General features: G+C 62.6%; 50 protein-coding genes, 1 tRNA gene and 1 pseudogene (1 of these 52 running past the window's edge). 14 read left to right on the plus strand and 38 right to left on the minus strand.

The genetic code is table 11. The features are described from left to right. The 14 genes from ACH79_RS36160 to ACH79_RS36225 form a co-directional block, all read right to left on the minus strand. A protein-coding gene (locus ACH79_RS36160; protein ID WP_161855193.1) for an ABC transporter ATP-binding protein crosses the window boundary here: on the minus strand, positions 1–178 show its beginning. 809 nt of this gene lie to the left of the window's left edge; only the first 178 of its 987 coding nucleotides appear in the window; it begins with the start codon at positions 176–178; its stop codon lies off the left edge, out of view. Then, entirely contained in the window at positions 175–1,164 is a 990-nt protein-coding gene (locus ACH79_RS36165) for an ABC transporter ATP-binding protein (RefSeq protein ID WP_161855194.1), read from the minus strand. The genes ACH79_RS36160 and ACH79_RS36165 overlap by 4 nt, the downstream gene beginning before the upstream one ends. A 41-nt stretch (positions 1,165–1,205) precedes the next feature. Beyond that, positions 1,206–2,129, minus strand: a complete 924-nt coding sequence (locus ACH79_RS36170) for an ABC transporter permease (protein ID WP_161855195.1) — start codon at positions 2,127–2,129, stop codon at positions 1,206–1,208. Further along, positions 2,126–3,067, minus strand: a complete 942-nt coding sequence (locus tag ACH79_RS36175) for an ABC transporter permease (protein WP_161855196.1) — start codon at positions 3,065–3,067, stop codon at positions 2,126–2,128. Before ACH79_RS36175 ends, ACH79_RS36170 begins: the two co-directional genes overlap by 4 nt. A gap of 17 nt (positions 3,068–3,084) precedes the next feature. Further along, positions 3,085–4,689 (minus strand): ABC transporter substrate-binding protein, encoded by a 1,605-nt coding sequence (locus ACH79_RS36180; protein WP_161855197.1) that lies wholly within the window; start codon positions 4,687–4,689, stop codon positions 3,085–3,087. Between the two features lie 235 nt (positions 4,690–4,924). Beyond that, complete coding sequence (locus ACH79_RS36185; protein WP_161855198.1) at positions 4,925–6,094, minus strand: amidohydrolase/deacetylase family metallohydrolase; 1,170 nt, start codon at positions 6,092–6,094, stop codon at positions 4,925–4,927. An 81-nt stretch (positions 6,095–6,175) separates the two neighbouring features. Continuing rightward, positions 6,176–7,549: an amidohydrolase family protein gene (locus ACH79_RS36190; protein WP_161855199.1), complete on the minus strand. Its 1,374-nt coding sequence runs from the start codon at positions 7,547–7,549 to the stop codon at positions 6,176–6,178. Further along, the gene (locus ACH79_RS36195; protein WP_161855200.1) at positions 7,546–9,129 is read right to left on the minus strand and encodes an ABC transporter substrate-binding protein; all 1,584 of its coding nucleotides are present in this window, start codon (positions 9,127–9,129) and stop codon (positions 7,546–7,548) included. Before ACH79_RS36195 ends, ACH79_RS36190 begins: the two co-directional genes overlap by 4 nt. A 32-nt stretch (positions 9,130–9,161) precedes the next feature. Then, on the minus strand, positions 9,162–10,046 hold the full coding sequence (locus tag ACH79_RS36200) for a polysaccharide deacetylase (RefSeq protein ID WP_161855201.1): 885 nt from the start codon (positions 10,044–10,046) through the stop codon (positions 9,162–9,164). After that, positions 10,033–10,845 carry an ABC transporter substrate-binding protein gene (locus ACH79_RS36205; protein WP_161855202.1) on the minus strand — a complete coding sequence of 271 codons (813 nt, stop codon included), beginning with the start codon at positions 10,843–10,845 and terminating at the stop codon, positions 10,033–10,035. The genes ACH79_RS36200 and ACH79_RS36205 overlap by 14 nt, the downstream gene beginning before the upstream one ends. Before the next feature lie 16 nt (positions 10,846–10,861). Continuing rightward, on the minus strand, positions 10,862–11,626 hold the full coding sequence (locus tag ACH79_RS36210) for an amino acid ABC transporter ATP-binding protein (RefSeq protein WP_161855203.1): 765 nt from the start codon (positions 11,624–11,626) through the stop codon (positions 10,862–10,864). Continuing rightward, a complete protein-coding gene (locus tag ACH79_RS36215; RefSeq protein ID WP_161855204.1) occupies positions 11,623–12,480 on the minus strand; it encodes an amino acid ABC transporter permease in 858 nt (285 codons plus the stop codon). The genes ACH79_RS36210 and ACH79_RS36215 overlap by 4 nt, the downstream gene beginning before the upstream one ends. After that, complete coding sequence (locus tag ACH79_RS36220; protein WP_161855205.1) at positions 12,477–13,301, minus strand: ABC transporter substrate-binding protein; 825 nt, start codon at positions 13,299–13,301, stop codon at positions 12,477–12,479. The genes ACH79_RS36215 and ACH79_RS36220 overlap by 4 nt, the downstream gene beginning before the upstream one ends. A 1-nt stretch (position 13,302) precedes the next feature. Beyond that, positions 13,303–14,265 carry an N-carbamoyl-D-amino-acid hydrolase gene (locus tag ACH79_RS36225; protein ID WP_246738764.1) on the minus strand — a complete coding sequence of 321 codons (963 nt, stop codon included), beginning with the start codon at positions 14,263–14,265 and terminating at the stop codon, positions 13,303–13,305. 185 nt (positions 14,266–14,450) lie between these two features. Here ACH79_RS36225 and ACH79_RS36230 point away from each other — a divergent pair, with 185 nt between their 5' ends. Beyond that, positions 14,451–15,356, plus strand: coding sequence for a LysR family transcriptional regulator (locus ACH79_RS36230; RefSeq protein ID WP_161855207.1), 906 nt, complete (start codon positions 14,451–14,453; stop codon positions 15,354–15,356). 205 nt (positions 15,357–15,561) lie between these two features. Here ACH79_RS36230 and ACH79_RS36240 read toward each other — a convergent pair. The 7 genes and pseudogenes from ACH79_RS36240 to ACH79_RS36270 all read right to left on the minus strand — a co-directional run. Beyond that, positions 15,562–15,756, minus strand: a pseudogene (locus ACH79_RS36240) (alpha/beta fold hydrolase); the annotation flags it as partial. 258 nt (positions 15,757–16,014) lie between these two features. After that, complete coding sequence (locus ACH79_RS36245; RefSeq protein WP_308200422.1) at positions 16,015–16,344, minus strand: hypothetical protein; 330 nt, start codon at positions 16,342–16,344, stop codon at positions 16,015–16,017. A 565-nt stretch (positions 16,345–16,909) separates the two neighbouring features. Continuing rightward, positions 16,910–18,277, minus strand: coding sequence for an HlyD family type I secretion periplasmic adaptor subunit (locus ACH79_RS36250; protein ID WP_161855208.1), 1,368 nt, complete (start codon positions 18,275–18,277; stop codon positions 16,910–16,912). Then, positions 18,274–20,118: a type I secretion system permease/ATPase gene (locus ACH79_RS36255; protein WP_246738267.1), complete on the minus strand. Its 1,845-nt coding sequence runs from the start codon at positions 20,116–20,118 to the stop codon at positions 18,274–18,276. Before ACH79_RS36255 ends, ACH79_RS36250 begins: the two co-directional genes overlap by 4 nt. Positions 20,119–20,129: 11 nt before the next feature. After that, positions 20,130–22,904 (minus strand): hypothetical protein, encoded by a 2,775-nt coding sequence (locus tag ACH79_RS36260; protein WP_161855209.1) that lies wholly within the window; start codon positions 22,902–22,904, stop codon positions 20,130–20,132. Positions 22,905–22,959: 55 nt separating this feature from the next. Beyond that, positions 22,960–23,439, minus strand: a complete 480-nt coding sequence (locus tag ACH79_RS36265) for a hypothetical protein (protein WP_161855210.1) — start codon at positions 23,437–23,439, stop codon at positions 22,960–22,962. 117 nt (positions 23,440–23,556) lie between these two features. Beyond that, entirely contained in the window at positions 23,557–24,174 is a 618-nt protein-coding gene (locus ACH79_RS36270) for a sigma-70 family RNA polymerase sigma factor (RefSeq protein WP_246738765.1), read from the minus strand. A gap of 1,096 nt (positions 24,175–25,270) precedes the next feature. Between ACH79_RS36270 and ACH79_RS43370 the strand changes: the two genes are divergently transcribed. From ACH79_RS43370 to ACH79_RS36280, 3 genes are all read left to right on the plus strand, one after another. Then, entirely contained in the window at positions 25,271–25,471 is a 201-nt protein-coding gene (locus ACH79_RS43370; protein ID WP_202639106.1) for a hypothetical protein, read from the plus strand. Between the two features lie 266 nt (positions 25,472–25,737). After that, a complete protein-coding gene (locus ACH79_RS36275) occupies positions 25,738–26,988 on the plus strand; it encodes an HlyD family efflux transporter periplasmic adaptor subunit (protein ID WP_161855211.1) in 1,251 nt (416 codons plus the stop codon). Between the two features lie 4 nt (positions 26,989–26,992). Next, the gene (locus ACH79_RS36280) at positions 26,993–29,506 is read left to right on the plus strand and encodes a peptidase domain-containing ABC transporter (RefSeq protein WP_161855212.1); all 2,514 of its coding nucleotides are present in this window, start codon (positions 26,993–26,995) and stop codon (positions 29,504–29,506) included. A gap of 694 nt (positions 29,507–30,200) precedes the next feature. Here the strand turns inward: ACH79_RS36280 and ACH79_RS36285 are convergent. Both ACH79_RS36285 and ACH79_RS36290 read right to left on the minus strand, forming a co-directional pair. Then, positions 30,201–30,285: transfer RNA gene (locus tag ACH79_RS36285), tRNA-Leu, on the minus strand. 106 nt (positions 30,286–30,391) lie between these two features. Further along, positions 30,392–30,634 (minus strand): FliM/FliN family flagellar motor switch protein, encoded by a 243-nt coding sequence (locus ACH79_RS36290; protein WP_057835618.1) that lies wholly within the window; start codon positions 30,632–30,634, stop codon positions 30,392–30,394. A gap of 64 nt (positions 30,635–30,698) precedes the next feature. Between ACH79_RS36290 and lipB the strand changes: the two genes are divergently transcribed. Together lipB and ACH79_RS36300 are read left to right on the plus strand one after the other, a co-directional pair. Continuing rightward, positions 30,699–31,427: a lipoyl(octanoyl) transferase LipB gene (gene lipB / locus ACH79_RS36295; protein WP_161855213.1), complete on the plus strand. Its 729-nt coding sequence runs from the start codon at positions 30,699–30,701 to the stop codon at positions 31,425–31,427. A 240-nt stretch (positions 31,428–31,667) separates the two neighbouring features. Beyond that, on the plus strand, positions 31,668–32,381 hold the full coding sequence (locus ACH79_RS36300) for a DNA helicase (protein ID WP_161855214.1): 714 nt from the start codon (positions 31,668–31,670) through the stop codon (positions 32,379–32,381). A gap of 90 nt (positions 32,382–32,471) precedes the next feature. Here ACH79_RS36300 and ACH79_RS36305 read toward each other — a convergent pair whose 3' ends face one another. Then, positions 32,472–32,900, minus strand: coding sequence for a 4-oxalocrotonate tautomerase family protein (locus ACH79_RS36305; RefSeq protein ID WP_161855215.1), 429 nt, complete (start codon positions 32,898–32,900; stop codon positions 32,472–32,474). A gap of 117 nt (positions 32,901–33,017) precedes the next feature. On the opposite strand from ACH79_RS36305, the gene ACH79_RS36310 reads away from it, so the two are divergent. Continuing rightward, positions 33,018–33,872, plus strand: a complete 855-nt coding sequence (locus tag ACH79_RS36310; RefSeq protein WP_161855216.1) for a LysR family transcriptional regulator — start codon at positions 33,018–33,020, stop codon at positions 33,870–33,872. Between the two features lie 82 nt (positions 33,873–33,954). Then, entirely contained in the window at positions 33,955–35,478 is a 1,524-nt protein-coding gene (locus ACH79_RS36315; RefSeq protein ID WP_161855217.1) for a PAS domain-containing sensor histidine kinase, read from the plus strand. A gap of 454 nt (positions 35,479–35,932) precedes the next feature. Here ACH79_RS36315 and ACH79_RS36320 read toward each other — a convergent pair whose 3' ends face one another. Genes ACH79_RS36320 through ACH79_RS36330 form a run of 3 tightly spaced genes read right to left on the minus strand, consistent with a single transcriptional unit; the run spans position 35,933 to position 38,616 of the window. Next, a complete protein-coding gene (locus ACH79_RS36320; RefSeq protein WP_161855218.1) occupies positions 35,933–37,369 on the minus strand; it encodes a TIGR01777 family oxidoreductase in 1,437 nt (478 codons plus the stop codon). After that, complete coding sequence (locus ACH79_RS36325; protein ID WP_161855219.1) at positions 37,366–38,031, minus strand: DUF4166 domain-containing protein; 666 nt, start codon at positions 38,029–38,031, stop codon at positions 37,366–37,368. Before ACH79_RS36325 ends, ACH79_RS36320 begins: the two co-directional genes overlap by 4 nt. A gap of 27 nt (positions 38,032–38,058) precedes the next feature. Continuing rightward, entirely contained in the window at positions 38,059–38,616 is a 558-nt protein-coding gene (locus ACH79_RS36330) for a GbsR/MarR family transcriptional regulator (RefSeq protein ID WP_161855220.1), read from the minus strand. Positions 38,617–38,857: 241 nt separating this feature from the next. On the opposite strand from ACH79_RS36330, the gene ACH79_RS36335 reads away from it, so the two are divergent. Both ACH79_RS36335 and ACH79_RS36340 read left to right on the plus strand, forming a co-directional pair. Continuing rightward, positions 38,858–40,807, plus strand: a complete 1,950-nt coding sequence (locus tag ACH79_RS36335; protein ID WP_161855221.1) for a diguanylate cyclase — start codon at positions 38,858–38,860, stop codon at positions 40,805–40,807. A 267-nt stretch (positions 40,808–41,074) separates the two neighbouring features. Then, a complete protein-coding gene (locus ACH79_RS36340) occupies positions 41,075–42,550 on the plus strand; it encodes an SGNH family hydrolase (protein WP_161855222.1) in 1,476 nt (491 codons plus the stop codon). 7 nt (positions 42,551–42,557) lie between these two features. Here the strand turns inward: ACH79_RS36340 and ACH79_RS36345 are convergent, their stop codons facing one another. From ACH79_RS36345 to ACH79_RS36360, 4 genes are all read right to left on the minus strand, one after another. Then, positions 42,558–42,857, minus strand: coding sequence for an acylphosphatase (locus ACH79_RS36345; protein ID WP_161855223.1), 300 nt, complete (start codon positions 42,855–42,857; stop codon positions 42,558–42,560). Continuing rightward, the gene (locus ACH79_RS36350) at positions 42,854–43,735 is read right to left on the minus strand and encodes an oxaloacetate decarboxylase (protein WP_161855224.1); all 882 of its coding nucleotides are present in this window, start codon (positions 43,733–43,735) and stop codon (positions 42,854–42,856) included. The genes ACH79_RS36345 and ACH79_RS36350 overlap by 4 nt, the downstream gene beginning before the upstream one ends. Before the next feature lie 124 nt (positions 43,736–43,859). Continuing rightward, on the minus strand, positions 43,860–45,875 hold the full coding sequence (locus ACH79_RS36355) for an acetyl/propionyl/methylcrotonyl-CoA carboxylase subunit alpha (RefSeq protein ID WP_161855225.1): 2,016 nt from the start codon (positions 45,873–45,875) through the stop codon (positions 43,860–43,862). Positions 45,876–46,013: 138 nt separating this feature from the next. Beyond that, positions 46,014–46,223 carry a hypothetical protein gene (locus ACH79_RS36360; RefSeq protein ID WP_057861131.1) on the minus strand — a complete coding sequence of 70 codons (210 nt, stop codon included), beginning with the start codon at positions 46,221–46,223 and terminating at the stop codon, positions 46,014–46,016. Between the two features lie 108 nt (positions 46,224–46,331). Here ACH79_RS36360 and ACH79_RS36365 point away from each other — a divergent pair, with 108 nt between their 5' ends. The 3 genes from ACH79_RS36365 (at position 46,332) to ACH79_RS36375 (ending at position 49,864) form a co-directional block, all read left to right on the plus strand. After that, positions 46,332–46,508 (plus strand): RNA polymerase sigma factor region1.1 domain-containing protein, encoded by a 177-nt coding sequence (locus tag ACH79_RS36365; RefSeq protein WP_161855226.1) that lies wholly within the window; start codon positions 46,332–46,334, stop codon positions 46,506–46,508. 78 nt (positions 46,509–46,586) lie between these two features. Then, positions 46,587–47,348, plus strand: coding sequence for a thermonuclease family protein (locus ACH79_RS36370; RefSeq protein ID WP_161856746.1), 762 nt, complete (start codon positions 46,587–46,589; stop codon positions 47,346–47,348). 56 nt (positions 47,349–47,404) lie between these two features. Beyond that, on the plus strand, positions 47,405–49,864 hold the full coding sequence (locus ACH79_RS36375) for a PAS domain-containing sensor histidine kinase (RefSeq protein WP_246738268.1): 2,460 nt from the start codon (positions 47,405–47,407) through the stop codon (positions 49,862–49,864). Here the strand turns inward: ACH79_RS36375 and ACH79_RS36380 are convergent. The 5 genes from ACH79_RS36380 to ACH79_RS36395 form a co-directional block, all read right to left on the minus strand. Next, the gene (locus tag ACH79_RS36380; RefSeq protein ID WP_246738269.1) at positions 49,795–51,909 is read right to left on the minus strand and encodes a bifunctional diguanylate cyclase/phosphodiesterase; all 2,115 of its coding nucleotides are present in this window, start codon (positions 51,907–51,909) and stop codon (positions 49,795–49,797) included. The two genes, ACH79_RS36375 and ACH79_RS36380, sit on opposite strands and share 70 nt — an antisense overlap. Positions 51,910–52,041: 132 nt before the next feature. After that, complete coding sequence (locus ACH79_RS44450) at positions 52,042–52,602, minus strand: hypothetical protein (protein WP_246738270.1); 561 nt, start codon at positions 52,600–52,602, stop codon at positions 52,042–52,044. A 92-nt stretch (positions 52,603–52,694) separates the two neighbouring features. Then, a complete protein-coding gene (locus ACH79_RS36385; protein WP_161855228.1) occupies positions 52,695–53,222 on the minus strand; it encodes a hypothetical protein in 528 nt (175 codons plus the stop codon). A 341-nt stretch (positions 53,223–53,563) separates the two neighbouring features. Continuing rightward, positions 53,564–54,055, minus strand: coding sequence for a ferritin-like domain-containing protein (locus ACH79_RS36390; RefSeq protein ID WP_161855229.1), 492 nt, complete (start codon positions 54,053–54,055; stop codon positions 53,564–53,566). Between the two features lie 74 nt (positions 54,056–54,129). Beyond that, complete coding sequence (locus tag ACH79_RS36395; RefSeq protein ID WP_161855230.1) at positions 54,130–54,582, minus strand: PPC domain-containing DNA-binding protein; 453 nt, start codon at positions 54,580–54,582, stop codon at positions 54,130–54,132. Positions 54,583–54,976: 394 nt separating this feature from the next. On the opposite strand from ACH79_RS36395, the gene ACH79_RS36400 reads away from it, so the two are divergent. Continuing rightward, complete coding sequence (locus tag ACH79_RS36400; RefSeq protein WP_161855231.1) at positions 54,977–55,327, plus strand: hypothetical protein; 351 nt, start codon at positions 54,977–54,979, stop codon at positions 55,325–55,327. A gap of 87 nt (positions 55,328–55,414) precedes the next feature. Here the strand turns inward: ACH79_RS36400 and ACH79_RS43375 are convergent, their stop codons facing one another. Continuing rightward, positions 55,415–55,678 carry a hypothetical protein gene (locus ACH79_RS43375; protein WP_202639377.1) on the minus strand — a complete coding sequence of 88 codons (264 nt, stop codon included), beginning with the start codon at positions 55,676–55,678 and terminating at the stop codon, positions 55,415–55,417. Between the two features lie 170 nt (positions 55,679–55,848). Further along, positions 55,849–56,991, minus strand: a complete 1,143-nt coding sequence (locus ACH79_RS36405) for an OpgC domain-containing protein (RefSeq protein WP_161855232.1) — start codon at positions 56,989–56,991, stop codon at positions 55,849–55,851. Positions 56,992–57,015: the final 24 nt, after the last annotated feature.

A 57,015-nucleotide genomic window follows, 5' to 3' on the forward strand; every position in this document is an offset into this window, starting at 1 on the left:
GGCCAACCGTCGACTTGCCGCAGCCGGACTCGCCGACAAGGGCCAGCGTCTCGCCACGCTCGACCTCAAAGGACACGCCGTCCACGGCATAGACCCAGTTGGACTTGCGGCTGAACAAGCCGCCGCGGACCGGAAAATGCTTCTTTAGATCGTTGACCTGGAGCAGCGGGACGCTCATGCCGCGACCGCCTCCTTGCGCGCGTAGTGGCAGGCGGCGATGTGGCGAGGTCCCTTCTCTTCGAGACCGGGGGCAACCTGCCGGCAGAGATCAGTCGCCAGCGCACAGCGCCCGGCAAAGACACAGCCCTCGATCCGTCCCTTGAGGCTGGGCACCTGGCCGGGAATCTCGGCGAGCCGCCGCGCTGCGCCTGATAGCGAGGAGCCAAGCTTCGGCACCGCGCCGAGCAGGCCCTGCGTATAGGGATGACGAGGCGAGCGGAACAAATCGGCCACCGGGGCTTCTTCAACCTTGCGGCCGGCATACATGACCATGACGCGCTCGGCGATTTCAGCAACCACGCCGAGATCATGGGTGATCAGAACGATCGCCGCGCCGACGCGGCGCTTGAGATCCAGCATCAATTGCAGGATCTGCGCCTGGATCGTGACATCAAGCGCCGTGGTCGGCTCGTCGGCGATCAGGAGTTTTGGATTGCAGGCGAGCGCCATGGCGATCATCACGCGCTGGCGCATGCCGCCGGAAAGCTGATGCGGATACTCGCGCACGCGCCGTGCAGGCTCCGGGATGCCGACCAATGTCAGCATTTCGATCGCGCGCGCCTCGGCAGCCTGCTTGTCGAGCCCCTGATGCATCCGCAGCGTCTCGCCGATCTGACGGCCGACGGTCAGCACCGGATTGAGGCTCGTCATTGGCTCCTGGAAGATCATCGATATCTCGTTGCCGCGGATCGCGCGCATCTCTCGTTCCGAGAGCTGCAGCAGATCCTTGCCCTGGAACCGGATAGAACCCGCGATCTTGCCTGGGGGCTCCGCGATGAGCCGCATCAGCGACATCGAGGTGACCGACTTGCCGCAGCCGGATTCGCCGACAATGGCAAGCGTCTCGCCTTCATTGACATGAAAGGAGACGCCGTCGACCGCCCGATTGATACCCTCGGGCGTTCGAAAATGGGTCTGCAGATTCTGGACTTCGAGCAACGCCATCAGATCAGAACCTCATCGGAAAAGCCGGAGCGGATCATGCGCTAGAGGCTCTTGGCCATTCGCGGATCGAGCGCATCACGCAGGCCGTCACCGAGCAGATTGACGGCAAGCACGGTGACGGACAGAAACGCGGCGGGAAAGAATACGATGTAGGGCTTGACCTGCCACAGCGCCCTGCCTTCGGCCATGATGTTGCCCCAGGATGGAATGGTGGGTGGCGTGCCGGCGCCGATGAAAGAGAGGATCGACTCCACGATCATGGCGCTGGCGCAGATATAGGTTGCCTGGACCAGCATCGGCGCCAGCGTGTTGGGCAGGATGTGGCGCAGGATGATCATCGGCGTTCTCGTGCCGGAGGCTGTGGCGGCGTCCACGTAGGGCTGTTCACGTAGCGACAGCACGACACTGCGCACCAGCCGCGAGACGCGCGGGACTTCGGCAATCGTGATGGCCAGGATGACGTTGCCGACGCTCGCGCGCGTCAGCGCCATCAGTGCGACAGCAAGCAGGATCGGCGGGATCGACATCAGCCCGTCCATGAACCGCATCAGGATGCTGTCCGCCCAACGCACGAAACCCGAGACCAGGCCGATGGCGAGACCAGCGAGCGAAGACAGCACGGCCACCGACAAGCCCACGGTGAGCGAGACCCGTGCCCCGTAGAGCACGCGTGAATAGATGTCGCGGCCCAGCAAATCGGTGCCGAACCAATAATCCGCGGAAGGCAAGCGTGTACGTTTGGCGGGCGCGAGCGCGGTGGGATCGACGGTCCCGAGCCAGGGCGCAAAGATCCCGATCAGCACTAGGCAGAGCAGCAAGGCGCCGCCGATCGCAACCGTCGGATGACTACGCAGGAAGCCGAACACACCGCGCCGGATTGCCACCGGCACCAGCAGATCCGGCAGTTGCGGCGCAATGACGAGGCCGGGCGGAAACGGGGCCGTACTTGTGGTGGAGATGCTCAATAGCGGATCCTCGGATCGACCAGGGTGTAGGTGACGTCGACCATCAGGTTGACGAGCACATAGAGGAAGCTGAACAGCAGCACGATGCCCTGGATGACCGGGTAATCGCGGCGCAGGATCGCGTCGATCGTCAACCGGCCGAGGCCCGGAATGGCGAACACGCTTTCGGTCACCACCGCGCCGCCTATCAACAAGGCGATGCCGATACCGATCACCGTCACGATCGGAACGGCTGCGTTTTTCAGCGCGTGAACGAACAGGATGCTGCGCTGGCCAAGGCCTTTGGCGCGGGCGGTGCGGACATAATCCTGTTGCAGCACCTCGAGCATGGAAGCGCGGGTGATGCGCGCGATCAGCGCGATATAGACGGAGCCGAGGGCAAGTGCCGGCAGAATTAGGTTCTTCAGCCAGGGCCAGACGCCCGCGGTCAACGGCGTGTAGCCCTGCACGGGAAGCCATTCGAACTGCAGCGCGAACACATAGGCAAGGACGTATCCGACAACAAAGACGGGGAGCGAGAAGGCGAACACGGCGAACGCCATGATGGTGCGGTCCACCCAGCTTCCCGCCTTCCACGCCGCCGCCACGCCGAGCGGCACCGCGACAAGGATGGTCAGGACGAGCGTAATCGCCATCAGCGAGAACGTCGGCTCGATGCGCTGCGCGATCATCGCGGCGACCGGCAGGTTGGTGAAGATCGAGGTGCCGAGATCGCCATGCAGGATATGCCAGAGCCAAGTCCCGAACTGGACCAGAAACGGCCGGTCGAGGCCAAGGCTCTGGCGTATGCGCTCAACGTCGGCGGGGCTCGCCTGGTCGCCTGCGATCACCGCAGCCGGATCGCCCGGCGCGATGTAGAGCAGGCTGAAGACGAACAGCGCGACGATCCCCATCACGGGCAAGGTCGAGAGGACGCGCCGGAGGATATACGAGACCATGTGGGTTTACTGCGTCGTCATGCGGTCTTCGACACGCCCCAGAAGAAGGGCAGCGGTCCCTTGGCGATACCGGAGACGTTCTTGCGCCACGCCGTATAGCTCAGGAAGAAGCCGGTCGGTGCATAGATCACGTCCTCGATCGCCGCCTTGTTGAGGCGCTTCACCGCAGCCTTCTCCTCGTCGAGATTCTTGGCGTCGAACCATGCCAAAACCTCCTTTTCGACGGCCTCGCTCGTGGGCCAGCCAAACCACGCCTTGTCGCCAGTGCCGCGAATGGCGTTGTAGGCGGCGGGATTGATGCAGTCCGCGCCGGCGTGCCAGGTGTGAAACATGCCCCAGCCGCCCTGGCCCGGCGGCGTCTTCTGGGCGCGGCGGGAACCGACCGTGCCCCAATCGGTCGCGACGAAGTCGACGTTCATGCCCATTTGCTTCAACAGATCCGCAGTGACATCGCCCTGCGCCTTGGTGATCGGTTGATCCTGCGCCACGACACACGTGACCGGCTGGCCTGAATAGCCGCTCTCGGCCAGCAACTTCTTTGCCATTGCGAGATCGCGCTTGCCTTTCAGGATCTCGCCGCCCTCTTCCGTGTAGAGCGGTGTATCCGGCGTGAAGAAGCCCGGCAGCGGCTTCCAGAGCGCGGTATCGTCGCCGACCAGCGCGCGCATGTAGTCTTCCTGGCTCAGCGCCGCGAGCACGGCACGTCGCACCTTCACATCGTTGAAGGGCGGATGCAGGTGGTTCATCCGGAATGAACCGATGTTGCCGAGGGGATCGGCGATGTCGACGTTGATGTTGCGGTTCTTCTTCAGCGACGGCACGAGATCGGTGATGGGGCTCTCCCACCAATCGACTTCGCCGTTCTGCAGTGCTGCCGCCGCCGTCGCAGGATCGGGGATCACCACCCATTCGATGCGGTCAACCAGCATCTGCTTGCCGCCGGCGAGCCAGGATGCCTTTTCCTGCCGCGGCGTATAATCGGCAAACTTCTCGAACACCGCCTTGGCGCCGGGCACCCATTCGCCCTTTGCGAACTTCATCGGGCCCGAGCCGATATATTCGGGGATCTGCTTGAACGGGTCGGTCTGGGCGATGCGCTCCGGCATGATGAACGCGCAGGGCGTGCTGTTCTTGCCCAACGCCAGCAGCATTTTCGGATAAGGCGCCTTCAGCGACCATTTGAAGGTCCTGGCGTCGACGGCGGTCAACTCGTTCTGGACCGCCTTGATCATCAGGCCCATCGGATCGCGCGCTGACCAGCGCGTCAGGCTCGCCACCACGTCCTTGCTGAGCACTGGCTCGCCGTCGTGAAACTTCAGCCCCGGCCGAAGCCGAAAGGTCCAGACCAGGCCGTCATCAGACACCTCCTCGGACTCGACCATCTGGCGCTGGGGCTGCAGCGTGGCGTCGAGGCCGTAGAGAGTGTCCCACACCAGCGCAGCGGCGTTGCGCACGACATACTGGGTCCCCCAGATCGGATCGAAATTCGCGAGATTGGCCTGCGGCACAAAGCGCAATGTGCGCGCCGCAGCGCCTTGGGAAAGCGCCGGCATCGAAAGGCCGCCCGTCGCCGCGAGGCTGCCTACTCCGGCCAATCCCTTCAACACAGTCCTGCGATCCATGGAGCTCTCCCAGTCTCAGTGGTAAATGGCGATTCCGGCCAATTCATTGGCCGGAGGTTCGAGGCCGGCGCGAGGTGAAACGGGCCAGTCAAACCGATGCCAATCAGTCTCCTTTTGCTTGCAAGCGGTATGCCAGCACGGCTTGCCCACGCGCCGGCCGACTTCCGGCCGACCACACATGAAGTACTTTCGATCGATCACATTTTCGCGCGGTCGTATCCATTTGCGGCCCTGCCTAGCCTGCAAGCCGCTTGAATTTCGGCGATTGTTTCGGGTGCCACCAAGCGCCCCCAATGACGACGCCCTCAGACACGATCTTGCGGTCGCCGATCAGGTGCTCGCCGACGACGTCGACATAGTCGAACTGGCCTCGCTGGACCGAGATGACGGTGGCGTCTCCCGCGCTGCCCGGCTTGAGACTGCCGAGTTCGGGACGCCGTAGCGCCATCGCCGCATTCACCGTCGACCCCGCGACCACATCGGGGAGCGGCATGCCCATGCACAGAAACTTGGACATGGTCGTCACCTGATCAAATGCCGGCCCGTCGATGCACAGGGCGTGGACATCAGAGGAAATGGTGTCGGGATAGAAGCCGTTGGCAAGCATTGCGCGGGCGGTCTTGAAGGCGAATGAGCCTTTGCCGTGGCCGATGTCGAAAAGAACCCCACGTTCGCGCGCCTCCAACACGACCCTCTTCACGGTGCCCTGGGAAGTGGCGGGCGTATTGGGAAACGGCCGGAACGCGTGCGTGAGTACGTCGCCCGGACGCAGGCGGGCGAGCACCTCCTCGTAGCTCGGCGGCGGATGGTCGATATGCGCCATCAGCGGCATGCCGACCTGCTCGGCGACCTCGAGCGCGATGTCGAGCGGCACGATCCCCGAGGTGCCCGAGGCGTGGAGCCCTACCCGCACCTTGATGCCGACGATGAGGTCGCGGTTGGCCTCCGCCACGCTGACAGCGTCGATCGGGTTCATCAGCCGCATCTCCTCGCTCTCGCCGACCATGACCCGGTGCGAGAAACCATAGATGCCGGCATGGGAGACGTGCAGATAGGCCAGAATGCGGACCTGGCTCGGCTCGATGACGTGCTTGCGGAAGCCCGCGAAATTGCCCGGGCCGGCGCTGCCGGTATCGACGGCCGTGGTCACGCCGGAGGTGCGGCAGAACTCCTCGGCGTCGATGCCGAGGGAGGTGCCGCCCCAATAGACGTGGGTGTGCAAATCGATCAAACCGGGGGTGACGACATAGTCAGACACGTCACGCACATCGGTTCCGGGATCGGCCTTGAGTTCGCTTCCGACCATCGCCACCTTGCCGCCCGCAAAGGCGATATCCGTCACGGCGTCGAGCTTCTGGGAGGGATCAATTACCCGGCCGCCGCGCAGGATCAAATCGAACGGCATTGCAATCTCCTGATATGGCGGTGAAGGAAACGACGGGAGCGCGTCCCGCCTATCCCTGTAAGTGCGCGTGCCGACGAGCCGTCAGCCATTGAACGCGGCCTGGGCTTCCGGCAAGTCCCAGATCTTACCGATCGCCGCAGACGCGGCCGACATGATCGCGGTCTCGTCGCCGTAAATATACCTGCCCGCATCGATCAGCACGCGCCCGTCAACGATGACCTGGTCGATGTTGGCGCGGTTGCCGAGCGCGACGAGCCCGCGTCGTGGGTCGAACAAGGGCTGCAGATGGGGATGGGTCAAATCGACAACGGTGAGGTCGGCGGTGGCGCCCGGCGCGATCATGCCAAGGTCCGGGCGCTTGATGACCGCCGCTGCGGTTGCCGTGACCGACTCGATCAGTTCGGGTGCGTTGGCTACGTCCGCGCGAGCAGACGCAAGCTTCGAGATCATCGACGCCGCGTTGAGTTCGCCGAGTAGGTCCATGTTGTAGCCGTCGGTCCCGACCACCGTGCGCACGCCGTGCTCCGCGAACCGGCTGAACGCCGCGGTAACGCCCGAGCGCGCAAACACGCGCGGGCAGTTCAGCACCGTGGCGCCCTTGGCCGCCATCAGCTTCAAATCGCCATCCGTGCTCGCGATGCAGTGCGCGGCCATAAGATCAGGCGCCAGAAGGCCCAGCCAGTCCAGATATTCGGCCGGTGTGCGACCGCCGTGGCGGCTTGCGATGGTCGCGACTTCGGCCTGGCTTTGCGCGAGATGGGTGGTGATGGGAACGTCGAGTTCGCGCGCGCGGACGGCACATGCCCGCAGCAGATCCGGACCACAGGTGTCGGTCGCGTGCGGGCTCATCGCAAGGCCGATCCGCCCGTCGCCGCGTCCATTCCAGCGATGGTTTAGCGCGTTCCAGGTGTCCATATCGGCCCGGCCGTCATCGCCCGCGTAATGTACCACGCCATCAGGCCCCGCCTTGGCATCCGAGGTCGAAAACAAATACGGCGCGCCGTAGAAGCGGATGCCCATTTCCTCGGCGGCGTCGAACATCTCCGGAAGGGTGTTGCGGAACGGCTCCATGACCGTGGTGGCGCCGCCCTTCAGCAATTGCAGAATGCCGAGCCGCGCGATGGCGAGCCGCTCCGACGGCAACAGCAGCTCGGCACCGCGCTTGGTCAGCGGCAACAGCACCGTATAGACGATGCTCTGGTTGTTCCGGCGACCATTACCGTCCTCGGTGTGCGTCCGGGCGACGGCTTCACTGAAGCAGTGGTTGTGCAGGTTCAGAAGGCCGGGCAGCACGAAACGGCCCGGCCTGTCAAAGACCTCGGCGGCGGACGGCCGGTCGCGCGTGACGGCGGCGATACGCTTGCCCTCCAGCAACACCCAATGATCGCGCAGCACCTCCTGCGCGCCATCCTTGCGCGACAACAGATAGCTGCCGAAGATTGCGATCGTGCTCATGCCGGTTTCACATTCCAGAATACGGCCGTACCGTCGAGGATGCCGGTAATGTTCGAGCGGTACGCCGTCGGTTGCTTGTACTGACCGATCGGGAAGTAAGGAATTTCCTCGAACGATAACGCCTGGATGTCGCGGCAGATGCGCTGTTGCTCGGCAAGGTTGGCGGCAGCGAGCCACTGGCTTCGCAACGCCCCCATCTTCTCACTCTTGTACCAGCCGGCGGTTTTGCTGTCGCCGCGCAGATTCGAATTGCCGGCCGGGTTCAGCCAATCGATGCCTTGCCAGTTGCCGACGCCGGCGCTCCAGCCGCCCAGGGCGACGGGGTCCTTCTTCAACTGCCGCTGCAACACCACGCCGAAATCCAGCCCGGCATATTCGACGTTCATGCCGGCCTGCTGCAGCATGTCGGCTGCGATGTCGCCGAGCGGCTTTTGTGCCACCGAGTTGGTGGGGACGAGCAGCACCACCTTCTCGCCATTGTAACCGGCGGCTTTCAGATCGGCCTTGACCTTCGCCATGTCGCGCGGCCCGCGAAACACATTGAGGCCGACATCGCTCGCCATCGGCGTACCCGGCGCAAAGAAGCCGATCGGCGAGGATTGAAGGGCGGGATCATCGCCCGCAACCGCCGTCATGAAGGCGGACTGGTCGATCGCGCCCAACAGCGCCCGACGAATGGCGGGATTGTCGAACGGTGGCTGCAGATGGTTGACGCGTAGCATGCAGGTGTAACCCCGCGGATCGAGAATCCGCGTGGTGATGCCGCCGGTACGCTTCAGCACCGGCAGCAGGTCGTGCGGCGTCGTTTCCTGCCAATCCTGCTCGCGCGTTTGCAGCGCAGCCACCCCAGTCGCGGCATCCGGCATCGTCGTCCAGACCACGCGATCGTAATGAACGATCTTGGGTCCGGCGGTCCAGTCGGGCTCGCCGGCCTGACGGGGCAGATAACGATCGAAACGGGCGTAGACGTTACGCGCGCCTTGCACGCGCTCGTCCGCCACGAAGCGGAAAGGACCGCTGCCTACGACCTCGGTCAGCGGCTTGAACGGATCCTGGCTCGCCAGCCGCTCCGGCATCATGAACGGCGCCTGGATCGCGGCCTTGCCGAGCGCCGCAGGCAGCAGCGGGAAAGGCCTGCTCAGCCGAAAACGGATGGTACGGTCATCAGGCGCCGACAGCTCGTCCGTTGCGGCCATCAGCTCGGCGCCGAACCCGTCGCGGGCCGCCCAACGGCGAATGCTGGCAACGCAGTCGCGCGCCAGCACGCGCTCGCCGTCATGCCATAGCAGGCCATCGCGCAGCGTCAGGTCCCACTGCCGGTCGTCGTTCGACACAACATGCCCGGACACCATCTGCGGCGAGACCTCGAGCGCCGAGTTCATGCCGTAGAGCGTGTCGTAGACCATGAAGCCATGGTTTCGGGAAACCTGGGCCGTGGAGTAGATCGGGTCGACAAAAGTCAGGTCGATCACCGGAATGAAGCGCAGCGTGGTCTGCGACTGCGCCCGCAAAATTCCCGGCAGCGAAAACGCCGGCGCTGCGGCGGCGGCCTTCAGCAGTGAACGACGGGAAACGGGCATCGATGACTCCAGGGATATCTGATCGGTGGTTCTCAGAGGGCAGCTGCTTCGTGACTTCTAAAATTCGCCGCGATCGCCTCTCCGGTTGTGATCCACAGATCGGGGCAGGATTTGGCATAGGTGAGAAATTCGCGCAGCAGCCGAAGCCGCATCGGACGACCGCTGCATTGCGGATGCAGCACGGTCGTGACCATCGCGCCCCAATCCCTGACCTCATCGAGCTCATCCTTCCAGATCGAGAGCACATGCTCCTTGGGAAAGATCGGCCGCGGGCTGAACCGGGCAGACAGTCCATGCATCCAGTCGTCGTAGCTTGCAGTTACCGGAAGCTCGATCGTGCCTGGCCTGCCATCGGCAAGGCGATGACGATAAGGCCGCACGTCGTCGCGAAATGACGAGGTGTAGACGATACCGTGGCGCACCAGCGCCACGCGCAGCTCTTCGGTGAATTCGCCGTAGGGCGCCCGATAGCCGATGGGCTTGACGCCAAGCCGACGCTTCAGCGCCTCAAAACCCCGCTCCAGCTCGTCCTCGATCCAGGGATCGCCCGGATCCGGCAGCAGATGGTGATACCCGTGGTGGCCGATCTCATGGCCCGCCTTGAGAATGGACTCTGCCATCGCGGGATGCGCATCCACCGACCAGCCGGTGACGAAGAACGTCGCCTTCAGATCGAGCTGATCGAGCAGCTCCAAAAGTTTCGGCGTGCCGACGCGCGCCTCGTAGCCGCCATAGCTCATCGTGATGAGCCGCTGGGCGTGCAACGCGTCCTTGCTGGTCCAGGCGGTCTCCGCGTCCACGTCGAAGGAGAGGAACATCGCTGATGTATAGGGCTTGGGCCACGGATAGTGCGGGGCCGGCGGCGCGGTGTTTGCGGGAGTGAGCGGAATGCTTGCAAGCGCTTTACTGTCCAGCATTGATGGTCGCCTTCTCTACGCCGTAGTCGGTCAATTTCCACTTCGCCAGCAACGCACGGTAGGTGCCATCAGCGATCAAGGAGTCCAGAGCCTCCACGACCGCCTGCTGAAGCGCCTTCTCTTTGATGTTCAAAGCAAGCCCGGTGAACTGGGTGGCGAACACGTCGCCGACCGGGACATAGGTGCCCGGCTCGAGGTCCATCATGTAGGGAAGCGTCTCGCCGCCCTGGACGGCCGCATCGATCCGTCCTTGCCTGAGCTGGGTCCGGGCATCGGCCGATCCTTCCGTGCCCACGAATTGAACCGGGTTGCCGCCGCAATGTGCCTCGCTCCAGGCAGCGATCAGCTTTGGAAACGACGTGCGCCGGCTGGCGCCGACCTTTTTGCCGCAGAATGCCGTCGTGTCCTTGAACTCGGCGGCGCGCGACTGCTGCACGAAGAACCGAGGCCCATTGCGAAGGTAGTCGACAAAGGTCGCCGTGTCCTGCCGGCTCGCCATATCCGTCATGCCGGACAGGATCGCATCGACCCTGCCCGTCGAAATCGCGGGCATCATCTGGTCAAAACTGGTTTGCTGCCAGTCGATCTTGAGCCCAAGCTTGCGACCGAGCGCCTCGCCAAGCTCGACGTCGAAACCGGTCAGCGTGTTGGTCGCGGGATCGCGGAATTCCAGGGGTGGATAGTTCGGGACGATGGCAACCTTGATACTGCCCTGCTTGGCGATTTCCGGAGGGAGCTCAACCGCCATGACCGAAGCATTAGCGGCACTGAGGAATGCGGCTGCAAGAAAACGTTTCATCACGAAATTCGCTCCATCAGATCACCGCGGAAAGAAACGATTGGGTGCGCACTTCACGGGGCTTACCGAGAACCTCTGCCGCTGGGCCGGATTCCACGATTGCGCCATGGTCCATGTAAACAACGGTATCCGCCACCTCCCGCGCGAAGCCGAGCTCGTGCGTCACCACCATCATCGTCATGCCGCTGCGGGCAAGTTCCTTCATGACGGTGAGCACCTCTCCGACCAGTTCGGGATCGAGGGCACTCGTCGGCTCGTCGAACAGCATCAGCATCGGCTTCATGGCGAGCGCGCGGGCAATCGCTACCCGCTGCTGCTGCCCGCCGGAAAGCTGAGAGGGATAGGCATCGGCTTTCGCCGCCAGCCCGACGCGCCGCAGAAGCTCCATCGCCTCCGCTCGCGCCTCCTCCTTCTTGCGGCCCTGCACCTGCACGGGGCCTTCGGTGATATTTTCAAGCGCTGTTTTGTGCGGAAACAGATTGAAGCGCTGAAACACCATCCCGGTCTTCAGGCGCTGGCGCGCGATCTGCCGTTCGGTGAGGCGATGCAATCGCCCACCCTCTTCTCGCACGCCCAGCAACTCGCCATCCAGCCAGATGCCGCCGCTGTCGATCGACGTAAGCTGATTGATGCAGCGCAGGAGCGTTGTCTTGCCCGATCCCGACGCACCGATCAGGCAGAGCACCTCGCCTGGCCGAACGTCGAGCGAGACGCGATTGAGGGCTTGAAACTCCCCGAAGTTCTTACTGACCGAACGGATGGCGACGAGGGGCTGGGTCATCGGGTGATCTGCAATGCTCCACGCGCGAAGCGTCGTTCGAGAAGCATCTGCAAAGGAGTCAGGATCGACACCACGAGCAGATACCAGGAGCCGGCGACGATCAGGAGTTCGATCACGCGTGAGTTCGCGTAATAGATATTCTCGGCGCTGTGCAGCACCTCCGGATACTGGATGACGCTTGCCAGCGACGTGGCCTTCACCATGCCGATGAACTCGTTGCCGAGCGGAGGGATTACGACCCGCATCGCCTGCGGCAGGATGATCCGACGCAGCGCGCGCAGCCTTCCCATGCCGATCGCCTGCGCGGCCTCATATTGCCCGATGTCGACCGACAGCATACCCGCCCGCATCACCTCGGACGTGTAGGCGCCCTGATTGATGCCGAGGCCGAGCAGCGCGGACAGAAACGGCGTCATGACATCGACGGCCCGCGCCGACCACAGGCCCGGAATGCCGATCGTCGGAAACACCAGCGCGAGGTTGAACCACAGCAGCAATTGCAGGATCAGCGGCGTACCGCGGAACAGCCACGTGTAGCCGGCGGCGACGGACGCCAGAACCGGATTGGACGAGAGCCTCATGATCGCAACGACGACGCCCAACACGATGCCGAGCGCCATCGCGAGCACCGCCATCACCATGGTGTTGGTGATGCCCTCGAGGATCACCTTCGCGGTCAGGAAGCGGCTGACATAGGTCCATTCGATCTGGCCGTTGACGAAAGCGCGACCGATCGCAGCCAACACGACGAGAATCGCAGCCGCAGCGAGCCATCGCTGCCAATGAACCTGACGTGCGACCGTCATCCCCGAAATATCGGGAAAACCCTCCGCAAGTGTGGACGCCATTCTCATTGCGGGGACGCATTCATCATCGGCTGGGCCACCGCGTTCGCGCCCAATCCGTATTTATCGAGAATGGCCTTGTAGGAGCCGTCAGCGATCATGGCGGCGAGATGTTCCGTCACCACCTCGCGCAGCGCCACGTCGTCTTTCCGGAACATGATGCCCTGATAGCCAGTGGCGAACGGCTCTCCGATGACGCGGTATTTCCCGGCCTCCTGCTGCTGGGCGTAGGGCAGCGTCTCGGTGCCCTGCACCGCAGCGTCGATGCGGCCCTGCTTGAGCTGGTTGCGGACATCGATGCTGTTCTCACCCGGGACATATTGCACGGCAGGCTTGCCGTTCGTCTCGCAGTTCTGCTTGCTCCATTTCTCGATCTCGACCGGAAAGCTGGTGCTGCGCGTCGTTCCAACCTTCTTGCCGCAGAGATCGATGGGAGACTTCGCCGCATTTTCCGTCAGGACGAAGAACTGCGGGCCTGTCGCCAGATAGTCAATGAAATCCGCGGTCTCACGCCGCGAGCTGCGGTCCGAAATGCCGCTGATAATGAAATCGGCGCGCTTGGTCTGCAATGAAGGGATGAGCTCGGCGAACGGCGTTTCGCTCCAGATGATCTTCACGCCGAGTCGCTTTGCGAGTTCGTTGGCGAGATCGATATCGAGCCCGACGAGCTGATTTGTCGCGGGATCACGATACTCCATGGGGGCATAGGTCGAGTTGACCGTCAGCCGCAACGTGCCCGCCTGTTTGATCGCTTCCGGCAGTTCGGCGGCCCCTGCCGTTGTGACGGCGACGAGCGCGGCGAACCCAACGGAGAACAAGAGACGTGTCATATCAGCTCCTTCGGCCCACGCCGCGACTGGCCGCTTGATGTTTAACCGCATCGAGCGTGGCCGGCTCGATAACACCGGCACGCTCCGTGATCGCCGAGTATTGTTCCGGTCGCCGGTGCGCGGCGAAATTGAACATCTTGTCCTTGCCCTGGCGACAGAGATCGAGGTCGAGGTCGGCAACGATGATTTCGTCCGCGAGCGTTTGCGCCTCAGTGACGATCCTGCCATTGGGATCGACGATGCAGGAGCCACCGATCAGTCCGGAGCCGTCCTCGGTCCCCGCCTTGGCGACCGCGATCGCCCAGGTGGCGTTCATGTAGGCATTGGCCTGGGTTACCAGCTTGGAGTGGAAGGTGCGCAGCGCTGCGTCTTCGGAGACACCGCCGTTCGGATCGTAGGCCGCGGAATTGTAGCCGACGCAAACCAGTTCGACGCCCTGCAGGCCCAGCACGCGCCAGCCTTCCGGCCAGCGGCGATCATTGCAGATCATCATGCCCATGATCGCGTGGTGCCAGTCCGGTCCCACCCGAAAGGCAGGAAATCCCAGATCGCCATATTCGAAATAGCGCTTTTCGAGCTGCTGGTAGGCTGCGCCGGCACGCGGCTCGACCGAGCCCGGCAGGTGCACCTTGCGATAACGCCCGAGGATTTCGCCGTCGCGATCGACCAGGATCGAACAGTTGAAGCGCCGGCCGTCCGACGTCAGTTCGGCGTAGCCGACATAGAAGCCGATGCCGAGCGCCCGCGCGCGATCGAACAAGGGCTGCACGGCCGGATTCGGCATGCCGCGCTCGAAGTAATGATCGAGCGCGTCGCCCTCGATAAGCCATCGCGGGAAGAAGGTCGTGAACGCCAGTTCGGGAAAAACCACCAGTGTTGCGCCGCGCGCAGCCGCCTGCTCCAGCAACGCCAGCATCCGGCCAAGCGTATGCTCTCGCGCATCAGCTTTTTGCGTCGGCCCCATCTGAGCGGCGGCGGCGCGGAGAACTCGAACCAACATTGCCTCCAATCTGAGCGGACTGCTTACTCAAGAGGCGGATGATCCCGCTTCGATGGCGCTCCGATGCAGGGCTGATTACGCGGAAGCGCAGTCCTAAACGCAATCACTCGTGCTATGATATTTTCAGCGAGACAATAACCGGTAGTTATATGAACCTGCGCCAATTGGAGATCCTGCGTGCGGTTATCCGCCATCGCACCACCGTCGCGGCGGCGGACGAACTCGCGCTCTCGCAGCCGGCGATCAGCAACGCGCTGAAGGCGATGGAGTCGCAGGCGGGCTTCGCGTTGTTCGAGCGTGTCAACAACCGGTTGTTCCCGACATCAGAGGCGATGGCGCTTTACAAGGAAAGTGAAGCGATCTTTGCGCTCCACGCCAAACTCGAAAATCGCGTACGCGACTTGAGGGAGTGCCGCACAGGGCTTCTATCGATCGTGGCAACGCCGCCGCTGGCCTACAGCATTATTCCGCGCGCTTTATCGGACTTCCTGCGCCGCCGTCAGCAGACACGCGTCTTCTTCGATGTGAGGCGCTACGAGGGAATCATCGACGGCGTGTCGAGCAGGGTTGCAGAGCTCGGATTCGCGCTCGGGCTGTCGCATCATCCTGGCATTGCGCATGAGGTGGTTCACACCGGCGAAATGGTCTGCGTCTTGCCGCCGAACCATCCGCTGGCCGAACGGCCGGTCATCTCCGCTTCCGACCTTGTCGGCTTACCCTTCATCGGGCTGGAGCGCGGCACGCGGTTGGGCGAAGCCGTGCGCGAGAGCTTTGCGCAGGCCGGCTCGCCGTTTCAGCCGACCGTCGAAGTGCGATACTGCAACACGGCCTGCGTGCTCGCAGCCGCCGGCGTGGGCGCGGCGGTCGTCGATCCATTTTCGCCGCGCCAGAACGGCAGCCAGGATCTGATCGTTAGGCCTTTCACGCCCAAGACGGTGGCTATTGCCTATATGCTGTGGTCTGAGGCGGAGCCTCTATCGCGCTTGGCCAAGGCGTTCCTGAATGAAGTCCGCCAAGCGGCTGCTCCCTGGACCGAGATGTCTCTTGAGCGTTGAATAATGTGCAACAGGGCGCGCTCGACCTACGGTAAGCAGGCCGAATGTCCGACGCACGATGTGTGACGGTCACAGGTCCTTTTCGGCGAGTTCGCGAAACCCGTCGGGAACGATGCCCAGCACCACCGAGCCGTATCCAATAGCATCCCATCCGAAGCGATCGCGAATCTTATCCACGGCACGGTGGGCCGCCCATCGGCCATGCCTATTTTGATGCCGGGGCAGCGGCGTTCATCTTGAAGTCCGTCGGAATGAACGTCACCGACACAAATGCCTGCACCGTACCGGGATGATCCAGAGCCAGCCGATATCCCACTCGCGCCCCGCGGTCGTGGCCAATCGGGCCGAACCGCTTAAAACCAAAATGCTTCATCACAGCGAGCTGGTCGCCAGCCATGGTCCGCTGGGAATAGGCTGCAGGGTTAACGTGCTGCGGTCCACGGCTATCCCCGTAGCCACGGCGCGGCGCAGCGTTCCTCGATCAGCGGGGCTCCACTCCACAAGCCGCATGGTCTGGCGCCGTTTAATGCGATTGAGAGCGCGGTGTCCTCATCCGGAGGTATTCATGGCACGCGCCTTTACTAGGGCGGAACGGGAAACTGAACGTCGTCGCTATGTCTCGCAATCTGAGTCCGGTCTCACATCAGGACCCCGCTTGTCAGAAGCCGGTGTGGCTTGCAACAAAGTCCCTGACGTGTTCGGGTACTGGTACGCCATCGATATCGCAGCGGGCTTGAATATCTTCGGCGACTTGGTTGGAAACATCCTCGATCCAGTGCTCAAGTGTGTTGAAGGCCATGACTCGAACCGGGGCGTTGAATTGGCCAGTTAGAAGATCGGAGATGGTAGTTTCGAGGTCGTCCCGCTCGATCTGTTTTTCAGGGCAATCACTGCGTGACGCTCCGAAACGATCGAACACAAGGTAGACGGTCTGATCAGCGCCGTAAGGCACTAACGTCGGCAACCAATTCGGCTTAGGCATCGCCATGTTGCTCTCCTTCGATGCATTACTGAAATGTCTGCGATGCTACTTCTAGTCGGAAGCCGACAATCTGGATGCACTGTTGCGCAAATTTTCGTACAGCATTTGATGGCTGCCTTTCATCGCCAAGCAGCCCCGGCATGATTGCCGAGCCGCACGCCGTCGCCATCAGGCTTCCTTTCGCGCGATCTTTATGTCAGACATTGGTCCACAAGCGGCGGGTCAAGGATCGCGCATGCGAAGTCCGGACTGCCTTCAATACCAGACCAGCCGCAAGCGACGAAGTTGGTCGGCTTGGGGCCCGCGAGCTGACATTAGTGCGGTCGCTACTTCCGTCTCGTCTCAGAGTTGGACCTTTGTCAGCGCGACTGGTACAAGTCGCGCAGCGCCCGTCCGCGGCCTGACCGGAGATCTGCGTTGCGCCCCTAGTCGACGGAGGCGGATTCATTTTCTGTCGATCCGCAAGCAAAAGCAGTGGATACTCAAGTTGCGCATCGCACCAAACGCTCGAACTCCGTTAATCACGGATACTCGCGGTGCTCGGGATTGACGAGCAGATTGCTCGTTTCGTTCAGGTTTCGCGGAAAGCGCGGGAGAAGCTATCAAAGGCCGGCTTCATGATATACTCGAAAAAGGTGCGCTCTCCTGTCTTGATGTAAATGTCGGCCGGCATGCCGGGTGTCGGAACGAATTCAGGCATGTGCTTGAGAATATCGTCTTGGTCTAGGCGCACCCGAACCACATAGAATTCCCGACGGGTGTCACTTGGAGGGCGGCGTGTTTCCGCCTTGATCTGTACTTGCTCCGCCAACACGTCTGCTGACACGTAGATGACGCTCGCGCCGACCATGGGCGTGATGCGTTGGTTGAGCGCCGACAGCCGCACCAGCGCCTCCTGACCTACGCTCACGTGCGAAATGTCCTTAGGACTCACATGTGCCTCGATGACGCGCTCTTCGCCTATCGGCAGGAGCTCAAGCAGCACGGCGCCAGGAGAGACGACACCGCCCGGTGTATGGAAGTTCCTCTTCAACACGATGCCTCGAACCGGCGAGCGAACGTCGATGCGCTCGACGATATCCTGGGCGGCGCGAATCTGCTCCTCCACGTCATCCAGGTCCGCTTCGGTCTCGCGCAGCTCCTTGATCGCATCCCGGAGCGCCGTCGAGTGGAGCTGGGCTATTCTTTCGTTCGCCTGAGCGATCCTCTCCTTCGAATCGGCGATGCGGCCAAGATACTCGCCGAGTTCTCCCTCGAGACCTGCCTCGGAGCGTTGCAGCGCCAGCACATCCGACTTGCGGACCAACTGCTGGCGAAGAAGCGAATTCTTGTCCTTCAGCTCCTCGGCGAAAAGGGCAATACGCTGTTGGGTGGACTGCACTTGAGCCTGATATCCGCGGATGCTTTCCTCCAGCCCGGCGATTTGCTTCATGAGTACGCTTTCCTGGGTTACAAGACTAGTCCTGCGTGCCCTCAGTTCGGCACGTTGCCGCTCAAGAACCGCTTTGATTTCCGGATCACGTGCGCTCTCGCTGAATGCCGCGGGAGTTTCTATTGTCTCTGACGAGCTCATTTCAGCTTCGAGACGCGCCTTCATGGCGAGCAGCCGATACTTCTTTAAGACCAACCGCCTCAGCTTGGAGTTGGCAGCGGTGTCGTCCATGCGAACGAGCACCTGGTTCGCCTCAACGGCATCACCGTCCTTTACCGCAATCTCGCGGATGATGCCGCCCTCGAGGTGCTGGACCAGCTTGTTCTGTCCGGTAGCCACGAACGTGCCCGAGGTGACGACAGCACTGTTCAGTGGAGCGACTCCGGCCCAAACACCGAAACACCCGAGCCAAACGACCAGCATGGCTAGGCCGGTAAAGATGGGCCATTTGGCGCTCAGCGGAACGCCGCGGTACCACTCACCGGCGCTGTCCTTTTTTGCTTTCATCTGTCCTCCCGCGTGGTCACCTCACGGGCCTGAGGATTCGATGCGTTGCGGCTGCTCCGGCTTACCTGCGGTGCCCCGCCGGGCGATCGAACCAGGCGATGCAGCACGTCGCTTGGAGATCCGAACGCTTCGGCCCGTCCGGCCCGCAGGATGAGCACTTTGTCCACGCTGTTCAGCAGCGCCGGGCGCAAGGTTACCACCACTGCGGTGACCCCCCGCTTTTTCGCGCGCTGCAGGGTCTCGGTCAGAGCCAGCTCCCCTGCCGCGTCTAGATTCGAGTTTGGCTCGTCGAGGACGACAAGGCACGGATCACCGAAGAAAGCCCGGGCGAGCGCGATGCGCTGCTTCTGTCCCCCGGAGAGCGGCCCGCCGCCGCGGTCGAGCACGGTCTCGTATCCTTGCGGCAGCTGACAGACCATGTCGTGGATGCCCGAGAATATCGCTGCCTCATAGATGCTCGCGTCGGGCAGGTCGTCCCGCATGCGACAGATGTTCTGCTTGATCGTCCCGGGAAATAGCTCGACCTCCTGGGGCAGGTAGCCGGTATATTCGCCAAACTGGCGACGATCCCAATTGCGCAGCTCCGTTCCGTCCAGCCTGACCTTACCGGCGGTCGGCACTAGACAGCCCACCAGAATGCGCGCGAGGGTCGACTTACCCGACCCAGACGGTCCGACAATGGCCAGAGACTCTCCGGGCGCCAGCTCGAGCGACACACTATTGAGCACCGGCTCCTTCGAGCCGGGCGGCAAATACAAGACCCGATCCACGGTCAGCCGCCCTTGCGGCTTGGGCAGGCGCAGCTTAGGCGTCTCGCGCTGGAATGACTCGACCGCCTGCTTGACACGCGCATAGGCCGATCGCGCCTGAATACAGCTGCGCCATCCCTCGATCAGGCCCTCGAGCGGCTGCAGGGCGCGGCCGACGATGATTGCGGCCGCGATCATCATGCCGCCGGTGATCTCGGCGTTGAGAGCCAGATAGGCGCCCACACCGAGGATCGTGATCTGGGTCACGAGCCGGACGAACTTCGACGCACCGCTGATCCAGAAATTCCGGTCAAGGGCCTGGCTCTGCACCGTCAGGGCCGGCGCCTGCCGGCGACCCCAATGAAGAATGCTCTCGCTCAGCATTCCCATCGCATTGATAACCTGCGAATTTCGCGCCAGCGACTCGGCCGCCGCATCGGCCTCAGCAGCATGCAGGCCTGCCTCGCTCAGACGTTCCGAGGTCGCTTTCTGGTTGAGCACCGCAATCAGCACCAGTGCCAGGCCCGACACGACAGCGATCCATCCGAGATCTCGGTGAATGAGAAATATGACTCCGAAGTAGAGGGGCGAGAGCGGCGCGTCCATCAGCATAAGCATGACGGGGCTCGAGATGAATCCCCGCACCTGGTGAAGGCTACGAATCGCCTGGATGGTCCCGCCCTCGCCGGCCCTGGCGTTGTTGATACTGCTCGCCAGCACTGCACCACCGAGCACGGCCTCCATCTTGGTCGCAAAACGCCCAAGCACCTGCCGACGCAGAATGTCGATGATCGAGAGGATGCCGATGAACGCCAGCGCGAGAGCCGAGAGCATCAGCAGTGTTTCGAGGCTGCGGCTCGTCAGAACGCGATCGGAAATCTGGAACAGGTAGATCGGCAGCGTGAGCATCAGCAGATTCACGACGACCGAAAATGCAGCGACCGCAATCAGGTTCGTGCGCGCGACCGAACGCCAGGTGGCCAGCGGGTTGACAGGTCCAACATAGTCGCGGGCCTCGCCGCCGGGTGCGACGCGAAGGTGATCTGCAGAATAGCTGCGCGGCGGATTGTCCAGTATCTCGACGGCCGCCATGTTCGCCCCCGCTATAGGATAGCAAGTTCAGGGTCTGTTGGCTGATTCGTATCTACGATCTCGGGAGGCGGCGGCGCAGTGTCAGACGCCGACGCGGCGTCGGCCGAAGACCCCGTATCCTGCGGGGGAACTGCGCTGTCGCTGCTAAGATTAACACCGTAATCGGTGTACTCGGTTCCGGTATGCAGAGCATTTTCTGGTGGCGGTGGCTCATCGTTCAGGGCGATCACGTCGCCTGAGGGCTCATCGACCGGCGCTGCATTCGCAGCGTCGCTGGCCACGGTCCCGGTGTCGGCCGGATCTGACACGTCGCTGGCCGGATCGCTCACGCCGGCAGCGGTTGTCGTCGGCGCCGGCTCGGTCGTCTCAACCGGCGCCGCATCCGCAGCGTCGCTCGCCACGGTCCCGGTGCCGGCCGGATCTGACACGTCGCTGGTCGGATCGCTGACGGTGGCAGCGGTTGTCGTCGGTGCCGGCTCGGTCGTCTCAACCGGCGCCGCATCCGCAGCGTCGCTCGCCACGGTCCCGGTGCCGGCCGGATCTGACACGTCGCTGGTCGGATCGCTGACGGTGGCAGCGGTTGTCGTCGGTGCCGGCTCGGTCGTCTCGACCGGCGCCGCATCCGCAGCGTCGCTGGCCACGGTCCCGGTGTCGGCCGGAACTGACACGTCGCTGGTCGGATCGCTCACAGCGGCAGCTGCTTCCGTGAGCACCGGCTCGGTCGTCCCAACGACCGGCGCCGCGTCCGCAAGAGTGTCGCTGGCCATGGTCCCGGCGTTGGCCGGATCTGAAACGTCGCTGGCCGAATCGCTCACGGCGGCAGCTGTTGTCGTGAGCACCGGCTCGGTCGTCTCAACGACCGGCGCCGCATCCGCAAGAGTGTCGCTGACTGCACTTGCCGGTTGTGCCACGTCACCGGCCACCGGCGCGATCGTAGCGCCGGGGTCATCGGTCAGCGTCGCCGCGCTGTCGGTCACGGTCGCCAGCACCGGCTGCGCGGCCGCCTCGACCGGCGCAATCGTGGCGCCGACGTCATCGGTCAGCGTCGCCGCGCTGTCGGTCACCGTCGCCAGCACCGGCTGCACCGCCGCCGCGGCCGGCGCGATCGTCGTGGCGCCGACGTCATCGGTCAGCGTCGCCGCGCTGTCGGTCATCGTCGCCAGCACCGGCTGCGCCGCCGCCGCGACCGGGGCAATCGTTTCGCCGACGTCATCGGTCAGCGTCGCCGCACTGTCGGCCACCGTCGCCAGCACCGGCTGCGCCGCCGCTTCGACCGGCGCAATCGTGGCGCCGACGTCATCGGTCAACATCGCCGCGCTGTCGGCCACCGTCGCCAGCACCGGCTGCACCGCCGCCGCGACCGGCGCAATCGTGGCGCCGACGTCATCGGTCAACATCGCCGCGCTGTCGGCCACCGTCGCCAGCACCGGCTGCGCCGCCGCTTCGACCGGCGCAACCGTGCCATCATGGCTCAGCGTGACCACGCTGTCGGTCACCGTCGCCAGCACCGGCTGCACCGCCGCCGCGGCCGGCGCGATCGTGGTTTCGCCGACGTCATCGGTCAGCGTCGCCGCGCTGTCGGTCACCGTCGCCAGTACCGGCTGCACCGCCGCCTCGACCGGCGCGATCGTGGCGCCGACGTCATCGGTCAGCATCGCCGCGGTGTCGGTCACCGTCGCCAGCACCGGCTGCACCGCCGCCGCGGCCGGCGCGATCGTGGTTTCGCCAACGTCATCGGTCAGCGTCGCCGCGCTGTCGCTCACCGTCGCCAGCACCGGCTGCGCGGCCGCCGCGACCGGCGCAATCGTGGCGCCGACGTCATCGGTCAGCGTGCCCACGCTGTCGGTCACCGTCGCCAGCACCGGCTGCACCGCCGCCGCGGCCGGCGCGATCGTGGTTTCGCCAACGTCATCGGTCAGCGTCGCCGCACTGTCGGTCACCGTCGCTAGCACCGGCTGCGCCGCCGCTTCGACCGGCGCAACCGTGCCATCCACGTCATGGCTCAGCGTGCCCACGCTGTCGGTCACCGTCGCCAGCATCGGCTGCACCGCCGCCGCGACCGGCGCGATCGTGGCGCCGACGTCATGGGTCAGCGTGCTTACGGTGTTGGTCTCCGTCGCGAGCACCGGCGGCGCCTCAACCGGCATGATCCCACCCACCACGTCATTGCTGAGACCGCCGACAGCTCCAAGCAGGGGAACGAAGCCGATCATCGACGGGCTGAAAGAGTAGCACGTTGGACTGAGCGGATTCGCGCTTTGACCCACCCTGCATTTGAGTGCCTCCGGGGTGGGAATCCGCTGATAGCGGGTTGACGGAACTATCTTCGAGTGAGGTGTGAGCGTTAAAATGGCGGGGCTCGGCATCATCGCCGTCCCCTCGGCGGCGACAGCTTCGCTGCGGGCGGCACTCGGCTTGAGCGCATCGTCATGCGGCTGCGCCAAAAGCCCGGTCGAATCGAACTGGGTCGCACGCGCCTCCGACGACGCGACGGGCCTTTTGGCCGTCTCATCCTCTGCGCCCGTTTTCGAAGGATCAATCGCCGGCAGATGGTCATTCGCCTCCTGCGGCGCGGCGCCTGCCTGAGCCGTTTTGACGACCTCCTGCTCGGCCGCCGCGGATTTGAAAATGCCGACAAGAAACTCGTCGCAGGCAGTCAGCGGGGCAATGAAGAACGACCAAGTCAAGAAATTGAAAGAGCCCGATCGCTTGTCCGCACGCTGCACCGCAGCTTCGAAGATTTTCCGCTCTTGTTCGAACAGTTCGCGTTTTTCCACTTCGATCATGACTGCCGCCCTTCTTCTCGTTCGAATCAGAAACTACTCTCGCGTATTCGGCACATCAGGCGTCCGTGTCGTGCGACGTGTCCGGCGCCACATCGCAATGCCCTACGTCGAAGTGATCCGCAGGGCCCATCTGGCCGATGGCGTATTCGAGCGCGTCGTCGGACGACATCGAAGCGAGCGCGACCTGCATGTCACCCGAATGATCCGGACCATGCGAGCCGAAATCACCATGTGAGAAGTCGACCTTGGCAAGCGCTTCACCTGGGCTTCGATAGGTGTCGCCCTTGCCGTAGTCGTCGGATGGCTTGGCGTCGGAATAGTCGTTCTGCGCCTGCCAGGCGTCGTTCTTGGCGTCCTTCCAGCCACCATCTTGCTTGGAGTAGTCCTCGCGACCCCTGTGATCGTCATTCCACTTGGAGTTCTCGCCGTTGCCGCGGTCGTCGAGCGTGGTTGAGTCGCATTCCTCGCGTGGGACGCCGATTCCCGGAATCTTTGCCAGTCCGAAAATGCTCGTGACCCAGCTCAGGATAGACATGGTTTCGCTCCTAGCTTCGGGTTTGCGACGCGCCATGCCTTGTCCGGGTCACGGCGCCCTCACCCTATTGTCGCCGACGCGCCACGATGGATGCAGCGCGCAAAACAAAATCACGCCTCATTCGAGCTGCCGGCGCATGGCCACCAGCTCTCTCCGGATCCAGGCCTTGACCGTTCCGACCGGAACCCGGAGGTATTGGGCGATCTCCTCATGCGTGCGCCCATCGATGATCGCCAGAAGCAGGCTCGCGCGGCGCTTTGGCTCGAGTTGATCGAGCATCGTCCGTAACGTCATGCTGTCCGGGATGCCCGACGCGGGGTTCGGTGCCGTCCGTTCACGTTCGCAGATGGCGTTCAGCGTGTAGTCCTCGAGCGCGAGTTCCCGCCTAGCATTCTTCTGCATCCTGAGTGCTGTGTGGCGGACGATCGCGTAGATCCAGCCCCGCGCGGATCCGCGTGCAGGGTCGAAGTCTTTGGCGCATCGGAGAATCTGCGCGAATGCATCGTGAATGACGTCCTCCGCGCGCGACCTGTCGTGGACAATCCGGTGCGCCACCGCGCGTAACTTGTCCTTCTCCCGGGCATAGATCTCCCCGACGGCAAACTGCGACCCGGCGGCGCACTCGATTAGCGCCGCTTCATAATTGAAAGCCGTCTCGCAATCACGATATGTGTCAGCCTGCACTGCGCTGGAGAAAGAAGCTTCATGGGTGAAGCACGCGCGTTGGTGGGGCACGGTACGCAACCCCTATTCCGTGCAAGGCAATACTGATGACTTGCACTTTTCCGAGTGCACAATGAACGGGTGATTAAACTCAAGTCAGGGCTCTACTTCATTCATTAAAAATTGTTTCGATCTGCCCCATCACAAAGGCGTGACGTCCTCATCAGACCGGAACGTCACATTCTCTCGCCGCGCAATCCGCGGTGAGCCTGCCTTACTCGTTGCACGCAATGCACGTGATTCTGCCTTGGCGAGTTTCGGCATCGCAGTACCGATCGACGATGTAGTTGACGGACTTCAAAACGCGAATTGCAGTGATCTTGACGCGATCTCTTCGAGATCAAGCCGCATTCTAAATGACAAGCGTCATTCCTCATCCGCAAACTTTGCGCGACGTTGCATCCAGATTGGCGGATTCCGACTAGAGGTGGAGGGCTCAGCGCCATCAACACCGAACGAGGGTAACAAGCAGAAACAACTCCGTTGGCAGCCTACTTCCCCTCTTGCACGAAGACACCATCGACGAACGGAGCAGCGACGGTACGATCATCATCTGCGGAGCGGAAGCAAGTGGGCAAGAGCAACGCCCTGTTACCGCGCGATTGCAACGGCGCTGTGACTCTAGCCCCGCGTCGAAGCTGTGCGCTTCATGCCCGACCTCAATGCGCCTGGGGGTACATCATCTGCGATATCGCGCTGGATCTGCGATATCGCGCTGGCCCACGATGCGGTGAGCCGTTCGCAGCGGCAAGGCGCTTCCTGTCTGTAAATCATTCTCTAATGCAATCTTTTACTCTTCTGCGCGTGCCCGCAGATCCTCTCTATATCTACTCACGCCATGCAGCGTGCGGGCGAAAGGTTGGCACCTGCGCATGCGAGCGCGCTTGGTGCCGAACCTGTCAATGGAAGATCTCGACCTGCAGCGTGGAGACGACAAGAACGTTGGCTGCCTCCGCGGATGGCATAGCAATAGATAAGAAGCGAGCGCCTAGCGATGCCGCACAGAAAAAGTTTGTGCGAAGTGCATCCAGATCGGCGTCGTGCGACTAGCTATAACGTGGCAGCAGTTACGGCCATATCCCGCCACTCACATCGAAAGGAGACCAACATGGAGAAGATGGAAAAGTTTACTCACCCTATCGAGCTGTCTGATCAGGAGCTCGATCTGGTTGCGGCTGGCTCAGGCTGCTGCAGAGGAGGAAACACGAACAATGGCGGCATCGGCGGCCTCATCGGCATCGGCTTCCTCAACGATAACAACGTCGCGGTTCAGGTTGGTTTTGGAAACGTAGCCGTCCAAAAAACGTAGCCACCCAATCTGCTCGTACCCTGGGCGGTGCACCGCCCAGGGACGAGCGGAGTGAGCCACAATGAGCTCCAACTCTGCCGCACTGCCGACGCAGGTCAGTTTCTTTCGGCCCGATGCGGGGGGGCGAACCCGCCTTCCCCGTACGAGGAGCGGTTCTCCAACGCATTGTGCGGTACCCATCCGTGGCGCAGCGGAGGATATCAGGCGGAGAGCGGCGTAAATTGACGAACGAAACGTAACCAACGAAACGTAACCAAGGTGCGTTCATGGCGACACGGCCAGCTCTATTTCGCCAGGAAGCAATTGACTTTCTGCATCAACGCCACAGCTGGGGCGAGGTCGTATCGCTGCAGCCGATATCGAGCATGATCCTCAGCTGGACTCTTGCGGGCCTTGTTGCATTCATTTTGGTTTTTATCTCCATCGCTCAATACGCGCGCAAGGAAACCGTCACCGGCTATCTAACTCCGACCCTCGGAACGGCCAAAATTTTGGTGCCGCAACAGGGTTTCATCAATGAACTCCACGTCAAGGAGGGTCAGGAGGTTGCCGAGGGCGACCCGCTCCTGACCATAGTCACTTCCCAAATCAGCGCCAACGGCGATGACGTCAATGCCGCCGTTCTCGCAGCGCTGGCGCGGCAACGCGAGGTGATCGAGCGACAGATCGCTGCGGAAGAGCGCCGGACCGCTTCGGAACACGAGCGCCTCGCTTCTACAGCCAAGGGAATCGAGGGGGAGATTGCCCAACTCGAGGACCAGCGCAACATACAAAACGAACGGCTGAAGCTTTCCGAAAGTTTTGTATCGACCGGCGCCACGCTAATCGCGAAGGGAGCGTTGCCTGCCGTCGAATTGAAGCGCCGCGAGCAGGCGGCGCTCGAACAAGCGCAGAACTTGGCGTCGCTCGATCAGCAGATCACTGTACGACGCACCCAATTGACTGATGCTCGGCATACGCTCGAACAACTTCCGACCGTTGCCGCAGAACGGACTCGCGTACTGCGTGGCGATCTCTCCTGGATCGAACAACGCACCGCCGAGGTGGACGGACGGCGGGCCTACGTTATCAAGGCGCCGACGAGTGGGCGCGTGTCTACGCTGCAGGCGACCGTCGGCAAGGTCGCTGATCCGAAGCATATGCAGCTCGAAATCATCCCACTTGATTCGACCTTACAGGCGGAGCTGTTCTTCCCGACGCGCGCGTCCGGATTCGTGCGCCCCGGCCAGCAGGTCAGGATACTTTACGATGCATTTCCCTATCAGAAATTCGGCACCTACCGCGGCACCGTGGCAAAAGTCTCTCACACGATCCTGACCGGCAATGATGCTACTGGGCCGATCACTCTCAAAGAGCCGGCGTACCGCGTGACTGTGCTTCCCGAGCGGCCCGACATCGATGCCTATGGGCGCAAGATGTCGCTTCAGCCAGGCATGCTGCTCAAGGCCGACGTGATCCTTGAGCAGCGCTCGCTGATGCAGTGGCTGCTTGACCCGATGCTGAGCGCAAGGATGTAGCTTCATGCAGGGACTGTTGAATTTCAGCGGACGCGGGTTCCTCCCGGTCATCAGGCAGACAGAGGCAGCCGAATGCGGGCTGGCATGCCTTGCCATGGTAGCGTTCTATCATGGCCGTCGAACTGACATGAATAGCCTGCGGCGGCGGTACGCAGTCTCGCTGAAGGGTGTCACTCTTCGCGACCTCATGGAGATAGCGGCTCACCTGGGCCTGGCATGCCGGCCGCTGCGAATCGAGGTTGACCATCTGAGCCAACTGCGTCTCCCAGCTATCCTGCACTGGGACATGGATCATTTCGTTGTCCTGAAGGCGTGCAAGAAACACGGGATCGTGGTTCACGATCCCGCCGCCGGCGAGAAATGGTTTCCCATCACCGAGGCATCGAGACATCTCACTGGAGTCGTACTTGAACTCTCACCCAGTGAAGGGTTCTGCTGCACAGACCAGAGAGTGCGATTACCGTTCTCAGCATTCTGGAGCGGAATGAGGGGAAACTCTCATGTCTTAGCGCAAATATTGGTTCTCTCGGTGGTCATCGAGATCCTTATCCTCGCCGCTCCTTTCTACATGCAGCTCACGGTAGATGAGGTCATCGCCAGAGGCGACGTCGATCTTCTGCTCGTACTCGGACTTGGCTTCGCGCTACTCGTCTTGATCAAAGTCGCGTCGACCGCGGCCCGCTCGTTCATTGTTCTTCTTCTGCAGAACACGCTCAGCTTTCAGATCGGCGCCCGGCTGTTTCACCATCTGGTGCGTTTGCCCCTCTCATTTTTCGAAAAGCGGCACATCGGCGACATCCTGTCGCGCTTCGGCTCGATCGAGCCCATCCGCAACATGCTCGCGGAGGGACTGATCACGGGCTTGATCGACGGTCTCATGTCGGTGTTGATGCTGGCGTTGATGTTCGCATACAGCGTCCAGCTCGGATTCGTTGTCCTGCTCGCGTTCGCGCTGTACGCCGCTTTGCGACTAGCTCTCTTCAGGATATTCCGACAACGGAGCGAAGCGGCCATTCACAGCAAGGCACAGGAAGACTCCAACTTCATCGAAACCGTGCGGGCGGTGCAGAGCCTGAAGCTGCTCAACCGAGAGAACGAGCGGGAGAGCCAGTGGCTGAACCGCTATGCTGAGTACGTAAATGCCAACGTGCGGCTAGGCCGGGCGAGGATCAGCTTCAAAGCCATCAACGACACGATATACGGCCTGGAGAACGTAATCACAATCTACCTCGCCGCTCGCCTCGCACTAGACAACCTTATCACGGTTGGCATGATATTCGCGTTCGTCAGCTACAAGCTGCAGTTCGCCGAACGGACAGCGCTGCTAATCGAGAAGCTGGTTGACCTGCGGATTCTCGGACTGCACTTGGAGCGCCTCGCCGACATTGCGCTCACCCCCTTAGAGCGGGGACACGACCAGGATCTGTCGTTTGTGCGACCGATCCGCGGCTCGATCGAGCTGCGCAACGTGTGCTTCCGTTATGCAGAAGCAGAGCCTCTGATTCTTAACAACGTCAATCTGTGCGTTGCTCCGGGACAATTCGTGACGATCATGGGACCTTCCGGCTGCGGCAAGACAACTCTAGTCAAGATTATGCTTGGGCTGCTCGAGCCAACGAGCGGGGAGGTCCTGATCGACGGCCTTCCATTGGGCCAGATCGGACCGCGCGCTTATCGCGAACACATTGGCGCGGTCATGCAGGAGGATCAATTGCTGTCAGGATCCATTGCCGACAACATCTGCTTTTTTGAGACGACATTCGATCGGCAATGGATGATCGAGTGTGCGCAGATTGCCGGCATCCACGACGATATCATGGCAATGCCGATGAGCTACAACAGCCTCATCGGTGACATGGGAAGCTCATTATCCGGCGGGCAGAAACAGCGAGTACTGCTTGCGCGCGCGCTCTATCGCCGACCAAAGATCCTGTTTCTGGACGAGGGCACAGCACATCTGGACACCGACAAGGAAAAAGAAATCAATGCCAATCTCCAGCATCTAAATATGACTCGTGTGAGCATAGCACACCGACCCGAAATCTCCCACGGAGCGGATATGATCATCCGTCTTTCCAGGGCGGCCCAGCCCTTTCAGGTCGGAGTTTCAGGCGGCACACCAGCAGCGCCGCCTGCGCGCGATGCTGGTCACACCGGGTTTGCCGCCGAAGATGCGAAATCGACCAAGCTCGCCCAGGGCCACGACGAATGCTCCGATGGCGGCCGTAAAGGCGACTATTCGAAGCAGGCCGGTAAGATCGACTACTCAAAAGACGGCAAGGGCGAGGACTTTAAGCACGATGGTGGCTGGAAGGACGCCAAGAACGGCGACGGCCTGCCGCAGAAGGACTATTGCGGCCCGAAGCCGCCCGACGACTGCGAAAAGGGCGGCATGTATCGTAACCCCGGTGAAGCGCTGGCCAAGCTCGACTTCTCACATGGTGATTTCGGCTCGCGCTCTCCGGATCACTCGGGTGATATCCAGGGCTCGGCGCGTCGCAATGCGGGTCGTTCGTAGGAATTTCCTGCGTGCTGCGCATAGCCAAATCTCCGCGACGGTGCATCAGATGGTCGCCTTCCGATTAGAAGCAACATGGCAGCCGCTACAGCAGGCTGGCGCGCCGGGTGGCCGGAAGCAGCGGTGGACACCCAACAGCACACCCTGCGCGGGGGCCGCGCCTTGCCTGATGTGCAGTTCCAGAACTAACCGCCGCAGCGAACATCAAGCTTAACGCATGAGTTTCGTTGCGGGCGATCAGAACACGCATAGCGTAGCTCGAGTCGCGCAGGATCCCCCCGCCCTAAGGCGCAGGGGACGGTTCGCCACAGAATCTCCCCACGCGAAAGCTTGCAACTGCTGCGCGGGATCGAGGAAATCCTGATGGAGGGCGCGTCGGCAGGCTGCGGCACCCTAACCGTGTGTCCTTTGACGGAAACGCAGCTCGGGAGGCCGCGTAGTCGCTCACGGATGAGAGTAGAGCCCGTCGATTTCTACGCTGGGCTACGCCACTGCCCCCTCGTGAGCAGATGGTGGTTTTTCCTTCGCGGGGCGTTGGTTCAAATAAAGATGTAACGACCACAAGAGCAGGCGTGATCAAGACGCGAGATCAAACAGGGAAGATTTGACCAAACAAAGCACCAACATTCGCTGCGAGTAACAATGTGGGAGTAAAAATAGCGAAAATGCTTTTCGCAACAATGGGTTATTGCCTTGGTGCGCTCGGAGGGACTCGAACCCCCACGATGTTACTCACTGCCACCTCAAGGCAGCGCGTCTACCAATTCCGCCACGAGCGCTTGGGATACCGGCTGGAGCGAAGCAGCCCGCCGGATCAACGGCGCCGATGTAACAAATCAGGGATGCAGGGACAAGGCAGTTTTGCGACCGAATAACTACGAATAACTACCTGACATCAGGGGATTTCGGCAGCATTTGCTTGACTTCGACCGCGATACGGTTGCGATCCACCAGCACCACGCCGGAGGCCACCGGCAGGTTGTTGGCGAGGATCTTGACCTCGTCCTGCTCGGTGGCGTCCAGTTCGATGATGGCGCCGCGGGAAAGCCGCATCACCTGGTGGATGGGCATGGTCGTGGTGCCGAGCACCACCATGAGATCGACGCTGACTTTATCGAGGGTGGCCACTTCTGAACCGCCAAAGGGGGACTAAATGGGTGTGGTTCCCACCTGACCACGTTATGGTTAGCCAATGGTTAATGACCGCCAAAGCCTTGATTTGACGACATTCGCGCTAGCCCAGGGCGGCGGCGAGGTCGAATGGCGGATTTCCGAAGGCCCGGTGCCCTACCCCGATTCCGTGACCGAAATGGAGGTACGCGCGGCCGATATCGCCGACGGCAAGGCGGCCGAACTGGTCTGGCTGCTGGAACATCCCCCGCTCTACACCTCAGGCACCAGCGGCAAGCAAGCCGACCTGCTCGACCCACGATTCCCGCTGTTCACCACCGGCCGTGGCGGCCAGCTTACCTATCACGGACCCGGCCAGCGGGTGGCTTATGTGATGCTCGACCTCAAGCGGCGGCGGCCCGACGTGCGCGCCTATGTGGCCGGCCTCGAAGAATGGATCATCCGCACGCTCGACGCCTTCAACGTCCGCGGCGAGCGCCGCGAGGATCGCGTCGGCGTCTGGGTGAGGCGACCCGACAAGGGCACAGACTACGAGGACAAGATCGCTGCGATCGGCGTGCGGCTGCGGCGCTGGGTCTCGTTCCACGGCATCGCCATCAATGTCGAGCCGAACCTGTCGCATTTTTCCGCGATCGTGCCCTGCGGCGTCGTCGATCCGCGTTACGGCGTCACCTCGCTGGTCGATCTCGGCCTGCCCGTCACGATGGAGGATGTCGACGTCGCGCTGCGGCGGGCGTTCGAGGACGTGTTCGGCGCCACCGGCGCACGCCTGCCCGAAGCGACGACGTAATTTTATCGCGCGCAGCCCAGCTCAAGCTTGATCCAGATCCGCGCTTTCCTGTTGGCACTCAGCCTCGCTTGTTCTCGGCAGGCGCGGATTGAGCTATATTTGATTCCGGTGCCGCCCACGCCTCCCCCCTCCATCGGGAAAGTAAACGTCATGCCGGGCGAATAGACTGTTGGGCCGACTGTTCGAGCGCCAGGCATAAGGAGGGGTTGCGATCATTGCTCGCAATGGGAGGTTCTCTCGATGAAATTGTCTGCACCAATCTATCATCTGAAGCGGAAGGCGAAGCTTCTTTCCCGCCAGCAAGGCATTCCGCTGCACGAAGCCCTTGACCGTATCGCGGTGGCCGAAGGTTTTGGCGCCTGGAGTTTGCTGGCCGCCAAGGCGGCCGCCGTGACGCCCGCCGGCAACCTATTTCCCCAGCTCAGACATGGAGACCTGCTGCTGGTTGGAGCCCGTCCGGGCCATGGCAAAACCCTGATGAGTCTCCAACTCGCCGTGGAAGCCATGAAATCGGGCCAACGAGGCGCGTTCTTCTCGCTGGAATACACCGAGAAGGAAGTGCTCGACCGTTTCCGTGCAATCGGCGTGGAGCCGGCGCAATTCGATGGGCTGTTCGAGTTCGATTGCTCCGACACCATCAGCGCCGATTACATCGTGAAGCGAATGGCCGGCGCGCCGCGCGGGACCCTCGTGGTCGTCGACTATCTGCAGCTCCTCGATCAGCGCCGTGAAAACGCTGACCTGATGATTCAGGTTCGCACGCTGAAGTCATTTGCGCGCGACCAAGGCTTGATCGTCGTCATTATCTCTCAAATTGATAGGTCATACGATCCTTCGATCAGGTCCTGTCCCGATCTCAGGGATGTCCGGTTGCCAAACCCGCTGGATTTAAAGCTGTTCGACAAGACGTGCTTCCTGAACAACGGCGAAGTTCAGTTCCAGGCAGCTAGCTGACGCGGCTGATTCAAGTCGCGGGCGATGTTATTCGCCCGCGACTTTGCCTGACCGCCGCTCGCATGGTGCTCGCGCAGGATCGCGCGGACTTCACGCCGCCGCCTTCCGCGGCGCGACCTCCAGCTTGCCGGCGATATAACGGCGCTCCTGGGTCAGCCCACCGAAGCCGTAGGCATCGCCCTTCACTTCGTCGACATGGGCGTAGCTCTCTTCATGCAGCGGCCCGAGCAGCTCGCCCATGCGCTGGAACAGCGCGGCGAGATAGGCAGCCTTCTCGTCCTTGGTGTTGGTGCCCTCGCTGACATGAACGTCGAGCCAGAAGCTGGCGAGACTCTGCTCGGCGAGCGATTGACCGCCGGCGAACCAGTCGGCGGCGTCGACCGCCTTCACGATAACGGCAGTGACCTTGGGATCCTTGCGCAGGATTCGCGCGGTGAGGTCGCTGACGGCGGACGCAATCTCCGCCTTCAGGGACGGTGCCTTGCGAGCGCTGGAATAGGTGACGGTAATGAGCGGCATGGTCGTTCTCCTCTGAGCATTGGCGCGTCCATCGCGCCTCCCCTCATCTAGACCGCAGACCGTCATTTTGGTATCTTATCTATATTCATAGCTGTGATAACAGATCATGATGATGATATGAGCACGCTGGATATCGACACGGTGCAGGCGTTCCTGCTTGTCGCCGAACTGCAAAGCTTCACCCGCGCCGCCGAGGCGCTCGGTACCACGCAGGCCGCGATCAGTATGAAGCTGCAGCGGCTGGAGAGCGTGGTCGGCAAGCGGCTGGTCGAGCGCTCGCCGCGCGCGGTGACGCTGACCGCCGAGGGCGCCGCCTTCCTGCCGCACGCCCGCGCCCTGATCGAAGCGCATGACCGCGCGCTGTCGGGCGAGAAGCCCGCGCGCCAGCAATTGTCGCTGGGGATATCCGATCACGCCGCGGGTCCGGAACTGGTGCCGCTGCTCGAGCGGCTGCATGCGATGTCGTCGCAGCTGGCACTTTCCGTGACCATCGGCTTTTCGCGCCAGATGCTGAATGCCTACGATGCCGGCGAACTCGACGCCGTGGTGGTGCGGCAGGAAGGTAGCCGCCGCGGCGGCGAGAAGCTGACCGAGGACGAATTCGGCTGGTTCGCCGCCAAGCGGCTTGTCTGGCGCCGCGGCGAGACGTTGCCTTTGGCGATGCTGGCCCCGCCCTGCGGCGTGCGCGCGATCGCCGTCCGCGCCCTGGACAAGGCCGGCATGGCCTGGAGCGAAAGCTTTGTCGGCGGCGGCGTTACCGCCGTGGCCGCGGCAGCCCTGGCCGGCCTTGCGGTCGCGCCGTTAGCCCGACGGATCGCGCCGCCGGGGCTGGTCGACATCGGGCCGGCCCAAGGCCTGCCGCGCCTCGCCTCCTCGAAGGTGATGCTGCATTCGAAGGTCAGCGATCCCGCCAAGCTCGCGGCGTTGCGGACACTGGCGGCGACGTTCAGAAGCGTGGTTGTAGCGCGGTAATCCACCGTTTCGTTAAAAAAGCCAAAAGCCCTGGAACCAATTGCCTTGCCGAGCGTTTGCGCCAGTTAAACGGGCAGTCGGGATGTCGAAAAAAGATCAGCCGCAGCAAAGGGATCTATTCGAGAGCGAACGTAATTTCCGACTCCTGGTTGAAGGTGTTGCCGACTACGCGCTTTACATGCTGGACCCGACCGGCCAGGTCACAAGCTGGAACATCGGTGGCCAGCGGATCAAGGGCTATGCGCCCGATGAAATCATCGGGCAGCATTTCTCCCGCTTCTACACTGACGTCGACCGCGCCAACGGCAAGCCGCTGCGAGCCTTGCGCATTGCCCGGGAACAGGGCCGCTACGAGGAAGAAGGCTGGCGCGTGCGCAAGGACGGCACGTTCTTCTGGGCCAGCGTCATTATCGACCCCATCTACGAGGATGGCAGGCTCGTCGGCTTCGCCAAGATCACCCGCGACATTACCGAGCGCCACGAAGCCCAGCTCAAGCTGGACCAGATGCATCAGCAGCTCGCGGAATCGCAGAAGCTCGATGCGCTCGGCCAACTGACCGGAGGCGTCGCACACGATTTCAACAATCTCCTGATGATCATCAGCGGCAGTCTTCACACGCTGAAGAAGACGGTGGGCAACGAACCCAAGTCCCAGCGAGCGATATCGGCGATCGAAGGGGCGACCAAGCGCGGCGCCTCCCTCACCAGTCAGCTACTGACATTCGCGCGGCGGCAGAGCGTCAATCCGCAGGCCGTAGACGTCGCGGAACGGATCGATGCAATGCGCGAGGTGCTCGATAGCGGTGTCGGCAGCGCGGTGAAGCTGCAATTCGAAATCGCTCACGGCGTGTGGCCAGTCATGGTCGACATTGCGGAATTCGAGACGGCGCTGGTCAATCTTGTCATTAACGCGCGCGACGCCATGACCGGCGGCGGCGTCATCACGATATCGGCGCGCAACGAACGGTCCGGCGGCGAGGCCGCGGAAGGCGAGTACGTTGCGATCTCGGTGGCAGACACCGGCACCGGTATCGCGCCCGACGTGCTCGGCAAGATCTTCGATCCCTTCTTCACCACCAAGCCAATCGGCAAGGGCACCGGTTTGGGGCTGTCGCAGGTTCACGGCTTCGCCCACCAGGCCGGCGGCACGGTCAGGGTGGCGAGCGAGCTCGGCAGGGGCACCAGGATCACGATCCTGCTGCCGCGAAAGGAAGAGGCCATCGCGGCCGAGGACGTCGATGCGGTCGAAGCCGGCGGAAGCGGTATCGTGCTGCTGGTGGAGGACAATCCTGACGTCGCGGCCGTCAGCACCGGCCTGCTTGAACAGCTCGGCTACACCGTTCGCAGGGTGGCGAATGCCGAAGCAGCGCTGCGCGAAATCGAGCTCGATGGAATCGACCTCGTCTTTTCCGACATAGTGATGCCCGGCAAGATGGATGGTCTCGGCCTCGCCCGTCACCTGAAGGCTGTCAGGCCCAGACTGCCGATCCTGCTGACCAGCGGCTACAGCGACGCCGCGCTAAGCGTGCGCGGCGATTTTCCTATCCTGCGCAAGCCCTACGAGATCCACGAACTTAGCCAGGCGATCGCGAAACTGCCGCGGTAATGGCGCTACTGGAGATCGCCGGGCTCGTTGCGATCCCGGCCAGCATGCCTTCCCGCGATCAACCAGTAGGCCAGCCCGGCCCCAATCCGGCCGCAGCGAAAAGCCAACTAGACCCCACCGGCCATGGCATGCCGCCACCGCGAACAGAACGCCTTCGCCAAATAGGCCTGCTGCAGTGCCGGCTCCACCGAAGAATAAGAGAGAGCGGATCCGAAATCTCTCGCTCAGCCAGATCGCTGCGCTGGCGGGAATACCGCTCAACACTACCGTCAGATGGCAGCCGTCACAAGGACTGAAATGCTCGCGCCCATTGTGCTGAAAAACATCGTGCCGCGCGGAACGACGAGGAGGAGGAGCAGGAATGCGTAGATGAAGGCGGTTGCTATTCCGCACGCAGCGAGCCAGCCTCTGATTGGGCGCGAACCGCATGAGCACGCGTACATTTCCACCCTCCTCACAAGATCGCCTCGAACGCGCTGCGCAGCGTTTCATGGCGGAACACGAAGCCGTTGCTGAGCGCCTTGTTCGGCAGCACGCGCTGGCCGCCCAGCAGCAATTCACTGGCGAAGTCGCCGCCGACACGACGCAGCAGCGCGTCGGGAATGCGGAACAGCGCGGGGCGGCGCAGCCTTCGGCCGAGTTCTTCGGTGAATTTCAGATTAGTGACCGGGATCGGCGCGGTCGCATTGACCGGACCGGAAATCTCCGGATGCGCGATCACATGCGCGATCAGGCGGATCAAGTCGTCGCGCTCGATCCATGACATCCACTGCCGGCCCGAGCCGAGCGGCCCGCCGAGCCCGAATTCGAACGGCGTCAGCATCCGCGTGATGAAGCCGCCTTCGGTGCCGATCACGAGGCCGATCCGCAAACAGACCACGCGCACCCCATGCGCCTCCGCCGGACGCGCCGCGTTCTCCCAGGCGTCGCAGAGTTCATGGCTGAAGCAGGCATGGGACTTCGCTGACTCCGTCAGCACCTGATCCTGCCAGAGCCCGTACCAGCCGATCGCGGAGCCCGAGACCAGCACCGCCGGCTTGCGTTCGAGCCGAGCGATCAGGCGGACGACGTCGCCGGTCATGTTGATGCGGGAATCCAGAATCCTGCGGCGCTTGGCCTCGGTCCACAGCCCGTTGCCGATCGGCTCGCCCGCGAGATTGACGATCACATCGATACGGGCGTCGGCCGGAAGCTGATCGAGGCTCGTGATCAGCGTGATCGGCGGCGGCAGCATCTCGGCCTTCGCCGGATTTCGCACCAGCGCGATGACCTGATGCCCTGCCCCCGCCAGGCCTGCGACCAGGCGGCTGCCGATGAATCCGGTGGCGCCGGTGACCAGCACCGTCTGCCGCGCGGGCCATTTTTCGACCAGGCTTGCCGCCGGTGCAGCCGTCATGCGCGAAAGGCGCTTCGACGCTGAGAAATCGCGCAGGCCGCACAGCGCGGCGCCCACCGCTGCCGCCGCCGCGATCACGCTGAGCCAGCCCGCGTAGGCCGACTTGATTCCGGTCGGCTGCATCGCCCAGGAGATCAGGACCGGCAGCAGCAGCACCAGAATGGCGCCGTAATTGATCGCGAGCAGCGTGTGATTGATGCGCTCGCTGGCCGGCAATTTCCGGCTCATGTCTTCCTCGACGAAATCCATCAGCGTGATGATGATCTCGGCGACCAGCACCGCGATGACCAGCATGGCAAGAAGGCCGTGCACCTCCAGCCAGCCCAGCACCAGGAACAACAGCGCATAGAACATGTTGCGGACAGCATGGAGCTGCAGCTCGTAGCGCTGCGAGGGACGCCACGCCAGCCGCTCGGTCAGTTCGTGGTGATAGAACGTGTCGAACACGCCCATCACGACCTGAATGGCGATCAGGATCCAGAGCAGCGACGTCATGATGCGGCCTCCATGAACACGGCGGACTGACGAATGAGTTTGCCGAAGCGCGGGTGAACGATGTCGAGCGAGAAACGGAACGTGCCGCCGCCGAGATCGGAATGGGTGACGGTTAGATCGCCGGGCGTGAGCCAGGGCGGCAGCGGCACCCTCAACGGACCAATCTGCAGGGAGTAGCCGACGCTGCGAAACACCAGCGCTTCGTGCTCGACCGATATCAGCAGCGCCATGCTGACGCCGTAGCCGACATACTCCTCAAGGCCGGTCGGACCTGCAAAGCGCTTCGCGGAATGGATGACCTGCGGAAAGCCGTTGCTGCGTGCGCACATGCGGGTCCAGATCTGGCCGCCGCTCGCCGCGTCCTCGGTCACCGCCACGACCATCGGAACGCCGGTCTCGGCACCTGTCGGCAACGGCCCGCCGATCACCCGCGCGAGCTGCGCCAGCCACCAGCCTGCGCGGCTAAAACTCGCCTCCTCCACCGTGCCGACATAGACGACGGTTTCGCCGTCGGCAAAGCGCTTGGAAAAGCGCCGCCAGATCGCCAGCGGCAGACGGCCCCATTCCTCGTCGGGCAACAGATTGTGGAAGCGGCGGTCGTCGAGCAGGATGGTGGTCGAGGCAGGCGTTGCGGGAAACCTTGGTATTCTTGTAGACGCCATCACACGCTCCTGCTTGCCCCTCTGCCCCTACTTCGATTTCCCGACCGGCAAGAAGCTGACGATCTTCTCGCCAAGCTTGATCAGCGCGACCAGCCTCGGCCGCGGCACATGCAGCATCTGCGTGTACCAGCGGTCGACCAGTTCGGTGAAAGCCAGCATTTCCTTCAGCCGCTTGGCCGCGACCGGGCTGATGGTCGGATCATCGGCAGCGTCGGAAACGCAGGCCCGTAGCGCATCGATGGCGGGATCGATCTCGCGCTCCTTGCGGCCGGCGGCGATCCGCGCCGCCACTTCCCAGATGTCGGTTTCGGCCTCGAAATGATCGCGGCGGTCACCGAGGATCGGCACCCGGCGGATCAGATTCCAGGCCAGCAGCTCCTTGATCGAATTGGAGACGTTGGACCGCGCCATGCCGAGCGTCTCGGCGATATCTTCCGCGGTCATCGGCGCCTCGGCGAGGTACAGCAGACCATGGATCTGGCTGACGGAACGGTTGACGCCCCACTCGTCCCCCATGTCACCCCAGTGCAGGATGAACCGTTCGACGACGGCGGGGAGTTTCGTTTTGTCGGTCTTTTCTGTCATAACAGAAATATCTGATGGAACTGTGCAGATGTCAAGGGCGCTCGCGGCTGACATTTGCGGTTTAGGCTCCCGCCTTCTCGCCAAGGTTCGCCCGATAGGTTCCCTCGATGGAACCCGAGGGAAATGTCGGTTCCGTTATTTCCCGGGCCCGTCCGTTAACCCCTTCGGCACCGATCGCGCCTTAGATTCACCCCTCGCGCGTCGCCGGCAACGAGATCAGGCGCGGACATCAAGGCGAGGAATGCCCCATCGAAATCCTCCAGACCCCGGCGGGCCGCTGCGGCGGTTAACGTCGACGGCCGTCGTCATCATCTTTGCGCTGGTCATGACCGCCTGCGTCCTCGGCGTCATGGCCTGGAAGGCGTTCGACGCCAAGAAGGCGGCGCTGACGAGCGGCAGCTCCGACATTCAAAACCTCGCTCATTCGCTGGCAGAGCACGCCTCGCACACCATTCAGTCGGTCGATATCGCGATGACGGGAATGGTGGACCTGCTGAAATACCGAGACCCCGAGCCTGACAGGTTCAACCGATACCTGGCCGAAACGGCGAAAACGCTGCCCCAGTTGCGGAGGATCGGCGTCTCGGATGCCAAGGGCAACTGGACCTATTCGTCGTTGGCGGAGATGCCGCGCCATACCATCTCGGACCGCAACTATTTCGTCTACCATCGCGATACACCGGACAACGCGCTTCGGATCAGCGAGCTGCTGCAGTCCCGGGTCGACGATCGATCCTCCATGATCGTTGTCTCGAAACGTATCACCAAGCTCGACGGCAGCTTCGGCGGGGTCGTCGCCGCGGCGATCGACAAGGATTATTTCAACGGCTTTTACCGGACATTCCAGCTCGGCCCGGACGGCGGCATCAGCCTGATACGGAATGACGGTACGCTCCTGATACGCTGGCCGCTGTCGGACAAGAGCACGAACCTGTCCAAGACCGACCTGTTCTCGAAGCATCTCAAGCTGAGCTCTGTCGGATATTACAAGATCATCTCGCCGTTCGACGGCGTCGTGAAGCACCTCGGCTATGAGGAGACGCGCAACTACCCGATGGTGGTCACCGTCGCCATGTCGGAAGACTGGCTGCTTTCGGAATGGTGGAAGACCTTGCGCACCGACGTCATCGTCGCCGGTGTGCTCTTGTGCATGATCCTGATGCTGGCGGCGCTGCTTGCATTGCAATTCCGCTTCCGCAGCAGGACCGAGCGCGCGCTGCGCGAGCGCGAGGCGCATTATCGGCTGCTCGCCGACAATATCGCCGACATCATCATCGTGATCGATGCCCGCAGCGTGCTCCGTTATGTTTCCCGTTCCGTCGAGCCGGTGCTTGGGCTGCAGGCGACGAATCTGGTGGGAAAATCATGCTTCGACCTGGTCCATCCCGAGGACCGCGAGAGCGTTATGCAGGCGACCACGCGGCTTAGTGGTGTCGGTAGCGTCAGCACGGTGGTGTTCCGGCACTATCGCGGCGACGGAACGCTGGCGTGGGTCGAGAGCAAATTCAAGCTGGCATCGGAGACTAGCGATCCCAAGCAAATCGAATTTCTTTGCGTCATCCGCGATGTCACCGAACGCAAGCGGATGGAGGACGAACTGACCCAGCTTAACCGCCGGCTCACCCAGCTCGCCGCGACCGACGGGCTGACCGGGCTGACCAATCGCCGCACCCTCGACAGCTTCCTGCGGCGCGAATACGAAGCCTGCGAAGAAATTTCGGTGCTGCTGTTCGATATCGACAATTTCAAGGGCTATAACGACACCTACGGACACCAGGCCGGCGACCGTTGCCTGCAGGCCGTTGCGAAAACCATTGGCGACGCGACCGCCAACACGTCGGGCCTGTCCGCGCGGTATGGCGGCGAGGAATTCGCGGTCGTATTGCCGAACACCTCGGAAGACGAGGCCTTGAAGGTTGCCGAATCCGTCCGGCTAACGGTCCGGGCGCTGGGCATACCCAACACGGCCTCGAGCCGCGGCTACATCACCATCAGCGCAGGCGTCGCCGCCAAGACCCGCTCGACGCTCGACGAGGCGGCGCTGGTTGGAGAAGCCGACACCGCGCTCTACGAGGCCAAGCGCCTCGGCCGCAATCGCAGCATGGTGCATTCCTCAATCGATCTGCGATATGTCGAGAGCGGCTCCATCCAGCACGATGGCGAAATCGCACCGCGCGAACGGACGCATTAGCGCGCCCCCTGCAGCAACGTCCACGTCGTTTGTCGATCATCTGGCCGACAGGTGAGCCAGCTCACATCCAGGCGAAGCCGCCCGGTCTCTTCTATCAGCCGACTGAAAAGTAACTTGTTGGCGACTGCCCGAATGCGCAGAAGTTCCGGTTCCGCAAAGCCGGCAACAAACATCCGTCAAACACGCCGATGTGCACGACAGGACAGTTGCGCAGATATCGGCGATCTGGCTTGATGGCCGCGTTGGGACCGCGTTCTCGGTAAGAGCATGTCCAACAAGCCCAGACTACTCTTTGCCAGGAGTGGCCCGCTGATTGCGCTGGCAATCGCGGTGGGCATGTTGTTGAGCGTCGGCGAGCCTACCTCGGCGCAGTTCTTCAATTTCGGCGGATATCAGCAGCAGCAGCAGCGTCCGCCCCCGCAGCGCAACGGCGGCTGGTTTGGCGGCGGCGGCTGGTTCTCCAACGACGCTTACGAGCCGTTCCAGCAGCGAGCGCCGCCTTTGGAAAGGCGGCAGTCCCCACCGCCGCCACGCGAGGATTTTTCAAGGGCGCCGCCGCCCGAGAAGCGCGCAACCGTCCCAACGCGCAGTGTACTGGTGATCGGCGACGCCATGGCCGACTGGCTGGCCTACGGACTTGAGGGCGTCTACTCCGAGCAGCCCGACTTCGGCGTGATCCGCAAGCACAAGACGACTTCGGGCCTCATCAAGTACCAGCCCAAGGGCGAGCCCGCTGACTGGGTCGCGGCTGCCAAGGTCATTCTTGCGGCTGAGAAGGCTGATGCGATCGTTGTCATGCTCGGCCTCAACGACCGCATACCAATCCGGGAACCTGTCGACGAGAAATCTGCCGACAAGAAGGGGGACGGAAAGGTTCCACAAGCCAGCGCTGAAACCAAAAACGCCAAGCCTGGCGCACCGGATGGTACGGCCAATGCAGACGGCAAGCGCGTCGACGGCGAATTGTCGCCCGACGACACCGGCCAGGCGGCAGCCCCCGAAAAGGTGGCGCGCTCGCCGAACGGCGTTTCTGAGTTCCGCGACGAACGCTGGGTCAAGCTCTACAACAAGAAGTTGGACGACATGATCGGGGTTCTCAAAAGCAAAGGCGTGCCGGTCTTGTGGGTCGGTCTGCCGGCCGTCCGCGGCCAGAAGAGCACCTCCGACATGCTGTTCCTGGATAAGCTCTACCGCGAAGCTGCGGCCAAGGGCGGCATCACCTATGTCGACGTCTGGGAAGGCTTTGTCGACGAGGCCGGCAATTTCGTGCAAAGGGGCCCTGACTTCGAGGGCCAGATCCGTCAGTTGCGGACCAATGACGGTGTCTTCTTCACCAGGGCTGGCGCGCGCAAGCTTGCGCATTATGTGGAGCGCGAGATCACGCGCCTCCTCGCGCGTTTGCCGATCGCGCTGCCGAGCGAGCCGGCAACACCAGATGCCGACGCCGTGCCCGGCCAACCCGCGCCGCGGCCGCTGGCCGGACCAATCATCCCCTTGGTCGCGTCCTCCATCGCGCCGGATCAGTTGCTTGGCGGACCGGGTTCACGCCCGGCCGCGCTCGATTCTATCGCCACGCGCGCGCTGGTGAAGGGCGAAGCACTTTCTCCGCCCGCCGGCCGTGCCGACGATTTCGTATGGCCGCGCCGCGAGATCGGCCGCGAGCACATCAAAGGTGACCCTCTCGCCGCATCTGCAGCCATGCCGCCGACCGCATCGGCGAAACCAAAAAAGTATCGACGCTAAGAGACGCTCAGATCGTCGGCAGCACAGAGAAGCGCTCCCCTGCCCGTCGCAACCTCAGCATGTCAGGACCAACGGCTTCATCATGCACCGCATCGACTCGCGCCGACGATGGCCCACGCCGGCATTCCTCGATCATCGCCGTAACGGCGCCCGCGGAGCCGGCGAACACCGCCTCGACGCTGCCGTCGCGACGATTGCGCACCCAGCCTTCCAGATCATGCGACCGCGCCTCGTCGTCGACAAAGGCGCGGTAGCCGACGCCCTGCACCCGGACCCTGATCGTGACATGACGGATCGCGTCGCTCATGACTTCTTCAATCCGAGAAATTCGGAAAGCCGCTGCTTGACCTCGTCATCGCGCACCAGACGATTGGTGAGCTGCGCCGATGCAAGCCCCTTCAAGTCCTTCGGTCTCGTGCCTTCGCGCAGCGCTTTCAGCGTATCATGGACCGCCAGCGTCGCCGCGGCGAATGGCGTGTGGCCCTGCAGGGCAATCTTCACCCGCTGACTCCTGAGGAACGCAGCGTCGTCGAGTTCGCCCTGGGTATTGCCGAGAACGATCGGTAGCGTCGTTACCGCCGCGATCGCCTCGACTTCCCGGCGCCTCGTAAGACCCGTGAAAAACAGCGCATCGACGCCGGTCGCGTCATAGGCTCTCGCCCGCGCCAGACAGTCCTCGAAACTCGACGCCCTTGGTCCGCCGCCGCGTGTTCCGGTCCGGCCCATGATGACCAGTTGCGGATCGCTGCGCCCGTCGAGCGCCGCCTTCATCTTGCCGACGCCCTCCTCCAGCGAGATCAGTTGCGGCTCGGCGACGCCAAAGGCCTGCGGCAGCAGCGTATCCTCGATGGTGAGGCCCGCGGCCCCCGCCGCTTCCAATTCCTGAACGGTACGGCGGACATTGAGTGCATTGCCATAGCCATGATCGGCGTCGACCAGTACCGGCAAGGCAGAAGCGCGCGACATCCGCCGCATTTGTTCGGCCAGTTCGGTCAGCGTGATCAACGTAATATCGGGATCGCCGAGGATCGCCAGCGAGGCCACCGAGCCGCCGAACATGCCGAGCTCGAAGCCGAGGTCTTCGGCGATACGGATCGAGGTCGCGTCATAGACCGACCCCGGCCGGATGCAGGTGGGGCCGTTGAGAATGGTACGCAATCTCTCTCGGCGCTGACGGAAAGCCATTTCCTATCCCCACTCTTTGTTATTCCGGAGCGATGCGAAGCATCGAGCTATGGTGCGCAATTGCGCACCTGAGAATCTCGAGATTCCGGGTCTGGTGCTGACGCACCATCCCGGAATGACAGTCTCAAGCAAATTCAAGAATCAACGCATCCACTGCCAGCGTCGCGCCGGCCGCGGCGTGGATCTTCTTCACCGTGCCGTCGCGCTCGGCGCGCAGCACGTTCTGCATCTTCATCGCCTCGACCACGGCCAGCGTCTCGCCGGACTTGACCTCCTGCCCTTCGGAGACCGCAATCGACACCACGAGCCCGGGCATCGGGCACAGCAGCTTCTTGCCGGTATCGGCCGCCGAGTTCACCGGCATCAGCCGTGCCGCCGCGGCTTCGCTTTCGGTGAACACCTGGACCGCAACTTCAAAGCCTTGATGCGCCAGGCGGATGCCGTTCGGGATCGCGCGCACCTGCATCGCCACGAAATGGCCGTCGATGGTGCCCTGCCAGACCGGCTCGCCCGGCGTCCAGGCCGAGATCAGATTGTGCGGATTGCCGGGCAGACTATCGGTGCCGATGAAGCGCACCGCGATGCCGTCGGCCTCGCGCGCCACATCAAGCGCGATCTCGTCGCGATCGAGCCATACCGCGCGGCGGCGCTCGCGCTGCACCAGCCGGCCGGTCAACTGGCCGGAAATCCGCCGCTTCCGTTCGCCAAGCACATGATCGATCGCAGCTCCCACGGCGGCGAGCCGCCGCGCGATCTCGCCTTCCGGCGGGCGCGCGGAAAATCCCTTTGGAAATTCCTCCGATATGAAGCCGGTGGAAAGCTTGCCCTCGCGCCAGCGCGGATGGTTCATCAGCGCCGAGAGGAACGGAATATTGTGTCTGATGCCGTCGACGTAGAACGCGTCGAGCGCGGTGGCTTGCGCCTCGATGGCGGCGGCCCGCGACGGCGCGTGGGTGACGAGCTTTGCGATCATGGGATCGTAATGGATCGAGATTTCGCCGCCCTCCTGCACGCCGGTGTCATTGCGGATAGTGACGCCGTCCTGACTCACTTCCGTCGGCGGACGGTATTTCACGAGGCGGCCGATCGAGGGCAGGAAGTTGCGGAACGGATCCTCGGCATACACGCGCGATTCGACCGCCCATCCGGTCAGCGTGACGTCCTTTTGCGCGATCGAGAGCTTCTCGCCGGCGGCAACGCGGATCATCTGCTCGACGAGGTCGATGCCGGTGATCAGTTCGGTGACGGGATGCTCGACCTGCAGACGGGTGTTCATCTCCAGGAAGTAGAAGCTCTTGTCCTGGCCGGCGACGAACTCGACGGTGCCGGCGGAGTCGTAATGCACGGCCTTCGCCAGCGCGACCGCCTGCTCGCCCATCTTGCGGCGCGTGGTCTCGTCGAGCAGCGGGGACGGCGCCTCCTCGATGACCTTCTGGTTGCGGCGCTGGATCGAGCATTCGCGTTCGCCGAGATAGATCACGTTGCCATGCTTGTCGCCGAGCACCTGGATCTCGATATGGCGGGGGTCGACGATGAACTTCTCGATGAAGACACGATCGTCGCCGAACGAGGATTTTGCTTCAGCCTTGGCGAGGTTGAAACCTTCGGCGACTTCCGCCTTGGAATGCGCGATCCGCATGCCCTTGCCGCCGCCGCCGGCAGAGGCCTTGATCATCACGGGATAGCCGATCTCGTCGGCAATCTTCACCGCCTGCTTGTCGTCCTCGATGACGCCGAGATGGCCGGGCACCGTGGAAACCTTGGCCTTGGCCGCGGCCTTCTTGGATTCGATCTTATCGCCCATCGCGGCGATCGCGCCCGGATTGGGTCCGATGAAGACGATACCGGCCTTTTCGAGCGCGCGCGGAAACGCTTCACGTTCGGACAGGAAGCCATAGCCGGGATGCACCGCCTGCGCGCCGGTCTTGCGGCAGGCCTCGACAATCCTGTCGATCAAAAGATAACTTTCGGCCGCGGCCGGCGGGCCGATCAGCACGGCCTCATCGGCCATTTCGACATGCAGCGCATCGCGGTCCGCCTCGGAATACACCGCGACCGTCTCGATCCCCATTCGGCGCGCAGTCTTGATGACCCGGCAGGCGATCTCGCCGCGATTTGCGATCAGAATTCTTTTGAACATGTTCTTCTTGCTTGAGCTTTGGGCAGGATCCTCCCCCGCATTGAGACATGCGGGACGCGGGGTAACCCACCCGTCGTACAGCAAAAATCGATGGAGGCAACGGTCTCGTATCGGCTGGCCGCCCTGCCCGGCGGCCACTCACCCGGAATAGGAATTGAAGCGACCCCGCGCATAGGCATGGGATACCGCCTTCATCAGTTCGCCAACCTCGGATTCCAGATATTCGTTAGCCAGGATCAGCGCGCGGATCGTCGCCCGCATGTCGCCGCCGCAGGCCGAAATCGCCTGATCGACCGCCGATTCAAGCTCGTCGCTCTCTTCGGATTTCGGCTGTGAAGAGAACGACATGAGAGCTATTCCGTGTTGGGCGAGCGCGCATGTTCCTATTTTGTTCTTATGAAGTCAACACGTCTTCTGCTTCCCTTAGGAGCACACCGATTTCAGGAGAGCGATCACATGGACTTATCGGCAATGATCAAAAGAGCGATCGAGATCGGCGAACGGCCGGGGTTCATCACCTTCGACCCGCTCAACGAACTCACCTTATTATCGGCCACGACGATTGAGGCCGAAGATATCGAGATTCTCCTGGGGGCCTTGAGCGACCGTGGAATAGACGTCAGAGAGGCATAGGCCGCGACGCTTGGTCCCTGGATACTGACATGTGCTAGAAGACACCGGCAGGTGTGGAATTGATTTGAAATGAAACAGATGCGGTCCCGAATTTTTCTGGTTGCGGCATTGCTGTCGATCGCCTTTCCGGCCAGCCAGAGTTCGGCCGCCACCGCCATCGTCCGGGATGGCGGCACGCTTCAACTGGGCAACGTTACCTTCCGCCTCGACGGCATCGATGTTCCGACCATCGACCAACTCTGCATCGACGAACGCGCCGATAGCTGGACCTGCGGTATCGAGGCGCGCGATCAACTGACCAAGCTGATCGGCGGCAAACAGGTCCGCTGCGACGATCTGGGTCCCGATCCCTCTTACAAGAAACGGCGCATCGGCGTGTGCAAGATCGAGGGCGAGACGACAAGTCTCAGCCAGTTGCTGGTCCGCAACGGCTTTGCCTTGAATGTCGAAGCCTCAGCCAGCGGGCGCTTCCAGCCGGACGAAGCCCGCGCCAGAGACGACCGCCAAGGCCTCTGGAAAGGCTGCTTTGTCGCGCCGCGCGAGTTCCGCGCCGGGAAAAAGGACGGCGCCCTGCTCGGCACTGCATGTCGCGCCGACCGCGACCGCGAAATCCGCGAGACCTTGTTCCCCGATGATCTCGTGATGCCCGCGGGCTGCAATATCAAAGGCAAATTCGCCGTCCGCGCGCGTGTTACCGGGAACCTTGGCATCTATCATCTGCAGGCGTGCCGCTCCTATCCGGGGTTGAAGCAGGATCGCTGGTTCTGTTCCGAGGAACAGGCGCAGGCGGAAGGGTTCCGCCAAGCTTACAACTGCCGGTCACCATCCAAGAGCAAATGAAGCTGGAAAGATTGCCGCCTCCTGTGTGAAAGTGCCGGCAGAGGTTGCCGGCCCGCATGACCCCTTCCGATTCGAACGTCTTGCCCGAAATTGCCGCCGCCGAACGCTTGCGGCAGCATCTGCAGGAAATCGCGAGCGAGCGCGACAGCGCTCATCGCGCCTTGCAGGAACGCGAAGCGGAGCTGGCGCGGATCCAGCGCATCGCCGGCGTCGGCGGTCTCGAAATCGATTTCCGTGATGGCGTCAAGAACCGCCGCTCGCCCGAATATCTCCTGGTTCACGGCCTGCCACCGGAGGCTGCCAATGAGAGCTATGAGGAATGGGTCAGCCGGATCCATCCCGAGGATCGCGAGCGAACGGTCCGGCACCTGTTCGGCATCCTGAAGAGCGAGAGCGAGGATTATTCGGCCGAATACCGGATCGTGCGGCCCAATGACGGCACGACCCGCTGGATCCGCGTCGTCGCCAAGATCGAGCGCGACGATGACGGCCGGGCGCTGCGCCTGGTCGGCGCCGATTGCGACGTCACTGCGCAGATGCTGGCGCAAGAAACCTTGCGCGAAAGCGAGGAGCGCTTTCGCCTGATCGCCGACAGCGCCCCGGTCCCGATCTGGGTCACCAAGCTCGACCGCACGCGCTCCTTCGCCAACCAGGCCTATCTCGATTTCCTCGGCCTGCCATTCGAGGAAGCCATCGTATTCGACTGGCGTAAGCGGCTGCATCCGGAAGACATGGCGCGCACCCTGCAGGAATCGGTCGCCGGCGAGGCCTCGCTGAAGCCCTTCGTGCTGGAAGCCCGCTACCAGCGCGCCGACGGTGAATGGCGGTGGCTGCGCTCGGAATCCCAGCCGCGCTGGGATCCGACCGGCAACCATATCGGCTTCATCGGCGTCGCCCACGACATCACCTCGGCCAAGCAGGCCGAGCACGATCTGCGCCGGCTGAATGACATCCTCGAATTGCGGATCACCGAGCGGACTGCGCAGCTCGAGTCCAGCGAAGCCCAGATGCGGGCGATCTTCGAGACCAGCCATCAGTACCAGGCGCTGCTCAACCAGCATGGCGACGTGCTCTATGCCAACCGGACAGCGCTTGCCGGAATCCGCGCTGAAGCCAGCGCTGTGGTCGGCCAGCCATTCTGGGACACGCCGTGGTTTGCCGAGACCTCCGGCATGCGCGACGCCGTGCACCACGCCTTCCTTGCTGTGATGCGCGGCGAAGAGGTCAAGATCGAGATGCTGCTGCATTTGCCGATCGGCGACCGCTATTTCGATTTTGCGATGCGCCCGCTGCATGACCGCCACGGCATCGTGATCGGCGCCGTGCCGGAGGCCATCGACGTCACCGAGCGCCGCCAGGGCGAGGAAGCGCTGCGCCAGTCGCAAAAAATGGAAGCGGTCGGACAATTGACCGGCGGTGTGGCGCACGATTTCAACAACCTGTTGACCATCATCCGCTCCGCAACCGATTTCCTGCGCCGTCGCGAACTGCCGGAGGAGCGACGCCGCCGCTACATCGATGCGATTGGCGAGACGGTGGAGCGCGCCTCCAAGCTGACCGGACAACTGCTGGCGTTCGCCCGCCGGCAGCCGCTGAAGCCGCAGGTGTTCAATATCGGCAACCAGGTCGAGGCCGTGGCGCAACTCATCCGCCCCCTCGTGGGCGCCCGGATCAGGATCGACGTCGACATCGCCGATATCAATTGTTTCGCGATCGCCGACATCGCGCAGTTCGAAAACGCGCTGATGAATCTCGCCGTCAACAGCCGCGACGCCATGGATAGCGAGGGTCGGCTTATCATCCGCGTCCGCAAGGTGGACGCCATTCCCCCGCTCCGCGCCCAGCCCGCCCGCCACGGCGATTTCGTCGCCGTCACCGTGACAGATACCGGTATCGGCATTGCGCCCGAATTGCTCGAGACAATCTTCGAGCCGTTCTTCACTACCAAGGAAGTCGGCAAGGGCACGGGCCTCGGCCTCAGCCAGGCGTTCGGTTTTGCCAAGCAGTCCGACGGCGACATCGCGGTCGCAAGCACGCCCGGTCACGGCGCGACCTTCACGATCTACCTGCCTCAGGCCGCGATGCCGGCCGATGCGGACGACGCGGCCGCGACGGGCAGCGAACCCGCCGCGCGCGGCCGCGGCTACCGCGTGCTCGTGGTCGAGGACAATGACGACGTCGGACAATTCTCCACCGAGCTCTTGGAAGATCTCGGCTACACCGTCCGCCGTGTCGCCAGCGCGGATGCCGCGCTCGCGATCCTGGCCGAGGACGAATTTTCCGCCGATCTGGTGTTTTCCGACGTCATCATGCCCGGCATGAACGGCGTCGAACTCGCCGGCATTATACGAGAACGCTATCCCGGCCTGCCCGTGGTGCTGACCAGCGGCTACAGCAACGTGCTGGCGGAAAACGCCCACCGCGGCTTCGAACTGATCCAGAAGCCCTATTCGGTGGAATTGCTGTCGCGGATTCTCAGAAAGGCGATTTCCGAGGCGCGGCCGCAGCCGGGCTGAAGCAGCCTAGTCTTGCGCCTCACGCCGCGGCCTCGACGCCGGCCTTCCCCGACGCCAGCAGCGCGGATTTCCTGCGCCGGACACGCCGCGCTGAACAGATAGCCCTGCATCTGGGTGCAGCCGAGATTCTGTACGGTCTCGCGCTGCTGCAACGTCTCGACGCCTTCGGCGGTCGTGATCATGTTGCGGTCGGCAGCGATGCTGACCACCGCGCGGATGATCGAGGCCGACGACGAATTGCGCGTCACTTCCTTGACGAAGGACCGGTCGATCTTGATCTTGTCGAACGGAAAGCGCTGCAGATATTGCAACGAGGAATAGCCGGTGCCGAAATCGTCGAGCGCGATGTGAATGCCGAGCGCGCGGAGCTGGTTCAGCGTCGTCAGCGCCGCGTCATCGTCCGCGATCAAGACGGCTTCCGTGATCTCCAGCTCCAGCCGGCGCGGGTCAAGCCCGCTTTCATTGAGGGCTGCGGCAACCTTCAACGACAGCGTTTCCGAGCGGAACTGGATCGGCGAGACGTTAACGGCGACGCGGACATGCGACGGCCAGGTCGCAGCTTCGGCGCAGGCGGTGCGTAACACCCACTGCCCGATCTCCTCGATCAGGCCGGTTTCCTCGGCGACTGGCACGAAGTCGGCGGGCGAAACCATGCCGCGCACCGGATGCCGCCAGCGCAGCAGCGCCTCGCAGCCGGTGACGACGTCGCTGCGCAGATCGACCTGCGGCTGGTAGTGCAGCTCGAAGCCGCCCTCCGCCAGCGCGGCGCGCAAATCGGCCTCCAGCTCGCGGCGATGATTGGCCTGCTGCTCCATTTCGGGGTCGAAGAAGCGATAGGTTCGTCGGCCGGCCGCCTTCGCCGCATACATCGCAAGATCGGCGCTCTTCAGGAGATCGAACAGGTCCGAGCCGTCGCGCGGGGCAATCGCGATGCCGATGCTGGCATCGCTGGAAAAGCGATGGCCGTGGCAATCAAAGGGGGTGCGCAGCGCCTGATAGATCCGCGCGACCAGCGCATGAACGTCCTCGGCGCTCTCGATGCCGTCCTGCAGGATGGCGAATTCATCGCCGCCGAGACGGGCGATGAAATCTTCAGCTCCGACCGACTGGCGCAGCCGCTCCGCCACGCCTTTCAGGAATTCGTCGCCGATCAGATGTCCGAGCGTGTCGTTGATGCGCTTGAATTCGTCGATGTCGATATAGAGGATCGCGAACTTGCGCCCCTCGGCTTCCAGCAGCAATCCCTCTGCATGGCGCTGAAACAGCGTGCGGTTCGGCAGATTGGTCAGCGCGTCGTAGTGAGCGAGATGCTCGATCCGCGCCTGGTCGCGCCGCCCTTCGGTGACGTCTTCCAAAGTCGTCGCCCAGCCGCCGTCCGGCGAGCGCTTGAAGATCAGCCGGATCGTGCGCCCGTCGGGTGTCGAGGTTATGGTGTCCTGAACGAGGCTGCTGTTGGGATCGAGAAACCGCGCGCAATAGGCGTCGACATCGCCGATGAAGGAGCCGCGCTCCTGGCGGTGCCGGATCAGGTCGCGCAGGTGACAGCCGGGTTTAACCACATCCGGCGACAGGCCGAACATGTCGATGTAGCGGCGGTTGCAGATCACGAGGCGCCCGAAAGAATCGAATAGCAAAAGGCCCTGCGTCATGTTGTTGATGGCAGTGTCGAGATGCTGGCTCTTTTCCGAAAGCTTGTGCTGCGCGGCGGTATGCTGGCGGCGGAGCTGGCGCACGATCAGGAAGACCATCACGATGACAACGACGATCGCGAGGCTGGCTGCGCCAAACTGCAGCCTGGTCTGCGCTCGCCAGTCCGCCAGCGCGGCCTCGGTCCTTGTGGTCGCCACGATCAGGATGGGAAAGTGCATCAGCGACTTCACCGCGCCGACCTTGTTTTCCGGCAGCCTTTCGCTGGTGAAGCGCCCGGAAATGTTGCCGTCCACCGCCAGCGCGCGTTGAAACGCCTCGGAGCCGGCAACGTTGTAGCCGACCAGGGTGTCATCCTTGGGATAGCGGGCAATGATGGTGCCGTTGCGGTGAATCATCGAGATCGCGGTATCGCCATTGAGCTCCAGCGATCCGACAAAGGCGTCGAAATGAGAAGGCTCGACGCCGCGGCTGGCAATCCCGATGACCTCGCCGTTGCGGCCGACGAGCTTGCGTACAAACAGCGTGGTTCAGTTCTTCGTGACCTTGCTGAGGACCGGCTCCACGATCACATCGGGCGTTGGCCGTCCCGACGCGATATCCTTGAAATATTGCCGTTCCGCGATGCTGACATCAGGTACCGGCCACATCTCGGAGGAGTTGATCAGCCATCCCTTGGCGTTCCACAGGTTCAGTGCCCCGACATGCGGCAGCGCCGCGAGCTTGGAGCGCAGCATCTCGTGCGCGCTTAAGCTCGACATTCTCTGTTCGAACTCGTCCGCTGTATCGATCCCGTCGGCGTGCATGCCGGCGATGACATCCTCGTGCACATGCTGGAGATCACGAAGCTGCTGGTCGAAATGCCGCGACAGCAAGAGCGCGCTGTTGTTGAGTTCACGCTCGGCGACTTCCAGCGCCCGCTCCCGGTACTGCATGGCGAAATAGCCGGTGCCGAGCGTGATCGCGAGCACGATGCCTGCAGCACTGATGATCAGCCACTGGATCGCACCCAGTCTGATGGGCCACGGCAGGCCGGCACGGTACGCCGGCTGGCTCGCCGCGATGACGTCTTCCGATGAATTGCTCAGCATTTTCGCTGCCCCCACAGCCGCTTGTTGTAGGGAACACAACCCAAAAGGGCGTTAGCAAAATGAGTTATCGCAAGGTTAAGGTATCAGCGGAATCAGGCGCTTTCCGCGATCTCAGCTTCCTTGAGGCTGCACTCGATCAGTGCCCCGTCGATCGAAAACTCCGAGAACGGCGACAGCGCGGTCGCGGCCTGCAGCGGCGCGAAGAACTGCGCATCCCCGGGGCTCTTCAGGAAGAAGCGGATGTGGCTGGCGGTCATCGTATCACGCGACAGCCACACGATGCCGGAGAACAGCGCCACCATCATCTGGGCGTATTGGCCGGCGCCTGCGATCCCCAGTTCGTAGATCGGCGACACCACGATGAAGCGCGCGCGCAGGATGGGGTTCGGAAACTTGCTCATCATCAGCCGGCTGACCTGGCAGGCCGCATGAATCCGCTCGCCGTCGGAAAGGCAGTAGAGGTTGGGATTGTCGCCGTCCTTGGTCAGGGCGTCATAGGGGGAGAAGCTTCCGGTCGAAAAGGTCGAAAAGTCCTCGCCGACGCTTTCGGCATCCTTCTTCCACTGGCCCTTGATCGACCGCCAGGACCTATCCGGCTCTTTCATCGGCAGCAGGCGCATGGCTTAACCAGGGGTTAATGCAGGAGCTGAAGCCGACATTTTACGGGCGGCGGCTAAACGTTTGCTTACGTTGGCGCCTCCCGAGCAAATAATTGTAAGCGCTCGCCAATCCGGCTACTTCAGCGGGTATTTTCTACCGGCGCTCCCTCGACGCGGGGCTGGCTGTGACGCGGATTGTACTGCTCGCCCATTGGACCGACGCTCTCACCATCGGAGCAGCGATCGAGCGGCTGCTCAGGCGATGGACAGTATACGTCGCATCCGGCCCGATAGCGATATCGCTACGGCGCGGCGGTGCTCCGTGTCGCATAGCCAGGAGCACCGCCGGCCGCCGATCGCTCTCAGGCGGCGGCTTCGTAATTGACGGCTATTTCCGCAATCTTGGTCAGGATCTCGTCGGTCTTCTTTTCTTCGGCGAGTGTCTGGTCGATCAGCTTCACGGCCTGCGGATTATTGAGCTTGGTCGCCCAGGCTTTCAGCGTGCCGTAGCGGGAAATCTCGTAATGCTCGACCGCCTGCGCCGCAGCCAAGAGGCCGGCGTCCAGCGCTGGTGTGTCGGCGTACTCTTCCATGACCTCCTTGCCCTCGTCGATGATGCCCTCGATGGCATCGCATTTCTTGCCGCGGGCGGCCTTGCCGAGCAGTTCGAAGATCTTTTCCAGACGCTCGACCTGTCCCTCGGTCTCGTCCTGATGCTTTTCGAACGCAGCGCGCAGCTTGTCAGAATTGGCGGCCCTCGCCATTTTCGGCAGCGCCTTCAGGATCTGTTTTTCGGCGTAGTAGATGTCCTTGAGAGCATCCAGAAATAAATCGTTGAGGTCCTTCTCAGCCATGACGTCCTCCATTGATGGTGCGCTGACAACAGAGGGCCGCGTTAAATGGTTCCTAAAGCGAAGCGGCGAATGCGTCAGCCGCCGCTGGCCCCAAGGTCGATCAGCGCAATCCCGAGGTCGGCCCTCTTCCTGCGTCGAAGGGTCGCCGGCACCTCGGTCAGGACCACTTCGAGCGTAGGCCTCACCGTGCCCGCCAGAAGATGACCGCCGCGCGTCGAGCCATCGGCCAGCCCTAGCACGACATGGACATGGAGGCTGGGCTGGCCGTCATCGCCGTCAGCCACGTCCCCGAGCGCACTCAGGACCTCGCACTGCTCGCCGACTTCGATCTTGCGATAGCTTTTCGAGCCGATGTCGAACCATCCGACCGTCGCCCGTTCGAAGGCGCCGATCGCCGTCAGCGACGCCGCCGAAATTCCCGCTTCCCTGACGAACCGGGTGAGCGCGGCAAAGGCCTCCTCGCCCATGTCCAGAATGACGACGTGAACCTGCGCCTTATCGTCGGCAGCGATACGCTTGCTTTTCATGGGTGACCTCGCCTTTGCAGTTGGGGTGCATTGGGCCTGGCGTGCGAAGTTCCATGACGATGCACCTCAATCGATTGTCCCGATCAATCGGCACTGTCTGACATCGTTCCCGGTCCACCGGGCCGAGCATCGTTGCGGCTCCGAGCCGGGAGGCCACCGTTGGATGGGCGTGCGCCTGCGCGCTGATTGCACTGCTTGGCTTCTGGCCCTATCCGGTCGGGCATCGCGTCCGCTCTGCGAGCCATCGGGCGATTTGAAACACGGCAGGGAACGCCGATTGCGGAACATGTCCGGGAACTGAAACCTCACATCCGTTTGAAATGGAGCGATCACGATACCGGAACGGTGGCGGATGCCGGTCGTTGGCCCGACGTCACCATAACGGAGAAGAGTGATGAACTTGAAGTTCCTGACAGCAGCCGCAGTTCTGACGACCGCGATCGCGGCGCCTGCGCTGGCGCAGGATCGTCACGGAAGGTCGGATTCGATCCGCTCGCCGCAAACGCAGCAGCGAGTACACCATAGTCACAGCGGCTTCTGGCCCGGTGAAGTAGCCGCGGGCGTGGTGGGCGGCGCCATGGGCACGGCCGGCGCGATTGCGACCGCGCCGTTCCGTAACGACGTCTACGCCTATAACGACGGCTATTACGGGCAGCGTTACTACGGCGGCTACAACAACGGATTTGTCTGTCAGCCCGGAACGGTGTTCCTGGGTGAGGACGGCCGCCGCCACATCTGTCAGTAAAAAAATAACGGCGTATAGCGACTGGAGGCGGCCCCTCGGCCGCCTCCTTTTCGTCTCGGCGGGTCGAGACGTTCTGAATGATTACCGTCAGACCTTTTTACCGGGCGGATCGCCGCCCCGGTCGACCCTGCTCACGCGCTGGGCGCGTTCCTTGTCGCGGGGCTGTTCCTGCCCGCGCTCATCGCGCACGATACCCTGGTCCTTTCCCTTGTCCTTTCCCTTGGCGGGTGGTTCAGGCTCGGTCGCTTCGCGCTGCTGATCCTTGCCTTCTTGGACCAACAGCTCATCGCCGAGCATTTGCCCGATGATCTGTTTCGTCTGAGCCTCGGCTTTCTCGTGAAATTTACTCATGGCAGCCTCCTGCCTATGAAAACGGCCTCAGGCCGCAATGTTTCCGCTTGCCCGCTGTCAGGAACTGCAACCCACCCACCCTTGAGGCCGGTTCCATCAAATGTAACAATCCGCGTACACGAGCCTTCATCGGGCGCGCATTCGCGCGACCCGTTGGCTCATGCTGGAAATTATGATTGCTGCCTGGGTTTGGTGCCGATCAACCCCAGCAACGTTGCAGTCGCGATCATCGCCCCGATGCCACCGAGACTCAGTGCAATCTGCATCGCAAGCCCGTTCGAGATCTCGAGCAGCGCCATGTGGCTGGCGAACGCCAACAGAACGCCGACGCAAAAGATTGGCAGCGAGTTCTGGCCACAGCGGATCGCGCCGCGCATCAATGGCGTCTGTAGCGCACGCCAATCTCGAGGCATGAGCCACGCCGCCAAAACCGCTATGGCCAAAAAATGCAGCAGTCGCAATGGATCGAGATTCGATTTGTCCATTGGATATAGCAACTGCGATAGCGCTTGCGGGATCAGCGCTTGCAGCAGCCTGATGTGGGAGCTCAATACGATGACCAGGCTGAGGAGCAAATACAGGACGGCAAGTACCAGCGCCGTACGCGACATCACCCACGGTCTGACGTTCCTGTCCTCGATCATCCACCACGCGCCAAGCACGACGAGCAGCTGCCAGGCCAGCGGATTGAAGGCCCAGTTACCGTTCGGCCACGCCGGGACGGTCCAGCCGAACACATGCACCAGTGCATAGAGCGCCAACGAGGCGCCAAGCGTCACGTTCGGCGCCCGCAGCAGCAACCACAACAGAGGTGCGAACAAGAGGTGAAGAAGCACGAAGGCCGGCAATACGTCGGTATTGACCGGGCGGTATTGAAGTATCGCCGCGCGCGCGAGCATCTCGCCCGGATAGTCCAACAGAACGCGCGTATTGCTCTCGTCGGCGAGACGGCCGCTTCCTGCGAGGTGAACCAGGATGGCGCAGGCGAGCGTGAGCAGCAGAAATGCCGCATAAATGTCCCAGCTTCGCCGCAGCGTCCGGCGGATCACCCCGGTCCAGCCCTCGAACCGTAATGCCTTACCGTAGGCTAGCGCGCAGGTTACGCCCGAGACAAACATGAATACTTCCGCGGCATCGCTCAAGCCGTAGTTCCGCAACGTCAGCCAGCTTCCGATGTTGTTTGGGACATGGTCAAGAAAGATGAACCACAGCGCAATGCCTCGGCAGGCATCTATTCGCAAGTCGCGGGCCTGGCTTTTCGGCTCCGGCAGCTTGCCGAACGTTAGTTTGGGGATGGTGGTTCGATCATGCATCGTGGTTACCCCAAGCTGGCAAGA

The organism is Bradyrhizobium sp. CCBAU 051011, assembly GCF_009930815.1.
Taxonomy (GTDB): domain Bacteria; phylum Pseudomonadota; class Alphaproteobacteria; order Rhizobiales; family Xanthobacteraceae; genus Bradyrhizobium.

Excerpts from the sequence above, each read along its gene's own strand:
- ACH79_RS36165 (WP_161855194.1), bottom strand. The coding sequence starts at position 1,164 with ATGGCGTTGCTCGAAGTCCAGAATCTGCAGACCCATTTTCGAACGCCC.
- ACH79_RS36175 (WP_161855196.1), bottom strand. The coding sequence starts at position 3,067 with ATGGTCTCGTATATCCTCCGGCGCGTCCTCTCGACCTTGCCCGTGATG.
- ACH79_RS36180 (WP_161855197.1), bottom strand. The coding sequence starts at position 4,689 with ATGGATCGCAGGACTGTGTTGAAGGGATTGGCCGGAGTAGGCAGCCTC.
- ACH79_RS36185 (WP_161855198.1), bottom strand. The coding sequence starts at position 6,094 with ATGCCGTTCGATTTGATCCTGCGCGGCGGCCGGGTAATTGATCCCTCC.
- ACH79_RS36190 (WP_161855199.1), bottom strand. The coding sequence starts at position 7,549 with ATGAGCACGATCGCAATCTTCGGCAGCTATCTGTTGTCGCGCAAGGAT.
- ACH79_RS36195 (WP_161855200.1), bottom strand. The coding sequence starts at position 9,129 with ATGCCCGTTTCCCGTCGTTCACTGCTGAAGGCCGCCGCCGCAGCGCCG.
- ACH79_RS36200 (WP_161855201.1), bottom strand. The coding sequence starts at position 10,046 with ATGCTGGACAGTAAAGCGCTTGCAAGCATTCCGCTCACTCCCGCAAAC.
- ACH79_RS36205 (WP_161855202.1), bottom strand. The coding sequence starts at position 10,845 with ATGAAACGTTTTCTTGCAGCCGCATTCCTCAGTGCCGCTAATGCTTCG.
- ACH79_RS36210 (WP_161855203.1), bottom strand. The coding sequence starts at position 11,626 with ATGACCCAGCCCCTCGTCGCCATCCGTTCGGTCAGTAAGAACTTCGGG.
- ACH79_RS36215 (WP_161855204.1), bottom strand. The coding sequence starts at position 12,480 with ATGAGAATGGCGTCCACACTTGCGGAGGGTTTTCCCGATATTTCGGGG.
- ACH79_RS36220 (WP_161855205.1), bottom strand. The coding sequence starts at position 13,301 with ATGACACGTCTCTTGTTCTCCGTTGGGTTCGCCGCGCTCGTCGCCGTC.
- ACH79_RS36225 (WP_246738764.1), bottom strand. The coding sequence starts at position 14,265 with ATGGGGCCGACGCAAAAAGCTGATGCGCGAGAGCATACGCTTGGCCGG.
- ACH79_RS36230 (WP_161855207.1), top strand. The coding sequence starts at position 14,451 with ATGAACCTGCGCCAATTGGAGATCCTGCGTGCGGTTATCCGCCATCGC.
- ACH79_RS36245 (WP_308200422.1), bottom strand. The coding sequence starts at position 16,344 with ATGGCGATGCCTAAGCCGAATTGGTTGCCGACGTTAGTGCCTTACGGC.
- ACH79_RS36250 (WP_161855208.1), bottom strand. The coding sequence starts at position 18,277 with ATGAAAGCAAAAAAGGACAGCGCCGGTGAGTGGTACCGCGGCGTTCCG.
- ACH79_RS36255 (WP_246738267.1), bottom strand. The coding sequence starts at position 20,118 with ATGGCGGCCGTCGAGATACTGGACAATCCGCCGCGCAGCTATTCTGCA.
- ACH79_RS36260 (WP_161855209.1), bottom strand. The coding sequence starts at position 22,904 with ATGATCGAAGTGGAAAAACGCGAACTGTTCGAACAAGAGCGGAAAATC.
- ACH79_RS36265 (WP_161855210.1), bottom strand. The coding sequence starts at position 23,439 with ATGTCTATCCTGAGCTGGGTCACGAGCATTTTCGGACTGGCAAAGATT.
- ACH79_RS43370 (WP_202639106.1), top strand. The coding sequence starts at position 25,271 with ATGGAGAAGATGGAAAAGTTTACTCACCCTATCGAGCTGTCTGATCAG.
- ACH79_RS36275 (WP_161855211.1), top strand. The coding sequence starts at position 25,738 with ATGGCGACACGGCCAGCTCTATTTCGCCAGGAAGCAATTGACTTTCTG.
- ACH79_RS36280 (WP_161855212.1), top strand. The coding sequence starts at position 26,993 with ATGCAGGGACTGTTGAATTTCAGCGGACGCGGGTTCCTCCCGGTCATC.
- lipB (WP_161855213.1), top strand. The coding sequence starts at position 30,699 with ATGGTTAATGACCGCCAAAGCCTTGATTTGACGACATTCGCGCTAGCC.
- ACH79_RS36300 (WP_161855214.1), top strand. The coding sequence starts at position 31,668 with ATGAAATTGTCTGCACCAATCTATCATCTGAAGCGGAAGGCGAAGCTT.
- ACH79_RS36305 (WP_161855215.1), bottom strand. The coding sequence starts at position 32,900 with ATGCCGCTCATTACCGTCACCTATTCCAGCGCTCGCAAGGCACCGTCC.
- ACH79_RS36310 (WP_161855216.1), top strand. The coding sequence starts at position 33,018 with ATGAGCACGCTGGATATCGACACGGTGCAGGCGTTCCTGCTTGTCGCC.
- ACH79_RS36315 (WP_161855217.1), top strand. The coding sequence starts at position 33,955 with ATGTCGAAAAAAGATCAGCCGCAGCAAAGGGATCTATTCGAGAGCGAA.
- ACH79_RS36320 (WP_161855218.1), bottom strand. The coding sequence starts at position 37,369 with ATGACGTCGCTGCTCTGGATCCTGATCGCCATTCAGGTCGTGATGGGC.
- ACH79_RS36325 (WP_161855219.1), bottom strand. The coding sequence starts at position 38,031 with ATGGCGTCTACAAGAATACCAAGGTTTCCCGCAACGCCTGCCTCGACC.
- ACH79_RS36330 (WP_161855220.1), bottom strand. The coding sequence starts at position 38,616 with ATGACAGAAAAGACCGACAAAACGAAACTCCCCGCCGTCGTCGAACGG.
- ACH79_RS36335 (WP_161855221.1), top strand. The coding sequence starts at position 38,858 with ATGCCCCATCGAAATCCTCCAGACCCCGGCGGGCCGCTGCGGCGGTTA.
- ACH79_RS36340 (WP_161855222.1), top strand. The coding sequence starts at position 41,075 with ATGTCCAACAAGCCCAGACTACTCTTTGCCAGGAGTGGCCCGCTGATT.
- ACH79_RS36345 (WP_161855223.1), bottom strand. The coding sequence starts at position 42,857 with ATGAGCGACGCGATCCGTCATGTCACGATCAGGGTCCGGGTGCAGGGC.
- ACH79_RS36350 (WP_161855224.1), bottom strand. The coding sequence starts at position 43,735 with ATGGCTTTCCGTCAGCGCCGAGAGAGATTGCGTACCATTCTCAACGGC.
- ACH79_RS36355 (WP_161855225.1), bottom strand. The coding sequence starts at position 45,875 with ATGTTCAAAAGAATTCTGATCGCAAATCGCGGCGAGATCGCCTGCCGG.
- ACH79_RS36360 (WP_057861131.1), bottom strand. The coding sequence starts at position 46,223 with ATGTCGTTCTCTTCACAGCCGAAATCCGAAGAGAGCGACGAGCTTGAA.
- ACH79_RS36365 (WP_161855226.1), top strand. The coding sequence starts at position 46,332 with ATGGACTTATCGGCAATGATCAAAAGAGCGATCGAGATCGGCGAACGG.
- ACH79_RS36370 (WP_161856746.1), top strand. The coding sequence starts at position 46,587 with ATGCGGTCCCGAATTTTTCTGGTTGCGGCATTGCTGTCGATCGCCTTT.
- ACH79_RS36375 (WP_246738268.1), top strand. The coding sequence starts at position 47,405 with ATGACCCCTTCCGATTCGAACGTCTTGCCCGAAATTGCCGCCGCCGAA.
- ACH79_RS36380 (WP_246738269.1), bottom strand. The coding sequence starts at position 51,909 with ATGATTCACCGCAACGGCACCATCATTGCCCGCTATCCCAAGGATGAC.
- ACH79_RS44450 (WP_246738270.1), bottom strand. The coding sequence starts at position 52,602 with ATGCTGAGCAATTCATCGGAAGACGTCATCGCGGCGAGCCAGCCGGCG.
- ACH79_RS36385 (WP_161855228.1), bottom strand. The coding sequence starts at position 53,222 with ATGCGCCTGCTGCCGATGAAAGAGCCGGATAGGTCCTGGCGGTCGATC.
- ACH79_RS36390 (WP_161855229.1), bottom strand. The coding sequence starts at position 54,055 with ATGGCTGAGAAGGACCTCAACGATTTATTTCTGGATGCTCTCAAGGAC.
- ACH79_RS36395 (WP_161855230.1), bottom strand. The coding sequence starts at position 54,582 with ATGAAAAGCAAGCGTATCGCTGCCGACGATAAGGCGCAGGTTCACGTC.
- ACH79_RS36400 (WP_161855231.1), top strand. The coding sequence starts at position 54,977 with ATGAACTTGAAGTTCCTGACAGCAGCCGCAGTTCTGACGACCGCGATC.
- ACH79_RS43375 (WP_202639377.1), bottom strand. The coding sequence starts at position 55,678 with ATGAGTAAATTTCACGAGAAAGCCGAGGCTCAGACGAAACAGATCATC.
- ACH79_RS36405 (WP_161855232.1), bottom strand. The coding sequence starts at position 56,991 with ATGCATGATCGAACCACCATCCCCAAACTAACGTTCGGCAAGCTGCCG.